The 57,671-nt window shown below is 66.2% G+C and carries 45 protein-coding genes and 1 riboswitch (2 of these 46 cut by a window edge); of the genes, 29 read left to right on the top strand and 16 right to left on the bottom strand.

The genetic code is table 11. The features are described 5' to 3' along the window. The 4 genes from ACVWZ7_RS09070 to ACVWZ7_RS09055 form a co-directional block, all read right to left on the bottom strand. Positions 1–1,740, bottom strand: partial view of a PEP/pyruvate-binding domain-containing protein gene (locus ACVWZ7_RS09070; RefSeq protein WP_456507645.1) — the 5' portion only. Its footprint begins 987 nt before the window's first position; 1,740 of the gene's 2,727 nt are visible here — the first part of the coding sequence; it begins with the start codon at positions 1,738–1,740; its stop codon lies off the left edge, out of view. Positions 1,741–1,836: 96 nt separating this feature from the next. Next, on the bottom strand, positions 1,837–2,154 hold the full coding sequence (locus ACVWZ7_RS09065) for a hypothetical protein (RefSeq protein WP_091250489.1): 318 nt from the start codon (positions 2,152–2,154) through the stop codon (positions 1,837–1,839). 132 nt (positions 2,155–2,286) lie between these two features. Next, entirely contained in the window at positions 2,287–3,342 is a 1,056-nt protein-coding gene (locus tag ACVWZ7_RS09060; protein ID WP_456507644.1) for a zinc-dependent alcohol dehydrogenase family protein, read from the bottom strand. A gap of 40 nt (positions 3,343–3,382) precedes the next feature. Then, a complete protein-coding gene (locus ACVWZ7_RS09055; RefSeq protein WP_344361107.1) occupies positions 3,383–3,961 on the bottom strand; it encodes a TetR/AcrR family transcriptional regulator in 579 nt (192 codons plus the stop codon). A gap of 95 nt (positions 3,962–4,056) precedes the next feature. Here ACVWZ7_RS09055 and ACVWZ7_RS09050 point away from each other — a divergent pair, with 95 nt between their 5' ends. The 7 genes from ACVWZ7_RS09050 (at position 4,057) to ACVWZ7_RS09020 (ending at position 14,357) form a co-directional block, all read left to right on the top strand. Beyond that, positions 4,057–5,268, top strand: coding sequence for an MFS transporter (locus ACVWZ7_RS09050; protein ID WP_161958191.1), 1,212 nt, complete (start codon positions 4,057–4,059; stop codon positions 5,266–5,268). Between the two features lie 11 nt (positions 5,269–5,279). Further along, the gene (locus tag ACVWZ7_RS09045; protein ID WP_116765601.1) at positions 5,280–6,140 is read left to right on the top strand and encodes a 3-hydroxyacyl-CoA dehydrogenase family protein; all 861 of its coding nucleotides are present in this window, start codon (positions 5,280–5,282) and stop codon (positions 6,138–6,140) included. Positions 6,141–6,447: 307 nt separating this feature from the next. Then, positions 6,448–8,376, top strand: coding sequence for a hydantoinase/oxoprolinase family protein (locus ACVWZ7_RS09040; protein WP_456507643.1), 1,929 nt, complete (start codon positions 6,448–6,450; stop codon positions 8,374–8,376). A gap of 35 nt (positions 8,377–8,411) precedes the next feature. Beyond that, positions 8,412–8,864, top strand: coding sequence for an acetone carboxylase subunit gamma (locus ACVWZ7_RS09035; protein WP_116765603.1), 453 nt, complete (start codon positions 8,412–8,414; stop codon positions 8,862–8,864). Between the two features lie 27 nt (positions 8,865–8,891). Then, positions 8,892–11,018 carry a hydantoinase/oxoprolinase family protein gene (locus ACVWZ7_RS09030; RefSeq protein ID WP_116765604.1) on the top strand — a complete coding sequence of 709 codons (2,127 nt, stop codon included), beginning with the start codon at positions 8,892–8,894 and terminating at the stop codon, positions 11,016–11,018. Positions 11,019–11,081: 63 nt separating this feature from the next. Next, a complete protein-coding gene (locus tag ACVWZ7_RS09025; RefSeq protein WP_456507642.1) occupies positions 11,082–13,412 on the top strand; it encodes a hydantoinase B/oxoprolinase family protein in 2,331 nt (776 codons plus the stop codon). 123 nt (positions 13,413–13,535) lie between these two features. Beyond that, entirely contained in the window at positions 13,536–14,357 is an 822-nt protein-coding gene (locus ACVWZ7_RS09020; protein WP_456507641.1) for a hypothetical protein, read from the top strand. A gap of 11 nt (positions 14,358–14,368) precedes the next feature. On the opposite strand, the gene ACVWZ7_RS09015 is transcribed toward ACVWZ7_RS09020, so the two are convergent. The 4 genes from ACVWZ7_RS09015 to ACVWZ7_RS09000 form a co-directional block, all read right to left on the bottom strand. Next, complete coding sequence (locus ACVWZ7_RS09015; RefSeq protein WP_456507640.1) at positions 14,369–17,179, bottom strand: LuxR C-terminal-related transcriptional regulator; 2,811 nt, start codon at positions 17,177–17,179, stop codon at positions 14,369–14,371. Positions 17,180–17,390: 211 nt separating this feature from the next. Further along, positions 17,391–18,587: an acetyl-CoA acetyltransferase gene (locus ACVWZ7_RS09010; RefSeq protein WP_456507639.1), complete on the bottom strand. Its 1,197-nt coding sequence runs from the start codon at positions 18,585–18,587 to the stop codon at positions 17,391–17,393. After that, complete coding sequence (locus ACVWZ7_RS09005) at positions 18,584–19,294, bottom strand: CoA transferase subunit B (protein ID WP_456507638.1); 711 nt, start codon at positions 19,292–19,294, stop codon at positions 18,584–18,586. The genes ACVWZ7_RS09010 and ACVWZ7_RS09005 overlap by 4 nt, the downstream gene beginning before the upstream one ends. Before the next feature lie 31 nt (positions 19,295–19,325). Further along, positions 19,326–20,066: a CoA transferase subunit A gene (locus tag ACVWZ7_RS09000; RefSeq protein WP_456507637.1), complete on the bottom strand. Its 741-nt coding sequence runs from the start codon at positions 20,064–20,066 to the stop codon at positions 19,326–19,328. 201 nt (positions 20,067–20,267) lie between these two features. Between ACVWZ7_RS09000 and ACVWZ7_RS08995 the strand changes: the two genes are divergently transcribed. Both ACVWZ7_RS08995 and ACVWZ7_RS08990 read left to right on the top strand, forming a co-directional pair. Beyond that, positions 20,268–21,044, top strand: coding sequence for an IclR family transcriptional regulator (locus tag ACVWZ7_RS08995; RefSeq protein ID WP_116765611.1), 777 nt, complete (start codon positions 20,268–20,270; stop codon positions 21,042–21,044). Between the two features lie 332 nt (positions 21,045–21,376). Further along, positions 21,377–22,342 carry a plastocyanin/azurin family copper-binding protein gene (locus ACVWZ7_RS08990; protein ID WP_456507636.1) on the top strand — a complete coding sequence of 322 codons (966 nt, stop codon included), beginning with the start codon at positions 21,377–21,379 and terminating at the stop codon, positions 22,340–22,342. A gap of 79 nt (positions 22,343–22,421) precedes the next feature. On the opposite strand, the gene nadE is transcribed toward ACVWZ7_RS08990, so the two are convergent. Both nadE and ACVWZ7_RS08980 read right to left on the bottom strand, forming a co-directional pair. After that, a complete protein-coding gene (nadE, locus tag ACVWZ7_RS08985; RefSeq protein WP_344361072.1) occupies positions 22,422–23,243 on the bottom strand; it encodes an ammonia-dependent NAD(+) synthetase in 822 nt (273 codons plus the stop codon). A 233-nt stretch (positions 23,244–23,476) separates the two neighbouring features. Next, positions 23,477–24,499 (bottom strand): LacI family DNA-binding transcriptional regulator, encoded by a 1,023-nt coding sequence (locus tag ACVWZ7_RS08980; protein WP_116765614.1) that lies wholly within the window; start codon positions 24,497–24,499, stop codon positions 23,477–23,479. Positions 24,500–24,799: 300 nt separating this feature from the next. Here ACVWZ7_RS08980 and ACVWZ7_RS08975 point away from each other — a divergent pair, with 300 nt between their 5' ends. The 15 genes from ACVWZ7_RS08975 to ACVWZ7_RS08905 all read left to right on the top strand — a co-directional run bounded on the left by ACVWZ7_RS08975 (position 24,800) and on the right by ACVWZ7_RS08905 (position 45,743). Further along, positions 24,800–25,651 carry a sugar phosphate isomerase/epimerase family protein gene (locus ACVWZ7_RS08975; protein WP_344361068.1) on the top strand — a complete coding sequence of 284 codons (852 nt, stop codon included), beginning with the start codon at positions 24,800–24,802 and terminating at the stop codon, positions 25,649–25,651. Between the two features lie 71 nt (positions 25,652–25,722). After that, the gene (locus tag ACVWZ7_RS08970) at positions 25,723–26,730 is read left to right on the top strand and encodes a Gfo/Idh/MocA family protein (protein ID WP_344361066.1); all 1,008 of its coding nucleotides are present in this window, start codon (positions 25,723–25,725) and stop codon (positions 26,728–26,730) included. Between the two features lie 288 nt (positions 26,731–27,018). After that, positions 27,019–28,548: an ABC transporter substrate-binding protein gene (locus ACVWZ7_RS08965; RefSeq protein WP_344361063.1), complete on the top strand. Its 1,530-nt coding sequence runs from the start codon at positions 27,019–27,021 to the stop codon at positions 28,546–28,548. Positions 28,549–28,554: 6 nt separating this feature from the next. Then, positions 28,555–29,496: an ABC transporter permease gene (locus ACVWZ7_RS08960; protein ID WP_344361061.1), complete on the top strand. Its 942-nt coding sequence runs from the start codon at positions 28,555–28,557 to the stop codon at positions 29,494–29,496. Next, entirely contained in the window at positions 29,493–31,379 is a 1,887-nt protein-coding gene (locus ACVWZ7_RS08955) for a dipeptide/oligopeptide/nickel ABC transporter permease/ATP-binding protein (RefSeq protein WP_456507635.1), read from the top strand. The genes ACVWZ7_RS08960 and ACVWZ7_RS08955 overlap by 4 nt, the downstream gene beginning before the upstream one ends. Then, positions 31,376–32,251, top strand: coding sequence for an ATP-binding cassette domain-containing protein (locus tag ACVWZ7_RS08950; RefSeq protein ID WP_456507634.1), 876 nt, complete (start codon positions 31,376–31,378; stop codon positions 32,249–32,251). Before ACVWZ7_RS08955 ends, ACVWZ7_RS08950 begins: the two co-directional genes overlap by 4 nt. A 101-nt stretch (positions 32,252–32,352) precedes the next feature. After that, positions 32,353–33,222: a sugar phosphate isomerase/epimerase family protein gene (locus ACVWZ7_RS08945; protein WP_456507633.1), complete on the top strand. Its 870-nt coding sequence runs from the start codon at positions 32,353–32,355 to the stop codon at positions 33,220–33,222. Positions 33,223–33,240: 18 nt separating this feature from the next. Then, positions 33,241–34,407: a Gfo/Idh/MocA family protein gene (locus ACVWZ7_RS08940; protein ID WP_344361052.1), complete on the top strand. Its 1,167-nt coding sequence runs from the start codon at positions 33,241–33,243 to the stop codon at positions 34,405–34,407. Between the two features lie 101 nt (positions 34,408–34,508). Beyond that, positions 34,509–35,573, top strand: a complete 1,065-nt coding sequence (locus ACVWZ7_RS08935; RefSeq protein WP_456507632.1) for a LacI family DNA-binding transcriptional regulator — start codon at positions 34,509–34,511, stop codon at positions 35,571–35,573. A 194-nt stretch (positions 35,574–35,767) separates the two neighbouring features. Beyond that, a complete protein-coding gene (uxaC, locus tag ACVWZ7_RS08930) occupies positions 35,768–37,195 on the top strand; it encodes a glucuronate isomerase (protein WP_456507631.1) in 1,428 nt (475 codons plus the stop codon). Between the two features lie 2 nt (positions 37,196–37,197). Next, complete coding sequence (locus ACVWZ7_RS08925; RefSeq protein ID WP_456509087.1) at positions 37,198–38,673, top strand: mannitol dehydrogenase family protein; 1,476 nt, start codon at positions 37,198–37,200, stop codon at positions 38,671–38,673. A gap of 231 nt (positions 38,674–38,904) precedes the next feature. Continuing rightward, a complete protein-coding gene (gene uidA, locus ACVWZ7_RS08920; RefSeq protein ID WP_456507630.1) occupies positions 38,905–40,716 on the top strand; it encodes a beta-glucuronidase in 1,812 nt (603 codons plus the stop codon). A gap of 71 nt (positions 40,717–40,787) precedes the next feature. Next, the gene (uidB, locus tag ACVWZ7_RS08915; protein ID WP_456507629.1) at positions 40,788–42,215 is read left to right on the top strand and encodes a glucuronide transporter; all 1,428 of its coding nucleotides are present in this window, start codon (positions 40,788–40,790) and stop codon (positions 42,213–42,215) included. 29 nt (positions 42,216–42,244) lie between these two features. Next, positions 42,245–43,474, top strand: a complete 1,230-nt coding sequence (gene manD, locus ACVWZ7_RS08910; RefSeq protein WP_344361038.1) for a D-mannonate dehydratase ManD — start codon at positions 42,245–42,247, stop codon at positions 43,472–43,474. Continuing rightward, the gene (locus ACVWZ7_RS08905; RefSeq protein WP_456507628.1) at positions 43,464–45,743 is read left to right on the top strand and encodes a gluconokinase, GntK/IdnK-type; all 2,280 of its coding nucleotides are present in this window, start codon (positions 43,464–43,466) and stop codon (positions 45,741–45,743) included. The genes manD and ACVWZ7_RS08905 overlap by 11 nt, the downstream gene beginning before the upstream one ends. Positions 45,744–45,844: 101 nt before the next feature. Here ACVWZ7_RS08905 and ACVWZ7_RS08900 read toward each other — a convergent pair whose 3' ends face one another. Continuing rightward, positions 45,845–46,015, bottom strand: coding sequence for a hypothetical protein (locus ACVWZ7_RS08900; RefSeq protein WP_456507627.1), 171 nt, complete (start codon positions 46,013–46,015; stop codon positions 45,845–45,847). A 553-nt stretch (positions 46,016–46,568) separates the two neighbouring features. Here ACVWZ7_RS08900 and ACVWZ7_RS08895 point away from each other — a divergent pair. The 5 genes from ACVWZ7_RS08895 to purU all read left to right on the top strand — a co-directional run bounded on the left by ACVWZ7_RS08895 (position 46,569) and on the right by purU (position 52,469). Further along, entirely contained in the window at positions 46,569–47,822 is a 1,254-nt protein-coding gene (locus ACVWZ7_RS08895) for an FAD-dependent oxidoreductase (RefSeq protein WP_456507626.1), read from the top strand. Between the two features lie 168 nt (positions 47,823–47,990). Then, positions 47,991–48,088: riboswitch (glycine riboswitch) on the top strand. Between the two features lie 158 nt (positions 48,089–48,246). After that, positions 48,247–49,278: a lipoyl synthase gene (gene lipA / locus ACVWZ7_RS08890; RefSeq protein ID WP_456507625.1), complete on the top strand. Its 1,032-nt coding sequence runs from the start codon at positions 48,247–48,249 to the stop codon at positions 49,276–49,278. A gap of 19 nt (positions 49,279–49,297) precedes the next feature. Then, positions 49,298–50,131 carry a methylenetetrahydrofolate reductase gene (locus tag ACVWZ7_RS08885; protein ID WP_116768780.1) on the top strand — a complete coding sequence of 278 codons (834 nt, stop codon included), beginning with the start codon at positions 49,298–49,300 and terminating at the stop codon, positions 50,129–50,131. Continuing rightward, a complete protein-coding gene (gene cycA / locus ACVWZ7_RS08880) occupies positions 50,121–51,560 on the top strand; it encodes a D-serine/D-alanine/glycine transporter (protein ID WP_116768779.1) in 1,440 nt (479 codons plus the stop codon). The genes ACVWZ7_RS08885 and cycA overlap by 11 nt, the downstream gene beginning before the upstream one ends. Before the next feature lie 3 nt (positions 51,561–51,563). Next, complete coding sequence (purU, locus tag ACVWZ7_RS08875; protein WP_116768778.1) at positions 51,564–52,469, top strand: formyltetrahydrofolate deformylase; 906 nt, start codon at positions 51,564–51,566, stop codon at positions 52,467–52,469. A gap of 95 nt (positions 52,470–52,564) precedes the next feature. Here purU and ACVWZ7_RS08870 read toward each other — a convergent pair whose 3' ends face one another. The 5 genes in view from ACVWZ7_RS08870 to acsA are tightly spaced (at most 28 nt apart) and all read right to left on the bottom strand, a layout consistent with a single transcriptional unit that may run on beyond the window. After that, the gene (locus tag ACVWZ7_RS08870; protein ID WP_116768777.1) at positions 52,565–52,807 is read right to left on the bottom strand and encodes an acyl carrier protein; all 243 of its coding nucleotides are present in this window, start codon (positions 52,805–52,807) and stop codon (positions 52,565–52,567) included. Between the two features lie 28 nt (positions 52,808–52,835). Further along, entirely contained in the window at positions 52,836–54,290 is a 1,455-nt protein-coding gene (locus tag ACVWZ7_RS08865) for a 2-oxo acid dehydrogenase subunit E2 (RefSeq protein ID WP_116768776.1), read from the bottom strand. Beyond that, positions 54,283–55,263 carry an alpha-ketoacid dehydrogenase subunit beta gene (locus tag ACVWZ7_RS08860; RefSeq protein ID WP_116768775.1) on the bottom strand — a complete coding sequence of 327 codons (981 nt, stop codon included), beginning with the start codon at positions 55,261–55,263 and terminating at the stop codon, positions 54,283–54,285. The genes ACVWZ7_RS08865 and ACVWZ7_RS08860 overlap by 8 nt, the downstream gene beginning before the upstream one ends. After that, entirely contained in the window at positions 55,260–56,318 is a 1,059-nt protein-coding gene (gene pdhA / locus ACVWZ7_RS08855; protein ID WP_116768774.1) for a pyruvate dehydrogenase (acetyl-transferring) E1 component subunit alpha, read from the bottom strand. The genes ACVWZ7_RS08860 and pdhA overlap by 4 nt, the downstream gene beginning before the upstream one ends. After that, a protein-coding gene (gene acsA / locus ACVWZ7_RS08850; protein WP_456507624.1) for an acetate--CoA ligase crosses the window boundary here: on the bottom strand, positions 56,315–57,671 show its 3' portion. 497 nt of this gene lie beyond the right edge of the window; 1,357 of the gene's 1,854 nt are visible here — the last part of the coding sequence; the start codon falls outside the window, past its right edge — the gene reads right to left on this strand; the stop codon is at positions 56,315–56,317. Before acsA ends, pdhA begins: the two co-directional genes overlap by 4 nt.

Here is a 57,671-nt window from a genome sequence, read left to right as displayed (position 1 = left end):
TCCGATGGTAACGGCGAGATGCCAAAGTTCAAGATCCATCTCGGTGGTGACGTTGTTGGGCAGCCCCCGGAGCACCGCTTCGAGTTCCCGCGGTTTCGCGATGCCGCGCAACAGTCTGCGGGCGGCCGCCAGCATGATGTAACCAACGGAGGGCCCGGGCAGCGTCGCCAGGATCAGCCCGTCCACGGTGCGGTCCAGGATGCGCTCGGCGTAATCGAGCCGGCCAAACGCAGTGGCGGGTTCCGGCAGGACGAGGTCGGCCTCGAGCTGCTTTCCGTAGTCGAAGGCGCGGCGCAGTTCCGCCGCCGGCCGCACCCCGGCCCGCAGCAGGGCCGGGATCAGCCGGCCCACCAGGGCCACGCTGCCCCTTGCTTCCGTGCTGCGGGCTGCAGCGCTGCCGGGTCCGGGCTTCCGCCGGGGCCGCCGCTGGCGCAGGCCGAACCGTGGATCCTCCAGCAGCGCCGGGAAGACCGCGCCTGTCCTCCCGTCGGCCAGCGGGAGCATCCGCAGTAGGTAGCGGCGGCCGTACTTGTTCCGGATCGCGGGCGTCACGTCCACGTACATGCGCAGCCCCGGGTTAACGTACTTCCACGGTCCCTTGCGGTTCCGCATTGAGCCGAGCACGGAGAGTCCCAGCGGGGTGAGTGGCCGGGTCAAGCCCTGGAACAGCGTGCCGCACAGGTAAACGCGTGTGTCAGCGGCGGCCCCCGATTCAGTGCCCAGTGGTTCGGCGGCGGCGGGGTCCGGCAACGGATACAGCGTGGTGATGGGCCGCGACTGGGTCAGCCAGATCTTGCCCGCGTCGATCACCCATTCCACGTCCTGCGGTGCACCGAACAGCCGTTGGACGGTGTCACCCAGCGCCGTGAGTTCGCGGACCCGGGCGTCGTCCAGGCTCGGGGCCCGGCCGGCCCCAGCCCCAGTCTCGGCCCCAGCCCCGTCCGGAGAGCGGAGCAGGACGCGTCCCGTGGCCGTCTCGACGACGAAATGGTCCGGGTTTACGCTGCCGGAGACCACCGCCTGGCCCGGTCCGGCGCTCGCGTCGATGACCGTTTCGGTCCGGGTGCCCGTGACGGGGTTGGCGGTGAACAGCACGCCGGCGGTGACCGCGGGGACGACGTCCTGGACGACGACGGCGAGCCCGACGTCGCGGTGGCTGATGCCGTTGGCGGAACGGTAGGCCACGGCGCGTTCGGTCCAGAGGGAGGCCCAGCAGCGCCGCACCGACTCGACGACGGCATCTGCCCCGGAGATGTTGAGAAAGGAATCCTGCTGTCCGGCGAAGCTGGCGAAGGGCAGGTCTTCGGCGGTGGCGGAGGACCTGACCGCGACGGCGGCCCCGCTGCCCAGCGAGGCATAGGCGGCGCGGACCGCGGCATCGACATCGGCGGGAATTGGGGCGGTCACGATCATTTCCCGGGCCTGCCTCGCCAGTTCGCCCAAATCAAGCTGGAGATGGTCCAAATCGGGGCGGTCCAAAGCCGGGTGGGCTGTTCCGCCGTCGGGGGACCATCCCGGCAGCTCGGCGTCCAGCCGGGCCGCCAGGGCCTCCAGTCCCGGCGGGGCGGCCTTCTTGTAGGCGACGGTGGTGAGGCAGAAGCCGCGCGGCACGGGGAATCCGGCCGCCGCGAGCCTGCCGAGGTTCATGGCCTTGCCGCCCACGAGCGGCAGGGGAGCGGAACCCAGTTCACTGAGATCCGCCACAAGAGTTTCCGGCGCTCTGCCCTGTGCAGACCCCATTTCCCTGTCCCACGTCCTGTCCGCGTATTCAATTCACGGCCGGCTGCCGGCTCCGTTTCCGGCGGCAGGGCCTTTCTGCAGAGTGAGGCTGCAGGCCTACTGTCCGGCGTCGGTCTCGCCGGTGTCCTCCCACATCACATCGAGATTGCGGAAGACCGGCGGGCCGTCGCACAGGGCGGCCATCTTCGCGGCGAACTCTGAGGTTTCGGGCCTGTTCGAGTTCTCCATGGCCGACTCGTAGGACTCGAATTCAACAATGGTGAGGTAAGTACCGGGGCGGTCGCGGTCGGCGGTGGCCATGATGCGTCCGAAGGTCGGGGCAGTGGACCCCTCGGTTCGTGACGGGCGGCCGAGTTGCTCGATCTCCTCGATGCGGGATGTTTGGAATTCAATGATCTGCACAAACCTGGCCATGACGGCTCCTCGACGGCGGCGGATGCTGATGCGCTTCACGCTAGACCCTCGCTCCTGCACGTGCAAGGGCAGCCGCAAGAGCAGGGGCACGCAGCCGCGCAGGGACCCGGGGCGCCGCCGTCGAGAGCCCGGCTACGGGGTCAGCAGGACCTTGATGGCGCGCCGTTCGTCCATGGCACGGTAGGCCTCGGGTGCCTCCTCGAGGGGCATGACCGAGTCGAACACCCGGCCCGGGTTGATGGTGCCGTCCAGCACGTCGGCCAGCAGTTCCGGGATGTACGTCCGTGCCGGGGCCATGCCGCCGGCGATCGAGATGTTGGTGTCGAACAGGAAGCGCAGTGGAGCCTCGGCGCCGCCGGTGGGGACGCCGACAAAGCCGAGGGCGCCGCCAGGGCGGACACTGTGCAGCGCCTGGTCCATGGATTCCTTGGTCCCCACGCACTCCAGCACGGAGTCGGCCAGTACGCCGCCGAGCAGTTCGCGGACCTTGGCGACGCCGTCGTCCCCGCGTTCGGCGACGATGTCCGTGGCGCCGAATTCGCGGGCGATCGCCTGACGGTCCGCGTGCCGTGACATCGCGATGATCCGCTCCGCGCCGAGGCGCTTGGCGGCGAGCACGCCGCAGAGTCCGACGGCGCCGTCGCCGACCACCACCACGGTCCGGTCGGGGCCTGCCTTCGCGGCGAGGGCCGCGTGGTGGCCGGTGGCCATGACGTCGGAGAGCGTGAGGAGGCTGGCACGGAGGGCATCGTCCGGATCCGTGACGCCCGGAACCTTGACCAGCGTGGATTCGGCGAGCGGCACGCGGACCGCCTGGCCCTGGGCGCCGTCGATCCTCAAGCCGGTGTCATCCTTGCCGCCCCAGCCGGCCAGGTGGTCGCAGGCCACCGTGACGCCGTTGAGGCACTGGGGGCACTGGCCGCAGCTGACTACGAACGGCGCGATCACGAAGTCGCCCACGGCGAGGTCTTTGACGTCCGCGCCGACGCTTTCGACCGTGCCGATGAACTCGTGTCCGATCGCGGAGGGCTTGTGGGTGGGCTTGACCCCGCGATAGGGCCACAGATCCGAGCCGCAGACGCAGGAGGCGGTGACCTTCACGACGACGTCGGTGGGCAGCTGGACCGTGGGGTAGTCGCGGTCTTCGACTCGGATGTCGCCGGGACCGTGGATGATGGTGGCGCGCATGGGTGCTCCTCGCATGATGGTGGGTGGGCTGGGACCGAGTTTAGTCCTCCTGGTCCGCCGAGGTCTCCTCGGGGCGCAGCAGCCGGGCGATCCTGTCCCGAACCCGCAGTTCCGGGGCGGATTCGTGGTTGAACAGGATCCGGTAGATCACCGGGGCCACCACGACGTCGATGATCTCCTGCGCCGCCGGCGCGGTTTCTCCGCGTGCCCGGGCGAGGTTCCTGATCTCCTCGACATGGCCTTGCATCAGGGCGAAGTAGTCCCGGGTCACCGCGCCGTCGGCGAGCATGTCCCGCAGCACTTGGCGGCCGAGCGACGAGGAGAACTCCTCGACGTAGGGCACGAACCAGGCCTGCATGTCCCCTTCCAGGGTCCCGGTGTCCTCCACCTGCTCGGGCAGCATCCGGTTGGACGCGACGGCGGCGAGGAGCCGCGGCAGATCTCCCCAGCGTCGGTAGATGGTCGATGAATTCACGCCGGCGCGTTCGGCCACGACGGGCACCGACAGGGCCGCACGGTCCCCACCGTGCTCCTCCAGCAGGGCGCGGACAGCTTCGTGTACTGCCTGCTGCACCCGGGCGCTGCGTCCGCCGGGCCGGGGTGTCGCTGTAGCCATCATCACACCAGCTTAATGCAGATTATTCGCTTTAGGTGGTCGTGAGGATACTAGACTCTTAATGCACAGATTGTGCTTTTAGTAGGTAGGGAAGAGCTTTGAAGAACACCCGTACCGCGTTCTGGCTGCACGCGGCCCTCCTGACGGTCTTCATCGGGGCCTCGTCTGCTCCGTCGCCGTTGTACGAGTTTTACGCCCGGGAATGGGGGCTCGGCCCGGCGGCCGTGACGGTCGTGTTTGCCGTCTACGCCGTGGCGGTGCTCCTGACGCTGCTGGTTGTCGGATCCCTCGCGGACCACGTGGGCACCCGTCCGGTCCTGCTGGGCGCGGTGGGGCTTCAGGTCGCGGCCATGATGACCTTCGCCTTTGCCTCCGGGCCGGGAGTCCTCGTCGCCGCCCGGGCCTTGCAGGGGATCGCCACGGGAGCGGCCATGGGGGCCGCCGGGGCGGCGCTGCTTGCCTTCGAAGGCGCCGGCGGGAACGGCCGCGGATCTCTAGTGAACAGCGCGGCGTCCCCGGTGGGTTTGTCCGTCGGGGCGCTCGGCTCGGCGTCGCTGGTCCGGTTCCTGCCCGAGCCCACCAAGGCCGTGTACTTCCTCGTGGCCGCGCTGCTCCTCGGCTTGGGCGCGGCCCTCGTGTGGCTGCCGAGTGCGGGCCGCAAGGCGCCGGGCGCCATCCGCTCCTTGGTTCCGGAGGCGAGGATTCCCAGATCCGCCCGCCGGACGATGGCCGCCACCATGCCTGTCGCGGCGGCCACGTGGGCGCTCGCCGGTTTCTACCTCTCGCTGGGGCCCGTCCTGGCGCACGCCATGACGAAGGATGGCTCGGTCCTCGTCGGCGGCCTGGCGCTCGTCGCGCTCTTCGTGCCCGGTGCCCTGGCCATCCTCGTGGTCCGGCGCTGGTCGGACCGGAAAACCCTGCTTACCGGCGTCATCGCATTGATTTCGGGCATTCTGCTCACCGTGCTGGCGGTCCAGCTTGGCTCCGCGCCGCTGTACTTCGGCGGCACGGCCGTCGCCGGCGTTGGGTTCGGCAGCGGCTACTTCGGTGCGATGCGCATGACGCTGCCCTTGTGCGGCCCGCACGAGCGCATTGGCATGCTCTCCAGCATCTACGTCATCTGCTATCTCGGCTTCAGCGTCCCGGCCGTGGCGGCGGGCCTGCTGGTCCCGGTCGCCGGCATGAAAAACACCACGCTGATCTACGGTTTGGCCCTTGTGCTTGCCGCTGTCCCTGCCCTTGTATTGATCGCCAAGGGCACCCGTACGAATCGCATCAACTTGGCCGCTGCGCCGTCAGCAGCCTCCTGAAAGGAATCGACATGACCTACACGCTCCCCGCCAACATCGCGGACCGGCCCATCACGATCATCGGCGGCGGAACCCTGGGCCGGCGCATCGCCTTGATGCTGTCGCTCCAGGGTGCCGAGGTGCGTGTCTTCGACACGGACCTCGCCGTGGCCAAGGCCGCCATCGAGTACATCGCCACGCAGCGCCACCGCGCCGTGGAGGAGCTCGGGGGCAACCCGGCGGTCCGGCTCGCCGCGAAGGACAACCTGGTGGATGCCCTCCGCGATGCGTGGCTCGTGGTCGAGGCGGTTCCGGAGAAGCTCGGCCTCAAACAGGCCCTCTTCGCCGACCTTGACCAGTTGGCGGCCCCCGACGCCGTGCTGGCCAGCAACTCGTCCTCGTTTGCTTCCTCCGAATTCATCGGCGGCGTGGGCAGCCCGGAGCGGGTCCTGAACATGCACTTCTACATGCCGCCGGCGGTGCGTTCGGTGGAGCTGATGTCCAGCGGCCACACCGATCCGCGGATCATCGAGCTGCTCATGGCCGAGCTGCCCAAGTACGCGCTGATGCCGCACCGGGTGCGCAGGCAAAGCACCGGCTTCATCTTCAACCGGATCTGGGCAGCGATCAAGCGCGAATCCCTCCTGGTGGTGGCCGAGGGCGTCGCGGACCCCCAGGACGTGGACGCACTGTTCGCCGACGTCTTCAAATCCGAGACCACGCCGTTCCGTTTCATGGACGAGGTGGGCCTGGACGTCGTCCTGGACATCGAGAACCACTACTGCGAGCTCGCCGGCATGGAGAACAAGTCGGCCCCGATGCTGGAGGAGTACATCGCCAACGGCTGGCTCGGGATCAAGAGCGGCCGCGGCTTCTACAACGACTACGCCTGACCCCGACACCCGACCCGCACCACCAGCAACGCGGGGTCAGAACCGGCCCATTAAGCCGCCCGGCATCGGCCGTATCCCCGCGTTGCTTTTTGGCGGGCTTCAAGCCCGCTGACGTAATTCGTGATGCCCACGCCCGCCCACCCGGGTAGTCGCTCCGGCCCCGCATAGTCCACCCGGTCAGGTGGTTGCGGGCCACTCCGGCTGCTGAGCCACACTGAGACCAGTCCTCGGTGTGGCTTGGATCACAGTCACAAGTTGAGGAATACGCCGCTGGTGTCACCGCGCCTCAACATACAAAGGAGTATCAATGGAACGGCTCATTAACATCGACAACGGTGGGACGCTGACCGATATTTGTGTCTGGGACGGTGAGAATTTTTCGTTCACGAAGACCCTCACGACGCCCTTTGACCTCTCCCAGTGTCTCTTCGACGGCATGGCCAAAGCTTCGAAGGAGATCTTCGGCGAAGAGGATCTCCCCGGGCTTCTGCACTCAACCCGTCACATCCGGTACTCCACCACCCAGGGAACCAATGCCCTCGTGGAGCGCAAGGGTCCCCGGATTGGCATCCTCACAGACAGCCCCACGCTGGCCGGCGAGCTCCGCAATAGCGGGGCGGCAGCTGAGCTGTTCGAAGACCTCGTTGGCACGCGGGTGGCAGTCATCAACGCTGAACAGGACGTGGAGGAGCTCGCCCAGGAAATTGTGAAGCATGTCAACCGGCTGACGACCGACGGCGCCGCACGGCTTGTCATCGCCATGGCGGACCGCAACAAGGAGAAGGCCGTCAAAGGCGTTCTGCTCCGGAAGTTCCCCCGCCACCTGCTGGGCTCGGTACCCATGTTGTTCTCCTGGGAATTCACGCCCGACACCGTCCAGGCCCGCCGGGTGTGGTCCGGAATCATCAACTCCTTCCTGCATCCCACCATGGAGCGGTTCCTCTACAGCACCGAGCACCGGCTGCGGGACCACAAAGTTAAAAACCCGCTCCTCATCTACCGCAATGACGGAGCTTCGTCACGGGTGGCCAAGTCCGTCGCGTTGAAGACTTACTCCTCCGGCCCCCGCGGCGGGCTGGAAGGAACCAAGGCCCTCTCGGAGGCCTATGGCCTCGCGCACGTTCTCATGATCGACGTCGGCGGCACCACCACGGACGTCGGCTCGGTCAAGAACTCGACCATCTCGACGGACCGCAGGGGCTCCATCCAGGGTGTCCCGGTGTCTTTCGAGATGAGCAACGTCCACTCCAGCGGCGTCGGCGGCAGTTCCGTCATCGCCGTCCGCGACGGCGTCATCACAGTCGGCCCGGAGAGCGTCGGAGCCGCCCCTGGCCCTGCTTGTTTTGGTTTTGGGGGCAAGCAGGCCACCATCACGGACGTAAATCTCCTGCTCGGGGTGCTCGATCCGGACACGTACCTCGATGGAGGCTTCAGTCTGGACGCGGAACGCTCCCGCGCCGTCATCACCGAAGTCATCGCAGAACCTTTGGGGATCACCCTGAATGACGCCCTGATCCGGATGGAAGCAGCCTACTTCGAACGCATGGCGCAGTCCTTTGCCGCCGACGTCGAGGATGCGGATGCCACAACGGTGGCCGCATTCGGTGGTGCCGGACCCATGAGCGCCTGCGGTGCCGCGCGGATCGCCGGCGTTCGCCGTGTCCTGGTGCCCAAGATGGCGGCAGTCTTCTCAGCCTTCGGAATCGGCTTTTCCGACGTTGCGCAGACCTATGAGGCGAATGTCGCGGGAATGGGCGCGCAGGACTTCGGTGCAACCAAGGCGATGCTGCTGGCCCGGGCTGCGCGGGACATGTTCCAGGAGGGCCACGAAATTGACGACTGCCGGCTCGAATGGAACGTGGTGCTGGAAGATGCCGAGGGGCAGTTGGTTTCTGAGTTGCCGTACCTGGCTTCCGATCCGCAGCCCGGCACCAGCGAACACAACACCATGCTGACCCTGACCGCCCGGTACGAACTGCCGCACGCATCAATCAGGCGGGCCGAATCAGTGGCGACGACGGCCGCCGTCGCCGCCTCCACCCGAAAGGTTCGCTCCGCCGTGGACAAAGTGGACGAGGTTCAGGTCTTCGACCTGGACAGCCAAACGGCCGGAGCATCGGCGTCGGGCCCGGCAATCGTCGAAGGCCCCTACTTCACGGCCCGCGTGCCCCATGGCTGGGTCTTCGACGTGACGGTCTCCGGCGACCTCATGCTCACAGACTCCCTCCAGAAGTGACCCCACACAACCAGCAAGAACAGGTGAGACACGCTATGCGAATTCCAATGACGGAATATCTGATCATCGATCTCGAGACCGAGCGGTGGAACTGCAGGGTATGCAACCAGGACCTCGGCGAGGCCAGAGGCAACTACAAGGAGGGGACACTGGTCTACGACCGGGACCCCACGGAAATCCACCAGTCGATCCTGGACCCGGAGAAGTACGAATTCACGTTCGCTCCGGACCCCACCTTCTGCCGGATTCTCGAGTTCTACTGCCCGGGTTGCGGGACGCAACTGGAAACGGAGTACGTACCGCCGGGACACCCGCCCACGGTGGACATGCTGTGGGACATCGACTCGCTCCGCGAAACATGGATCAAGCGGGGCACCAAGCCTGAGGTCGTCATCAATTACGGACCCGGGGAAGAGGCTGTTGCTGATTTCACCCCGGCCCTCGGCTCGTACAACACCCACAACCATTCCCCCCATTCGTTCAGCTAGTACTTGGAATAAAGGAGACCACTGGTCATGAAACGAATCTCCGTCGACATCGGCGGCACATTTACCGACTGCTTTTTTGCCTGGGAAGACCAGTACGTTGAAGCAAAGGCGCTCACAACGCACCACAACCTGGCCCAAGGCTTCAACGAAGCACTCGACCTCGCCTGCTCACGCGCCGGGCTGGACCGGGACCTCGTCCTGAAGGAAGTCGATTCCGTCCGGTATGCCACGACGCTCGGCACCAACGCCCTGATCGAAGGCAAAGGCCCGCGGGTGGGGGCACTGGTCACCCACGGCTTCGAGGACACCATCCCGTTGTCCCGCGGCCGTGGCTACGGTGAAGGACTGGACCCTTCCAAGCAGCAGAACATGCCTGATGCCACCCGCCCTGATCCGCTCGTTCCCCGCGCCCTGATCCGCTCGGTGAAGGAGCGAATCAACTCCGCCGGCAAGGTGGTCGTTTCGCTGATGGAGGACGATGTCCGCACCCAGGTGCGCGAACTCGTGGACGCCGGTGCGGAAGCGATCGTGGTCTCCCTGGTCAACTCGACCGAGAACCCGGTCCATGAGCAGCAGATCCTGGAGATCATCCTGGACGAGTACCCGGCCCACGAGCTCGGAGCCATCCCCGTCCTGCTGGGAAGCCAGGTGTCGGGCCGAAAGGGCGAGTACGTCCGTGCGACGTCGACGATCGTGGACGCATTCCTGCACGAGATCATGTTCCACGCGCTGGGGCAGCTGTCCAACAACCTGCGTTCGTCCGGTTACGACAAGCCCATGCTTGTCATCCACAACTCAGGCGGCATGGCGCAGTCCAACTCGACTGATGCCCTGCAGACCATCCATTCCGGCCCCATCGCCGGCGTCGGCGCCGCCCAGCACCTGGCCGACAGCACCGGCCTGGGAAACGTGATTTCGACCGATATGGGCGGCACGTCCTTCGACATCGGCCTGGTCCCGGAAGGCGGAGTCAAGCACTACGACTTCCAGCCGACCATCGGCCGCTGGCTGGTATCGGTTCCCATGATCCACTTGCTGACGCTGGGCGCGGGAGGCGGCTCGATTGCCAGCTATGACCGCATCCACCACGCGGTACAGATTGGGCCGGAATCAGCCGGCTCGGATCCAGGCCCCGCGTGCTACGACCGCGGCGGCCTCCGACCGACAGTCACGGACGCTGACCTGGTCCTGGGGTACCTGGATCCGGACAACTACGCCAACGGCTACATCAAGCTGAACAAAAAGCGCTCCGCCTACGCAATCGACGAGGTCCTCGCTGATGACCTGAACATGGATACCATCCAGGTCGCCAAGATCATCAAGAATGCGGTCGACGAGCAGATGGCGATCGGAATGGCCAAAGAGCTGCGGGTCCGGGGATACCTTCCGGAAGACTTCACCATGCTGGCCTATGGCGGCAACGGACCCCTGCACGCCTGCGGCATCGCCGATCACGCCGGCATCCGCAGGATCCTCGCGCCGCCCTTTTCCTCGGTGTTCTCGGCCTGCGGCGCCGGCAACATGAAACCCCTCCACATCCATGAGCGCGGCTCCCATGTGGTGCTTTACAACCCCACGGACCGCAGCCTCTACCAGAGCTACGACGAGCTGAACAACGTCATCCAGGAGCTGGAAGCCAAGGGCAAGGAAGACCTGATCCGCCAGGGGTACGACGCCGCCGACATCCGCTACAGCCTCGAAATGGACATGCGCTACGGCAATCAGCTGGTGACCACGGCCGTCGTTTTCGACATCAACCGTGTGAACGGCGTCGCCGACGTGCTTCACCTGATCCGGACGTTCTCGGACATCTATGGCAAGCGCTACGGTGCCGGCAGCCAGGCTCCCGAGGCCGGCATCCGTGCCCAGACCGTGCGGGTGTCGTCCTACGTGGACGGGGACGTGGTTAAGTTCGATTCGATCGACTCCGGACACGACAGGACCATGCCCAGCCCGGTCGGCACCCGGCAGGTCCACTTCGTGAAGATCGACGGGGCCGTCGACACCCCGGTGTACGACGCCGAGGCCCTCCACCACCAACACGTCATCCACGGCCCGGCCATCGTCACCACGGAAAACACCACGTATCTGGTGGAACCGGGATGGCGCCTGGAACCGACATCCCAGGGAGCCGTGTGGTTCCTCAAAGACTGATCCCGTGCCTCACGGATCCCATCCAGGCCTTCCAGCTAATCCCATTGAAGGAGCTCGACAGCAATGACGCTTACAGCAAATGAACCCAGCACGTCCGGCGAAGCCGACGACGCTTCCCAGCCGCTGACTGCCCAGGAGCAGCAGTGGGTGGACCAATTCATGGACGAAACAACCCTCTTTCTCGGCCCGGACCCGGCCATCATGCGAAGCCACCAGATCACGTCCCGCTCCGCCTACGAGGAAGAGTGCATCTCCAAGGGCGTGGACCCCATCAAGGTAGACCGCATCCGCAAGCGTCTGGCCGGCGCCCTGGATGAGGGCTACGAAATGTGCGAGGCCATGGGTGCCGCTCCCGGCGCCAAATGGGGGGACCTGACGACGGCGATCTACACCGCCGAAGGGGATGTCACCTACCTGTCCTGCCACGGCGTGATCGCGTTCTCGGCGATCCTGCATCACCCGATCCGCTACATCATGAAGTATTGGAAGGACGAGCCGACGGTGGGGATCAACCCCGGCGATGGGTTCATCCACAATGATGCCCGGTACGGAAACGTCCACAACACGGACCAGTCCATGATCATGCCGATCTTCCGCGAGGGAAAGATCATTGCCTGGGTCGCCGCGACCATCCACGAAGGCGAGAACGGGGCCTGCGAGCCCGGCGGAATGCCGTCAGGTTCCGAGACCCCGTTCGACGACGGACTCCGGATGTCCCCGTTCAAGATCGTCGAGAAGGGAGATCTGCGCCGGGACCTGCTGACATTCCTGCAGCACTCGGTTCGCGACCCCAAGCTGCAACTGGCTGACCTCAAGGTCAAGATCGGCGCCGTCCAGCGCATCCAGGAACGCGTCGACAGCATCATCGACGAAGTGGGAGTGGAGACCTTCGTCGCTGCCCTGCGGGTCACCGTTGAAGACGTGGAGCAGGAAGTCAAGCGCCGCATCAGTGAACTGCCGGACGGGACCGTGTCCTTTAACCAGTTCATGGACTCCACGCTCAAGGAGAACATCCTGATCAAGTTCGCCTGCAAGGTGACGGTCAAGGGTGACAAAATGACGGTGGACCTGAGGGGCACGGGTCCCGAAATCCTCAACCGGGCCATTAACTCCCCGCTGTGCTCGGTCAAATCGATGATGATGCAGGCAATCCTGGCGTTCTGGTGGCCTGACCTGCCCCGCTGCACCTCGGCGATGTCTCCTATCGACATCATCTCGGATGAACACACGTGGGCAGACGCTGGTTACGATGCTCCGATGGGGCAATCGCTGCAGGCGTCGTTCCGAGGATTCTCGGCCCTGCAAACAGCTTTCGCCAAGATGCAGTTCTCCAACCCGGAGAAGTTCTCCAATGTCCTGGCTCCGTGGTTCAACCAGATCAACACCTTCCTGTGGGGAGGCCTGACCCAGCACGGCGACCAGGTAGGAAACCTGTGTGCCGACCTCAACGGCATGGGTGGGGGTGCCAAGGCATTCCGTGACGGTGAAGACGCTGTCTCACCGCTGTTCTGTGCCATGGCTGACACTGCCGAACAGGAAGTCATGGAAGAGGAAGTTCCTTTCATGCAGTTGGTCAGCAAGCGGATCGTCCGCGACAACCAGGGCTTCGGCAAGAACAGCGGCGGCATGGGCTATGAGATGATCGTCGCCGCCGAGGGAACGCCGATGTGGGGCTTCATGACCGTTACCTCGGGATCCAAGTTCTCGTCCGTCACGGGAATGTTCGGCGGCTACGGCTGCAGCACGACACCGCTGGCCATGGTGAAGGGCATCAACATCTACGACGTCATCCGCAAGGACTCCAGCAAATTCGATTTGTCCATGGAGCGCATCATGAACGAGCAGCCCTACGAGGGCGGTAAATACACCACTTCCCATATGGGGTTGCAGTTCGACGTCGCCAAGGACGGCGAGATGTACATGATCGCCCAAGGCTCCGGCGGCGGGTACGGCGACGTTCTGGAACGTGATCCGGAAGCAGTGGCCAAGGATCTGGAACTCGGCCGCATTTCACCGAAGGTCGCCACCAGCATCTACGGCGTCGTCTGGGATCCTGAAACGTTTGTGGTGGACCAGGAGGCAACCACCCGGCAGCGCCACGACTCACGGCAGGCCCGGATCGCCCGCGGCAAGCCGTACAAGGAGTTCCTTGAGGGCTACGTGAAAACCGAGCCCCCGAAGGACCTGCTCTACTACGGGTCCTGGGGCGACGACACGGAGGAGCTCACCGCCACGCACTTCACGAATAACGGACCGGAACGGGTCAAGGCGACCATCGACAAGCTGCCGCTGATCATGCTTCCGGATCGCAGGGAAGTGAAGATCAGCGCCCTGGAGGACCGAATCCGCGAGCTCGAGCAGAAGCACGGGGAAGTTGTCCACCGTAAGTCCTAGCCCGTTACGGCACGTCCCGGGCTGCGACACAGCAACCCCAGAAGCCTTCAGCGCCGCATCCTCCCCAGCCAGGACGGTGCGGCGCTTAAGGCCTATATCAGCCAAAGTATGGAGAAAGACGTCATGACCACTTCCACCGCCACCACCCTCGCCAACGTTGTTGCCTCCCCTCCGTCGGGGCGGCCGAAAGCCATGGTGTTCGACCACCACGAGTACGCAGCTTCCGTGATTCTTCGTGGCCGTCCCGTCCCGTGGGACAACGCCACGGCGTATGCCGCTTTCTTCGCCCAGGCACAGGGGCTGCTCCGGCCGGACGTGGCGCTCCTGGACCTGGACCGGCTGTACGGTCATTTGACCGCCGGCAACACCAGGCTTGAGACCGGCATGGCGGCCAGATCCCGGACAGGGTTCGCGCTGAGGACTTTGCTGGGCGACGAGGACCTCAACCGGGCGGTGCTGGACTTCGTTACCTTGTTCGCCAAGACAGCCCGCCAGCCTGTGGTGCTTCGCATCCCGTCGCCGATGATGTGGCTCACGGACACGCACCACTTTTCGGGCGCGGACGATACCAGCGCCCTCGACGCCGACAACGCCGAGAATGCCTCCATGTATGTCAGCGACTGGCTGCGGGCGTTCGCGGGGCTGCCCGTCGCGGGACTCTTGCTGGACAACCGAACCTCTGCCGGTGCCTCCCGCGGCGTGCACGTTCCGCTGGAGACCTACACTCCGATTGCCAATCTGGCCGGCAACTACCGTTGGACGCTGGGGCAGCTCGACGACGATCAGGCGCGTCTGCACGGGGACGCCGCGGTTGGCGCCTATATTCCTGCAGGGTTCTGGCTGGGGTCGGATGCGGAACTCCCGGCCGGGGACTTCTACCTGGGCGAGATCCCCAGCGCCGCATCGCCGGAGGGCGTGCTGGCCAGACTGGAAACCCTGGGGTAACTGACGTCGGGTTACTTCGGCGGGAGCAGATGCCGCCGTCGGGCCTCTATGACGCAGGCCCTTCGGTCACTGACGCCGAGAGTGTTGAACAGGCTCTTGAGATACCACTTGACGGTGTTGATGCCCAGATGCAGCTCCTGGGCGATTTCGCGGTTGGACCTTTCCTTCTCGACAAGACGCAGGATCATCTGTTCGCGCTGCGACAAGCCCGGTTCCGGAACGGTGGTGCCCGCGCCCGTGGGGGGAGAGACGGCCTCTGCAGACCACCGGGCATCACGGTTCGTCTTGGCCTGGGAATCCAGCCGGATGAGGATACTGAGGAAACGCGGTAACTCGTGGCTCCTCACCTCCGGGCCGGGCTCCCGCCGCAGCCTGGCCGAGGTGGCGCGCACCAGATCCAGGCAGCCTGAGCCGCCATCGAGGACGGGCCGGACCAGGCCCAGCCGGCAACACGTCTCGAGTGCAGGCCAGAGCGTCGTTTCGGCTTCCTCACGGTTCCCCGCCTGTTCCAGAGCGGCCGCCAGCAGGATACGGGCATTTAGCTCCGCCCTCGGCCCCAAATAGGCTGCGGCCCGTGAAAGCAGGCGGCGGGCGCCTTCCACCGTGGCCAGTGGCCTGGGGGAGGCCGGTCCCTCGTGCTCGGCGTCAGCCATGGCGGACCGCAGCTGCGTGGCCAGCTGGATCTGGTGCCTGGCCTCGGCCAGCCCTTCCAGCCGTGGCCCGGTAGTGTCCGCCGCTTCTTGGGCAACTGCCGCGCCCAGCACGGCATTGTGGGGTTCGGCGTCGATGGTCCGGGGGCTGATGCCCAACTGCACGCGTTCCAGATTCATGACCAATTTGAGCCGGTCCAGGCCGAGGCTGTCGGCCACCAGATCGCCTTCATCGAGTATTTCCCGGGCCCGCGGAGTGTCCCCCCGAAGTGCTTTTATTCTTGCCAGCGTCCCGTATGTGGACAACATGAAGTCAACCACCCCGCCTTCGGAGCCCAGCTCGCGGGTTTCCTCCAGTAACTTCTCGGCCTTGTCGAGTTCGCCGCGTTCATAGAGGAGCTGGCCCATCATTGCTCCCGCCAGCCGCGCCGCGTGCGAGTATCGCCCGGCCTTGCGCCGGCCGAGTTCCACAGCCGCGGTGAAGTGCTGGTCCACGCTGTCCAGATCGAGCAGGGCGTAGGCGGCAAGCCCCGCGAAACACTGTCCGTACACGCCACTGAAGGGCCCCGAGGTGAGACCGTGGAACTTCGCGGCCCAGCGCTGTTGTTCCAAAGCGAGAGGGTAATCGCCGTCGTGGATCTTCTTGAACGTGGAGACGTTCGCTGCCACCGACACGATCCAGGGCCGGAGCAGATCCGCCTGGGCGAAGCACTTCTCGTCCAGTTCATCCACGTGGTTTACTCTGTCGCCATACATGTCGATGCAACTCTGCACAACGAGCCCTTCGACGCCCAGTTCAAAGCGGTCGTGTTCGGTCAGGGTCGCATCGGCGGGCATCACTGCTTCAGCCCGGTCCAAGGCACTCTGCGCCGCTGCGGATTGGTGAAGCAGGGTATGGGCCCAGGCTATCGCCGTCTGGAGCCGGGCTTGCCCGGCCACATGGTCAGCCGGGATCTTGCCGACGAGAGCCAACAGGGTCGACATGCTGGAGTGTTCCACTAGCCACATGGCGCGGAATTCGACGATCTCCACCGCGAGCTCAACGTCCCCGGCGGCGAGGGCATGGTCCACCGCGTCGCTGGGGAATCCGTTTTCCGAATACCAGCGGGCAGCGATCAGGTTCAGTTCCTTGGTCCGGCCCGGGTAATCCCGCTCCAGACGTCGGCGCAGGTAGTCCTCAAACAGGTGGTGATAGCGGTACCACGTTCCGTCCTCGTCGAGGGGCTGCAGGAAAAGATCCTGCGCCTGGATCTTCTCCAGCATCGCCTGGCCCAGTTCGACTCCCGAGAGGGCGGACGCAAGCCCCGCACACAGCCGTTCCGGAACCGACGTCGTCAGCAGGAAATCCAGCGTTTCGGGGTCGAGGGTGTCGAGGACGTTTTCGGCCAGATATTCACCGATCGAGGCGTGCCTGCCGGAGAGCCGTTCGATCAGTTCTGAGGCCTCGCGGTGGTCCCTGAGTGACAGGGAGACCAGTTGCAGCGCGGCGATCCAGCCCTCAGTCGTCCGGTGGAGGCTGGCCACGTCTCCCGCATCCAGATCGAGCCGGTTGATGCCGACCAGGAAGTCCTGGGATTCGTTTTCATCGAACCTCAGTGCGACCGCGTCCACTTCGAGCAGCTGGTCCCGCACCATAAGCCGGCCCAGTGGCAGGCCTGAGCGGGTGCGGCTGGTGATGATGAAGGACAGACGTGAGCCGCCGGCATCGAGCAGCCGTTCCACTACCGCCCTGGTTCTGGGCTCCGTGACCAGATGCCAGTCATCCAGCGTGATGACGATGTCCTCGCCGCCCTCATCGATGGCGTTGATGAGGGCGGGAACCACGTATTGCTCAGCGTCGTCGGGGCGCTCCTCCAGCAATTGCTGCAGCTCCTCCTCGAGTCCGGGCCGGGCTTTGCGGATTGCCTGGAGCAGATGGGAAAGGAACCAGATGGTGTTGTTGTCGTCCCGGTCCAAGGACAACCAGACGGTGACGAGCCCCTGGGACGCGAGGCTTTCCATCCATTGGGCGGCAAGGGTCGACTTGCCAAAACCGGCCGGGGCGTGGATCAACGCGAGCCGCCGTTTCCGGTCCGAGTGGAGCATCTCGGTCAGCCGCGCACGGTGAACCCACTGGCCAACAGGCTCGGGCGCGCGGAACTTGCTTGACGCACTGGGTGGTCCTGTCGGCATCCGCCACCTCCTTGTGGTCCGGCGGTCGCCGGGAATGCATTTAGCCCTCTGAAATCCTATGGGAACCGCGGCATCAAAGACAGCGGTGACCAGCGGCCGCCCCTTCCCGCGGATTCCTGCCCCCGGCGCCCCCACCACAAGCAACGCGGGGTCAGATGTGGTCCATCCAGACATGAGGAATGGGCTGCATCTGACCCCGCGTTGGTTCTTCTTAGACGGCTTCGAGGACGCTGACGTAGTTGGCGATGCCGACCCCGCCCATGTTCTGCACCGCGGCGCGACGCGGGCTGGCCAACTGCATGGCGCCGGCGGTGCCGGTGAGCTGCATGGCGGCGATGACGTGCTGCGAGACGCCGGTGGCGCCGACCGGGTGGCCCTTGGCCTTGAGGCCGCCCGAGACGTTGACGGGAAGCTTGCCGTCCTTGAAGACCCAGCCTTCCTCGAGGGCCCGGGCGCCCTGGCCGCGTTCGGTCAGTCCCATGGCCTCGTACATCAACAGCTCGGCGATGGTGAAGCAGTCGTGGACTTCCGCGAAGTCGAGGTCCTCCAGGCCGACGCCGGCCATCCCCAGGGCGCGCTGCCAGGAGACCCGGGTGGCGGCGAATTCGGTGGGATCCCGGCGCTCGGCCGGGAAGAAGTCGTTGGCCTGGCCGAACCCGGCGAGCCGCACCGGCGCGGTGGCGCCCCCGGTCGGGGCGACGCTGAGGACGACGGCGGCGGCGCCGTCGGACACGGGGGAGCAGTCGGTGCGCCGCAACGGATCGGCCACCATCGGGTTCTTGTCCGAGACGGTGCGGCAGAACTCCTCGCCGAGGTCCTTGCGGAGCTGGGCGTAGGGGTTGTCCACGCCGTTGCGGTGGTTCTTGGCTGCGATGGTGCCAAGGGCGTCGCCGAGCTTTCCGTTGCCGTCCCCGTAGCGCTTCTCGTAGTGCTTGGCGACCTCGGCGAAGAGTCCGGTGAACCCGGTGGTGGAGGTCTTGCCGGCCATGTCGTAGTCGGCGCCGAGCAGGGCCGCGCCCACGACGTCGGCCCCGGCCTGGGTCATCTTTTCGGCGCCGATCACCAGGACGGTCTTGGCGGTGCCGGCCAGGAGGGACTTGGTGCCTTGCTGGAACGCGGCCGAGCCGGAGGCACAGGCGTTCTCAACCCTGGTGGAGGGGACGTTGGCGAGCTGGTCCGAGACCTGGAGTGCCAGCGAGGACGGGAAGGCCAGCGGCATCATGCCGGAGTTGAACTGGCCCAGGTAGATCTCGTCGATCTGGCCGGGCTCGATCCCGGCGTTGCCGATCGCCTCGGTGGCGACCTGGACGATGAGGGACTCGAGGGTCTCGTCGGTGAGTTTGCCGAAGCGGCTGTGGCCCCAGCCGGTGAGCAGGACGTCCTTGCCGAACTGGTCTTTGAGGCTCATGCCGTGGCTCCTTCGAATGCTGTTGTCTCTTCGGTTACTTCAAGTGCTTCGGGCGCGACGTCGAAGTCGGCTTCGGTCTTCGAGCGAATTTCTTCCACCGTGACGCCGGGGGCGAGGCGGGTGAGCGTGAGCCGCCGCCCGCCGCCTGTTTCTTGTTCATTCTTCACAAGGTCAAACACCGCGAGGTCGCTGATGATGCGGTCCACGCAACTGAGCCCGGTGAGCGGCAGGGTGCATTCCTTGACGATCTTCGCGGTGCCGTCCTTGGTGTTGTGCTCCGTGAGGACCACGACGCGCGGGGTGCCGGCGACGAGGTCCATGGCGCCGCCCATGCCCTTGACCATCTTGCCGGGGATGGTCCAGTTGGCGAGGTCGCCGTTCCCGGAGACCTGCATGGCGCCCAGGATCGCGACCTTGACGTGGCCGCCGCGGATCATGCCAAAGGATGTGGCGGAGTCGAAGATGCTGCCGCCGGGCAGGACGGTGACGGTCTGCTTGCCGGCGTTGATGAGGTCCGCGTCTTCGTCGCCCTCATAGGGGAACGGGCCCATGCCGAGCAGCCCGTTCTCGCTCTGCAGGACAACGCGGACGCCCTCGGGCAGGTTGTTGGCCACCAGCGTGGGGATGCCGATGCCAAGGTTGACGTAGTCGCCGTCGTTCAATTCTTCGGCCGCGATGGCAGCCATTTCATTCCGGGTCCAAGCCATGATGGTTCTCCTGAAGAAAGTAGGGCGGCGCTCAGGCCGGCACGGATGTGGCTTCGGCGGTTTCGGCAGCTACAGTGCGGGGACGGACGGTCCGCTGTTCGATGTCCTTGACGCGGGCGCTGGCCTGGACGAGGCGCTGGACGAACACGCCTGGGGTGACGATGTGGTTCGGGTCCAGCTGGCCGGGCTCCACGATCACCTCGGCTTCGGCGACAGTCACGGCGCCGGCCGTGGCCACCACCGGGTTGAAGTTCTGCGCGGTGTAGCGGTAGATCAGGTTGCCGTCGGTGTCAGCGGTGTGCGCGTGCACCAGGGCGACATCGGCCTTGATGGCGCGTTCCTGAACATATGTTTCGCCGTCGAACTCGGCGAGCGGCTTGCCCTCGGCGACGAGGGTGCCCACGCCGGTCTTCGTGTAGAAGGCCGGGATGCCGGCGCCGCCGGCACGGAGGCGCTCCGCAAGTGTGCCCTGCGGGGTGAACTCCACCTCCAGTTTGCCGGCCAGGTACTGCTCGGCGAACAGTTTGTTTTCCCCGACGTAGGAGGCGATCACCTTGCGGACCTGTCCGGCTTCGATCAGGATGCCGAGGCCCTTGCCGTCCACGCCCATGTTGTTGGACACCACGGTGAGGTTTTTGACGCCCGAATCGCGCACCGCCTCGATCAGGTCAGCCGGGATGCCGCTGAGGCCAAAGCCTCCGACGGCGAGCGTCATGCCGTCCCGCAGTACGTCCTGCAGCGCCGCGGCCGCTCCGGATTTCACCTTTGACATCGCATCTCCTCATTGAGCTCTTGACGCAATCCACTTTGTGGACCGTTACCCTGCTGTTGGAGCCTACGGTGCCGAAATGACGGCTGTCAATGGATGATTTTGGCCTCATCCATGCCGTTTTTACAGTGTGGACGGTACACTGGTGAGCGTCCACAATATGGATAGTTTGAGTGGGTCTAACGCAAAATCCGAGGAAAGAACATGTCTTCATTACCTGTCCAGGGCGCACAAGTCGTCAGCCGCGTCGCGTCGCTGCTGCGCATAGTCGGAAGAAAACCGGAAGGCTCCCCGCTCGTGGAACTCGTCAGGGAATCCGGGCTCACCCGGCCCACCGTGCACCGGCTGCTTTCGTCTCTGGCGTCCGAGGGCCTGCTGGACCAGGACCCGCAGGGCGGCAACTGGGTGCTGGGTCCGGAGATCTTGCTGCTGGGGTCCGTGGCCTCGGCCCGTTTCCCGCTTGAGGACATCGCCCGGCCCAGCCTCCGCCGCCTCGCCGAGGAGACTGGCGAGAGCGCCTTCTTTTCCATCCGCCGCGGCAACGAAACGGTCTGCCTGCTCCGGGAGGAAGGAAGTTTCCCGGTCCGGTCCTTCGTGCTGCACGAGGGCGTGCGGTTTCCGCTCGGCGTCGCCTCCGCGGGCACCGCCATCATGGCGTTCCTGCCGGCGGAAGAGCAGGAGGAACTGCTCTCGGATTGGCCAGCCCACGCGGGCAGTTTCGCGGCCGGGCACACGGAAGCGCTTGTCCGTGAGAACCTCGAAGCCACGCGGCAGGCCGGCTATGCGGTCAACCCGGGGCTGATCCTGGAAGGAAGCTGGGGGATGGGTGCGGCGGTCTTCGACCAGCGGGGCCGCCCCGCATGGGCCCTTTCCCTGACGGGCATCGAGCCGCGCTTCCGGGAAGACCGTCGCCCGCAGCTGGGACGGCTGCTCATGGACGAGGCCCACCGCATCTCGACGCAGCTGCAAGGCACCCGCTAGGACCCATCGGAGTGTCGCTGTGCTTTATGGGCCGGCCCGGACGCCTCGACAAAACAAGGGCCGCGGAGCACGATGATAACTGCATCCGGAGACTTCAGCTGCCGCTCTGTGAGCTGAGGTTACCCGCACCGATATGATCGCCAGTGCCCGGCCAGCGGGCACGGTCCGGCGGCCGTACTCCCCGACCCCGCCACGGGGTCCCGGGGAGGAACGGTCCGGCGGACGCGCCCTCCGCCGGCGCCGGCCGGCGCCGTGGTCGACGTCGGCCGTGAAACGAACACCAGGCCGGTCCCCGGCCGTACATTTGGAATCCCCCCAAAGGAGTGAGTCGTATGGCTCCTCACCCCGCAATACATGCAATGCCGCGCCTTGTGCGCCTCCTGATAGCTGCCGGGATGGCACTGGTGCTGCCTCTGGCACTCAGCGGCGCCGCCCAGGCGACCGGCAGCAAGCCGTCAAGAACGTGGACCGTGCAGGTCGGGTCCGAATCCGAAGACCAGGCGATTCAAGGCATGGCATTCCTGCCCGAGCATATTTACATCAACGCCGGCGACAAGGTGACGTGGAAGGCCAACTCCGCCGAGATCCACACCGTCACGTTCCTGGCCGCCGGCCAATCACTGGAATCCACACAGCCGTTCAACCCCACGGATCCGCAAGAGATCTCTAAACAGGGCAGCAACGTCTACGACGGGCACTCATATTTCAGCTCCGGAGTCATGTCCAACGTGTCCAATAGCGGTTTTAAGGAAGCCGCGAAGTACACACTGAAATTCCCGCACACCGGTGAATTCACGTACTACTGTTTGGTGCACGGGATGGCCATGAAAGGCATGGTCCATGTCCGGGACGCAGGAACTGACTACCCGTACACGCAGTCGCAGTACGACCGCCACGCCAAGAAACAGGAACAGCGCATCCTGCGCGACGGACACAAGTCCTGGGACGCGGCCCGCGACCAAGCCACCAACCACACGGTCATCGCCGGCACGGACAACGGGACCTCCATGGTGATGCGGTTTGTGCACCAGGAAATCAGCATCAAGGTCGGTGAAAGCGTGACATTCGTGAACAACGGCATGGGAGCCCCGCACACCGTCACGTTCGGCAAGGAACCGGCCAACATCTTCGCGCCGCTCGGCGACCCCGCTCACTTCACCGGCGGGGACCTGAGCTCCGGGCTGATGCCGCCAGGCAGCCACTTCACCGTGACCTTCCATTCGGCCGGCGAGTTCAAGTACATCTGCGCCCTGCATGACTTCATGGGCATGGTGGGCACCGTCGAAGTCCGGGAGTAGGGGGCCGGAATAGGGCAGACTGGATTCTGCGGCGCCGGCAGGTGACTGCCGGCGCCGCATCAGCCCTTGGGGGTGCCGGCTACTTCCACCAAGTATCGAAAATCGTGACCGGAACCGTGCGCTTGTGGCGGGTCCGCAGGTACATTCCCTCGATCCGCTCGGCAACGGCGTCCGGCACTTCGCGGCCCTCGAGGTAGTCATCGATCAGGTCGTAGCTCAGGCCGAGTTCATCCTCATCCGTGCGGCCGGGCGTCCCGTCCAGAAGGTCCGCCGTCGGGATTTTTTCCCAGATCCGGGCCGGCGCGCCGAGTTCGGCCAGCAGCGCGCGGTTCTGGCGCTTGTTGAGCCCGAACAGCGGCAGGATGTCGGCCCCGCCGTCGCCGTACTTGGTGAAGAATCCGGTGACGGATTCGGCACCGTGGTCTGTGCCGATCACAAGGTAATTGTGCTCGCCGGCCAGGGCGTACTGGGCGATCATCCGGGTCCTGGCCTTGGTGTTGCCCTTGTGGAAGTCGGAAATCCCGGTGCCGACCGTCTTCTCGAACTCGTCCTCGAAGCCGTCCACCGCGGCCGAAATGTTGAACGTCCACTCGGTCTTGGCGCGCACGAAGTCCAGGGCCGCCTGGGCATCGTCCTCGTCGTGCTGGACGCCGTAGGGGAGCCGGACGGCTACGAAATTCGCCTCGACGCCCTCGGACTCAAGCTCCTCGACCGCCAGCTGGGCCAGCCGCCCGGCCAGGGAGGAGTCCAGGCCGCCCGAGATGCCCAGGACAAACCCCTTGGTGTGGGTGGCCGTCAGGTATTCCTTCAGGAACGTCACGCGTTTGCGCACCTCCCCGGCCGGGTCGATCCGGGGCTGCACGCCCATTTCTTCGATGATCTTCGCCTGGAGTTCACGCATGCCTCACAGCCTAGTCAGCGGTGTCAACCACGCTCAACTGTTGCAGCCGGGACGGCGGGTCAGGCGCCGCACCGGGGTCGGAATTGCGCGGCTTTGCCGGACCGCCGCTGCGCTTTCGGACAACCGCCACGCGGATCCCCGGTGCGCACTGCCGGAATCGGTGCACGCGTCCGGAAGCGGCGCGAAAACCACGAATGCCGTGCGGCTCCGGCGCCGTCGATCGCCGGCCTTGCTTATCGATCCTGCGGAGCCGGGCCGGTGGAACCGCGCACCGTCAAGTGGGTGGGCATGACCGAGCGGCTGCGTCGTGCTCCGCCGGCCAGGGGATTCAACCGGGCCAGCAGCATGGACACGGCCACCCGGCCGGCCTGCTCGATGGGGGAGGCCATGGTGGTCAGCGGCGGATTGCAGAAGTCCGCGCCGAAGATGTCGTCGCAGCCCACAATGCTCATGTCCTCCGGGACGCGGATCCCGCGCTCGCGCAGCCGCTGGAGCATCCCGATGGCAATGAGGTCGTTGAAAGCGATGCAGGCGCTGACCCGGCTGTGCACGGCGGCATCCGCGGCGGCGGCGCCGGACTGTGTTGTCGGGGCGAAGGGCCCGAGCCGATGGGCCTCCACGCCGCGCGCCTCGGCCGCCTCGGACAAGGCCGTCCACCGCCGTTCGCTGGACTGCGACGACACGGGACCTGCCACATAGGCCACCCGGGTGTGCCCCAGCGAGATCAGGTGGTCCAGTGCCTGGCTGGTCGCGGAGGGGGTGTCGATGATGACTGCGGGCACTCCGGGAACGTCGCGGTTGACCGCAACCACCGGGATCTTCGCCGCCGCCGCCAGGAGGACCTCGTCGCTGAGCCGGGAGGCGGCCACGATGATGCCGTCGGCCCCCTTGCGGAGCTGCTCCATGGCGCTGGCTTCCACCTCATCGGATTCCTCCGTGTCCACCAGCAGCTGGGTGTACCCGGCGGCCTTGAGCTGGAGCTGCGTGCCGCGGATGAGATCGAAGTAGAAGGGGTTGGTGATGTCGGGTACCAGGACCCCTACGGCGCCGGTGCGGCCGGAACTGAGTGCCTTGGCCTGGCTGTTGGGTGTGTAGTTGAGCATGGCGGCCGCTTCCTCGATCCGCGCGCGGGTCCGGACGTTGACCCGCTCCGGCGTCGAGAGCGCCCGGGAAACGGTGGAGGCCGCCACGCCGCAGAGCGCTGCAATGTCATGGATGGTTGCGGGCCGCTCGGCCTGGTCCGGATGCGTCGACACGGGGCTCCTCTCTGAGCAAGTGTCTCTGGGCAGTGATGTTCGGGTTTCCGCGCATTAGGTTTTTGAGCACACAAGGAAATCTGCCGGAAACCACCAGGCGCGGATCACGGCGCGCGTTGCTGGGTAACCGTGCCGAGTGAGCCGTGCTATGGGGGCGTCGTGAACAAAGAATGGCACAGTTGCAAACGTTTGGCAATCGGTTGTCAAGAATTGGCAGTCCGGTTAGACTCGCATCGAGACCATCACTGTGAACTGACTCACCCTGCCCCGGTGGCGGGGCACTTGAATCGGGAGCCCAAATTGACAACAGCGTCAGCATCAACCAGCTTCACCCTCTCCGGCTTTGGCGACGAGGTTGACCCCAATCCCGAGGTCCAGGCGGCAGTGCTGTTGGCGATCGGCGCCAAGCACATTGAGGTGCGCAGCGCCTGGGGAACCAACGTTTCCGAGCTTTCGGCGGAGCAGCTCGTCGAACTCAAAGCGGTTCTGGACGCCAAGGGCCTGAAGGTCTCCGCCGTCGCCAGCCCCATCGGCAAGGTGGAGGTGTCCCTTCCGGTTGAGCATGAAGTGCAGCGGCTGCGCCGGATTATTGAGGCCGCCAAGACGCTGGACACCAAGTACATCCGTATCTTCTCCTTCTACCGGGCCGAGGGACAGAGCCAGGAAGAGATCCGCGAGGACGTGATGACCCGCATGGCGGCGCTGGCGGCGCTCGCCGCGGAGGCCGGCGTCGTGCTTCTGCATGAGAACGAAAAGGGCATTTACGGCGATACGCCCGAGCGGGTGCTGGACATCATGAAGTCCGTCGATTCGCCGTCCCTGCGCCTCGCCTGGGACAATGCGAACTTCGTCCAGGTCGGCGTCAAGCCGTTCACCGACGGCTACGCCATGCTGCGCCCCTACCTGGAATACTTCCAAGTCAAGGATGCGCTGGCGGGAACCGGCGAAGTGGTCCCGGCCGGGGAGGGCGACGGCGAATTGAAGGAAACCGTCGCGGCCCTGAAAGCCGACGGCTACCGCGGTTTCGCCTCCTTGGAGCCGCACCTGGCCAGCGCCCATGAACTGGGCGGATTCTCCGGCCCGGTTGCCTTCGGTTCCGCGGCGCGCGCCTTCGCCGGGCTGGCCGCGACAAACCACATCGACCTCATCTAGCAGGAGCGCAGCAGCACCCAACGAATGAATCAGCCAATGGATGAAGCACTAGATGAATGAGGGAGCTACGGATGCCAAAGGCGGCAATCATCGGCTGCGGCGACGTGTCGATCGTTCACTTTGACGCGCTTGCCGGGATGGACGACGCCGAACTGGTGGCCGTCTGCGACACGGATCCGGAGCGCCGCGCCACGGCGCAGGCGGCTCACGGGGTCCCGGCGTTCGAGGACTACCGCGACATGCTGGAGGCGGCCGCCCCGGACGTCGTGCACATCACCACCCCGCATCACGAGCATGCTGCGATCGCCATCGACTGCCTGCGCCGCGGCATCCACGTGGTGCTCGAAAAACCCCTGGCGCACACCCTGGCCGAGGGCGAGCGGCTACTGGCCGCTGCCGCGGAAAGCACGGCCCGCATTGGCCTGTGCTTCCAAAACCGCTACAACGCCCCGGTGCAGGAAATGCGGCGGCTGCTGGACTCCGGTGGGCTGGGCAACGTGCTGGGGGCCTCGGCCACCGTCATGTGGCACCGTGACGCCGACTACTACCTCAGCCGGCCCTGGCGCGGAAGCTGGGGCGGTGGCGGCGGAGGCCTCATGATGAACCAGGCCATCCACACCGTTGACCTGCTGCAATGGCTGGTGGGGGACATCGTGTCGCTCTCCGGCAGCGCCTCGACCCGCGCCCTCGCAGAAGCCATCGAGGTGGAGGACACGGCGGAGTTCGCCGCCCTCCACAGCAACGGCGCGCGTAGCGTCTTCTATGCCACCCTCGCCAACGCGGTCAACGCACCCGTCACCCTGGATATCAGCACCGAAACGGCAGCACTGAGCCTGCGCGGTGACCTGACGGTGACGTACGCCGACGGGCGCAGCGAGGTGGTGCGCGAACGCGCCATCGGCTCGGGCGGGCGCTCCTACTGGGGCGTCTCGCATGCCTTGCTGATCGCGGACTTCTATGCCGGGCTGGCGCAACCGGGCCCGTTCTGGATTGACGCCGCCGAAGGGGCGAAGTCGCTGCGGATCGTGAAGGAACTGTACCGGCAGTCCTACCCCGGCTCCGAGGCCAAGGTCTCCTAAGCAGAGGGCGCCCGGAGCGCCCCGGCGCGGGCCGCGGGCTCCTACCCGGAACCGCCGGTCCCCAAGAGCTCCGGAGCGCCCCCGCATGCCCGCTAAGTGGCGCCATTCCGCCGTCGTGCTGCGCCTTCAAACGCGTTGTAAAGCAACAAAGCCGAAAGTTAATGACAACCGGTTGCCAGATATGGCAACCCAACGTACGCTGAACCCACAAGCGGCACTGTGGTCCAGGCCACAGTGCCGCAGCAAGCGTCCGGTGACACGGACCTCGTCAAGCGATAGGAGCCAACAATGAAGTTCGGTCCCAAGGCAGCAGCAGCTGCCCTCATCCTCAGCGCGTCCCTCGCGCTCACAGCCTGTGGCGGCGGCGCTGCGGCCGGCGGCGCGGCCGCCGGCACCCCCGCCACGTCCCTGACGCTGGGCACCATCCAGGACGTCCGGTCCTGGGATCCCGCCCAGGCGCACGTGGGCCACCTTCTCCAGCCGTACCAGGCGGTCTATGACACGCTGATCCTGCGGGAACCGGACGGAAAGCTCAGCCCCATGCTGGCGACGGACTGGAAATACAACGCGACCAACACCAAACTGACGGTGGACCTGCGCACGGACGTCACCTTCAGCGACGGCGCCAGGTTCGACGCCGAGGCCGCCAAGGCCAACATCGACCACTTCAAGACGGCCAACGGCCCGCAGATGGCGCAGCTGTCCTCCGTTCAGGATGTGACGGTTGTGGACGCCGACACCATTGACATCAACCTCACTACCCCGGACCCGGCCCTGGAATACTTCCTCAGCCAGGCCGCCGGCCTGATGGGCAGCCCCAAGGCGCTCGGCACCGAGGGCATCAAGACCGAACCGGTCGGCTCCGGACCTTACGTGATGGACAAGGCCGCGTCCGTCAAGGATTCCCAGACGGTCTTCACGGCACGCAAGGATTACTGGAACAAGGATCTGCAGAAGTACTCCAAGCTGACCTTCAAGATCCTGACCGATCTCACCGCCCGCACCAACGCCCTGGTGTCCGGCCAGGTGGACGCCACCCTACTGGACCCCAAGACCGGCAAGCAGGCCGAGGGCGCCAAGATGCAGCTGGCCGCCAACGAGGTTGACTGGCAGGGGCTGCTCCTGATGGACCGTGACGGTGCCAAGAACCCGGCGCTGAAGGACGTCAGGGTCCGCCAGGCCATCAACTACGCCTTCGACCGCAAGACCATCTTGGACCAGGTCATGCTGGGACAGGGCACGCCGACCTCGCAGCCGTTTGGCAAGGCCAGCGGGGCCTGGACCCCGGCGCTGGAGAACTACTACACCTACGATCCCGCCAAGGCCAAGCAGCTCCTGAAGGACGCCGGCTACGAAAACGGCGTCACCCTGGAAGTCCCGAGCGTCCCCGGGTTCGAAACCCAGATTTCCGTCGTCCAGCAGCAGCTGGCAGACGTGGGCATCACCCTCAAGGTGGGCGCCGCGCTGACCAACACCTTCACGTCCGATGTGGCTTCCCAGAAGTTCACCACCATGTACTTCTCGCTCTTCCAGGGTGAGCCGACGGTTGCCATCAACCAGATCGTCTCCACCAAGGGGCTCTACAACCCGTTCAAGAACGCGACGCCGGAGCTCGACGCCAAGATTGACGCCGTGCGCAACGGCGGCGCCGATGTCGGGAAGCTGGCCCAGGACGTCAACAAGTATGTGGTGGAGCAGGCGTGGTTCGCGCCGCTGTTCCGGGTCAACCAGATGTACTACCACAACGCCAAGGTGAACGTGACCCCGCAGATCCAGCAGGCCGTTCCGTCCATCTACAACTACTCACCCGCCAAGTAGGACGCCATGATCAGGTTCATTGCGAAAAGGCTGGGCAGCGGGCTGGTGGTGCTGGGTGTTGTCTCGGCGCTCACCTTCTTCCTGCTGTACATCTCCAGCGGGAGCATCGCCAGGAACATCCTGGGTGACCAGGCCACCGCTGAGCAGGTGGCGATGAAAGAACACGAGCTCGGACTGGACCAGCCCCTGGTGGCCCGCTACCTCGCCTGGGTGACCGATGCCTTGAGCGGAAACCTCGGAGCCTCCTGGTTCAGCTCGGAACCGGTGGCCAACTCCCTGGCCAGCCGGATCCCGGTGACCATGACCATGGTCTTCGCCGCAATGATCCTGATCGCAATCTGCGCCGCCCTCATTGGCGTCCTTGCTGCCGTCAAGCGCGGCTGGGTGGACCGGGTGGTCCAGGTTGGCGCCATCATCGGCGACTCCGTTCCGGGGTTCGTGATCGGCGTCATCCTGGTCACCCTCCTGGCCATCCAGCTGGGCCTCTTCCCGGCCACCAGCACCATCTCGCCTGACTCCGGACCCGACGCGTGGGTCTATTCCATGGCACTTCCCGTGATCGCCTTGCTGATCAACGGCGTCACCGGAGGCGCGCAGCAGATCCGTAGCGCCGTCATCAAACAACTCGAGCGGGACTACGTCCGCACCCTGCGCAGCCGGGGCATCAGCGAACGCGAGATTCTCTTCAAGCACGTCCTGCGCAGTGCCGCCCCCGCCGGACTCACCGTGCTGAGCCTCCAGCTGATCGGCATGCTGGGCGGCGTCGTGATCATTGAGCAGATCTTCGCCCTGCCCGGCATGGGCCCGCTGGCAGTCGCCGCCACCGGCCAGTCGGATCTTCCGGTGGTGATGGGCGTCGTGATGTACACGGTGGTCGTCGTCATCGTGGTGAACCTGCTGGTGGACATTCTTAATGGCTGGCTCAACCCGAAGGTGCGTGTGTCATGAGCGATTCTTTAGAAACTGCGGCTGCCGCCGCCCCGGCCCCGGCCGCCCCGCCGGTTCAGGCCGGCGCAGGGCAGGCCGGCGCAGGTCAGAGCGGCACCGTCGTCCGCTCCGCCGTCATTCGCCGCCTGTTCAGGAACCCGCTGGGGATCGCTGCCATCGCGATCCTGACGGTGATCGCGGTCCTGGCCATCCTGGCGCCGGTCCTGGCGCCCTTTGACCAGAACTACGCCAATATTGCCAAGACCCTCGCCGCTCCGGACTCCGTGAACATACTCGGAACGGACAGCGCCGGGCGCGATGTCTGGAGCCGGCTTCTGTTTGGGGCGCAGCTGACGCTGCTTTCCGCCCTGCTCTGCGCGGGCGTGGCCATTGCCATCGGCCTGCCGGCCGGTCTGATCGCCGGCTACTACGCCGGGAAGTTCGAGGCAGCCTCCAACTGGGTGGTCGGCATCCTCATGAGCCTTCCCGGCCTCATCGTCCTACTGACCATCCGTGCTGCCTTCGGCCCCTCGGTGTGGATGTCCATGATCGCCTTCGGCGTCCTGATCAGCCCGTCCTATTTCCGGCTGACCCGCACGGCCGTGCAGTCGGTGCGCAACGAGCTCTATGTTGACGCCGCACGGGTCTCCGGGCTGTCGGACCTCAGCATCATCGCCCGCCACATCTTCTCCGTGGTCCGGGCCCCCATCATCATCCAGACCGCGGCGATTGCCGGCGTGGCCATCGCCATCCAGTCCGGCCTGGAGTTCTTGGGCCTTGGCGACCCCACCAAGGCGACCTGGGGCGTCATGCTCTCCGAGGGCTTCAAGAACGTCTACCTGAACCCGACCCTGCTCTTCTGGCCGGCACTGGCCATGGCGCTGACCATCGGCGGCCTGGTTCTGCTCGGCAACGCCCTCCGCGACGCCCTGGAAGACGGCGAGAAGATCAACCACCGCAAGAAGAAGGCCGCGCCGGAAGGCACGACGGCGGCACCCGCCGCCGTGCGGACGTCCCGGAAGCCGGTGGCCACCGTCGTCGCCGGAACCGAGCACCACCTGGTCAAGGTGACCAATCTCGGCGTCGGGTACCCCCAGGCAGACGGTTCCATCAAGAAAGTCGTTGACGACGTCTCCTTCCACGTGGACCGCGGGGAGATCCTGGGGATTGTGGGCGAATCGGGCTCGGGCAAGTCCCAGACCGCCTTCTCCATCCTGGGGCTGCTGCCGGACAACGCGCGCATTGTGGGCGGCTCCATCCAGTTCGACGGCGACTACACCGTTGCCCCGGGCGATGAACGGGTCAGCCAGGAGCGGCTGTCCAAGCTGCGCGGTAAACGGATTTCCTATATTCCACAGGAGCCCATGAGCAACCTGGACCCTGCCTTCACCATCGGCTACCAGCTGGTGACGCCCATGGTGCGCGTCCTCGGGATCTCCAAGGCCGAGGCCAGGAAACGGGCCCTGAAACTGCTCACGGACGTCGGCATCGCCAACCCGGACCGGACCTTCAACGCCTACCCGCACGAAGTTTCGGGGGGCATGGCCCAGCGCGTGCTGATCGCCGGAGCCATCAGCTGCGAACCGGACCTCGTGATCGCCGATGAGCCCACCACGGCCCTGGATGTCACGGTGCAGGCGGACGTCCTGGACCTGCTGCGCGAACTCCAGCAGCGCCTGAACATCGGCGTCATCCTGGTGACCCACAACTTCGGTGTGGTGGCGGACCTCTGCGACCGCGTGGCCGTCATGCAGAACGGCCGGCTCGTGGAGGAAGGATCCGTCCGCGACATCCTCCGCAATCCGCAGGAACCCTATACACAAACGCTTTTGGCGTCGATGCTCGAAGGCAAGGAACCCATGTCCACGCTCGTTTCCACCCTGCAGAAGGAGCCCGTCGCATGAGCACCGTGGAGAACACGCCGCTGCTCACCGTAGAGCAGCTCGTGGTGGAGTACCCCAACAAGAAGTTCCGGGCCAAGCCCTTCCGCGCCCTGACGGACATCAACATCTCCATCGGCCGGGGCGAAACCCTGGGACTGGTGGGAGAGTCCGGGTCCGGCAAGACCACCCTGGGCCGCGCCATCCTGGGGCTGGCCCCGGTGACCGCCGGGAAGATCAGCTTCGAAGGCAAGGACATCAGCCACGCCACCCGCAAGGACCGGCGGGTCCTGAGCCGGGAGCTACAGGTGGTCTTCCAGGATCCGTACACCTCGCTGAACCCCGCACTGGAAATCGGCGACATCCTCGCCGAACCACTGGGCGTGCAGGGCATGGAAGCCGCGCAGGCCAAGAAGCGCGTGAAGGAACTCCTGGACCAGGTGGGCCTGCCCTCCGATGCCATCAACCGGCTGCCGCGCGAATTCAGCGGCGGGCAGCGCCAGCGCGTGGCGATCGCACGGGCCCTGGCACTCTCGCCGAAGCTGATTGTCTGCGATGAGCCCGTCAGCGCGCTGGACCTCTCCACCCAGGCCCGGGTGCTGGACCTGTTCCTGCAGATCCAGAAGGACACCGGCGTGTCCTACCTCTTCGTCTCGCACGACCTCGACGTCGTCCGGCACATCAGCCACCGCGTCGCCGTGATGTACCACGGCGAGATCGTCGAACAAGGCCCGGCCGGCGTCGTCACCACCGACCCCGACCACCCCTACACCCAGCGGCTGCTGCTCGCGTCCCCGGTCCCGGACCCGGACCGCCAGGAACAGCGCCGCGCGGACCGGCACCGCCTGCTCGAAGCGCAGCGGATGCAGCACGAACAAGCGGGCGTCCCCGCCTGAGGGGCCGCTTCAGGCAAAGACCACAACAAACGAACACAACGGCAAACGAACACAACGGCCGGATTCTCTTCGAGGATCCGGCAGGCAATGGAGGAACAGGCGTGACAACAACAGCCAGAATTGGCGTGCAGGCGATGATGCTGAAGGACAGCTTTGCCGAACTCGGGGCGTTCGAGACGCTCCGGAAGGTCAACGCAATCGGCTACAACGCCGTCGAGGTCTCCCAGATCCCCATGACGCCGGAGAACGTGGTGGAACTGGACCGCGCGCAGACCGAGCTCGGCATGGACGTGGCCGCCCTCTCGGTGGCCATGGAAACCCCCAAGGGCATGGCCGCCGATTCCCTGAAGGACCACTTCGACAAGATTGTCGAGGACGCACAGCGTCTTGACGCCAAGCTCCTGCGGATCGGCATGCTGCCGTTCCCGGCCATGAAGTCGATCGGCGCCGTGGTGGACTTCGCCAAGCAGGCCAACGAATACGCCGAGCGACTGGCCGGGCACGGGATCGGCCTGTATTACCACAACCACCACATCGAGTTCGCGAAGTTTGACGGCACCTCCATGTTGGACATCATCGCCGCCAACTCACCGGCCATGGGCCTGGAAATCGATGTCCACTGGGTCCAGCGCGGCGGCCTGGACCCGGTCCGCACCTTGGAAAAGTATGCCGGGCGCACGGCCATGGTGCACCTGAAGGATTACCGGATCGGCCAGCTGCCCGAGCGCGCCTTTGGTTTCCTGGAAACCGGGGACTTCAAGGGCTTCATGGCCGATTTCAAGGATGTGGTCCAGTTCGCCGAAGTGGGCGAGGGCAACCTGGATTTCCTCGCCATCATCCCGGCCGCGCAGGCCGCCGGCGCCCGTTACCTGCTCGTGGAGCAGGACGAACTCTATGGGCGCACGGTGTGGGACGCGCTGCAGACCTCCTACGACAACCTCGTGGCCATGGGCCACTCGAACCTTTTCTAGATTAGGGAGAACCCCCACATGGGTAAGAAAGTACGCCTCGGCATCATCGGCCTGGGCCAGCAGGGCGGCATGTACGCGAAGTTCATCGCGGACGGACTGGTCCCGAATATGGTGATCGGCGCCATCTGCGACATTGATCCGGCGAAGAAGGAACGTGCTTCGGCAACATACCCGGACGTTCCGTTCTACGAGGACTACATCGCCATGCTGGACAGCGGCGACGTCGACGCCGTCGTCACCTGCGTGCCGCACTTCCTGCACCCGGAGATGGGCATCGAGACGCTCAAGCGCGGCATCCATGCCCTCGTGGAGAAGCCCGCCGGCGTCTACACCAAGCAGGTCAAGGAGCTCAACGAGTTTGCCGCCGGCAAGCCGGAACTGTCCTTCGCGATCATGTTCAACCAGCGCAATAACCCGCTGTACCAGAAGCTCAAGGAAATCGTCGACAACGGCGAAATCGGCGCGATCCGCCGAACCAACTGGATCATCACCAACTGGTGGCGGCCGCAGGGCTACTACAACTCAAGCGAATGGCGGGCAACCTGGGGCGGCGAAGGCGGCGGCGTGCTGGTCAACCAGGCGCCGCACCAGTTGGATCTGTGGCAGTGGATCTGTGGCGTGCCGAAGTCTGTCTACTCCAAGGTTGCCTACGGCTTCCGCCGTGACATCGCCGTCGAGGACGAGGTGACCGCAGTGGTGGACTACGGCAACGGCGCCACCGGCGTCTTCGTCACGGCGACACACGACCTCGTGGGCACCGACCGCTTCGAAATCCTGGGCGACCAGGGCAAGATCGTGGTCGAAAACTCCAAAACGGCCACCGTGACCCGCCTGCACAAGCCGGAGCGGGAACTCAGTGACGGCATGGACATGGATGACGTCCGGAAGCTCTTCATGGGCGAGCTGAACCCTGAGGCGTACTACAGCACCGAGGTCATCGAGTTCGAGTCCGTCTGGGGCGCCCAGCACGCGGGTGTCCTGGAAAACTTCGCCGCCAACATCCTGGACGGCACCCCGTTGCTGGCGCCGGGCTCGGACGGCATCAAGGGTGTCCGGCTGGCCAACGCCATCCACCTCTCCAGCTGGACGGGCCGCGAAGTGGGCCTGGACTTCGACGAGGACGAGTTCCTCACCGAGCTCAACAAGCGGATCGCCGGGGAAGGGAAGTTCCCCGAGCGCGCCTAGTGCACCCAGCCCAACTGACTCGCAGCAGGGGCCGTTATGCGGGCTCAAAACGGCCCCTGCTGCGAGCTACTTGGGCCCGGTTTCATCGGTAGGATGGGGCGGTGACTGAACCCGCGAAGCCCGACGTTGCCGCAACACCAGCACCGGTCAAGAAGCACGCCCGGGACGGGAAATCCAGCGCCACCATCTACGACATCGCCAGGGTCGCCGGAGTCAACCCGTCCACGGTGTCACGGGCCCTCAGCAAGCCGGGGCGGGTCAGCGCCAAGACGCAGAAACTCATCGAGGACGCCGCGGCCGAGCTCAACTACCACGTGAACCCGTTCGCGCGTGCCTTGCCCACGGGACGGACCAGCACCTTCGGCCTGATCGTCGCCGACATCACGAACCCCACGTTCTTCGACATCATCCGCGGCGCCGGCGCCACTGCCACCGCCCGCGACTACACCCTGGTCCTCGCGGATTCGGCCGAGTCCGCCGTCACCGAGCTGACAACGGCCCGGCGGATGATGGCCACCGTGGACGGGCTCATCCTCGCCAGCCCGCGCATGGACGACGACGACATCCGCGCCCTCGCCCGCGACAAGCCCGTGGTGGTCATCAATCGCGAGGTCGACGGTGTGCCGTGCGTCGTCCCGGACGTCAACAAGGGGATCAGCGAGGCCGTCCGCAGCCTGGCCGCGAACGGGCACAAAAAGGTCGCCTACGTGGCCGGGCCGTCCCAGTCCTGGATGTCCACGCAGCGCTGGGACGGAGTCCGCTCCGCCTGTGAATGGTCCAGATTGGAAGCCGTGCGGCTCGAATCCAGCAAGCCAACGGTCGACGGCGGCCGGCAGTCCGCGCGCGAGGTCCTGGCCAGCGGCGCGACGGCCGTGCTGACGTACAACGACCTCCTGGCCATCGGCCTGATGCGGGAACTCCAGGCCGCCGGACTCATGGTCCCGGACCAGATCAGCATCGTGGGCTTTGACGATATCTTCGGGGCGGATTTCACCACCCCGCCCCTGACCACCGTGCGCTCCCCGCTGGGCGAATGCGGGTCCGGCGCGGCAACGATCCTCCTGGACCACCTCGCCGGCACCGGCGCGGAAACCCCGGAGACGCTGCGGGTGGAAACCGAGCTCGTGCTGCGCGGTTCCAGCGGCAGGCTGATCGCGGCCAAGTAGGCGCCGACGCCTCGCAATCCGCTGCCCTTTCTGCATGCCGCGCCACTTTTGGAAATCCGCGGCCGGGATCCTGGCAGCGGACGTCCGTTTCCGCCGCGGGGATCCGTACTAGGCGCGGAAAACGCCCCGTGGAATCCTTTGGCAATTTTTGGCAACCGGTTGACAAGCGGCAGGGGCGGGACGACCATTGAGCTATGTCACAGTCGATTTCTGCCCACCCAGACCGGCTCCTGCCCGCGGATCCCGGAACGCGAAGCATCGCCCGCGATCTCCTGGGCCGGGTCCAGGACCTTCCGATCATCTCCCCGCACGGACACGTCGATGCCGCCGTGCTCGAGCAGAACACGCCCTTCCCCGATCCGGCGGCGTTGCTGGTCAGCCCGGACCACTACGTCACCCGCCTGATCCACGCCAGCGGTGTGCCGCTCGAACAGCTGCGCGCGCAGGCCGGCGCCCAGACGGACCCGTCCGCCGCGGCACCGGAATCGCGCAGCGTGTGGCGTGCGTTCTGCGAGGCATGGCCGCTCTTCGAGGGCACCGCCTCGGGTTACTGGCTGCGCGACCAGTTCCACAGCGTCTTTGGCCTGGACCAGGAGATCAGCGCCGCCACCGCAGATGCCTCCTACGACGCCATCTCCGCCCGGCTCCAGGAGGCGGATTTCCGCCCCCGCCAGCTTTTCAAGGACTTTAACATCGAGGTCCTGGCCACCACGGACGATCCCCTGGATGACCTGGCGGCCCACAAGGCCCTGGCAGGGGATGCCACCTTCCATGGCCGCGTGCTCCCGACTTTCCGGCCCGACGCCTACCTGAACCCGGCCAACCCCGCCTGGGGCGGCAACGTTGAACGCCTCATCGCGGCAGCGGGCGACGGCGGCAGCGGCTTTGCCGGCTACCTCACCGCCCTCGAGAACCGGCGTCGTTACTTTGTGGAGCATGGCGCTGTGTCGGCCGACCACGGCGTGCGCACCCCGCGCACCCTCAAGCTGGACGCCGCAGAAGCGGAACGGCTCTTCGAGCGGGCCCGTTCCGGCGAAGCCAGTGCCGCCGAGCGCGAAGACTTCGAGGCCCACATGATGTACCAGATGGCCCGGATGTCGGTGGAGGACGGCCTGGTCATGACCATCCACCCGGGGTCCTTCCGCAACCATCACACGGAGACCTTCAGCAAGTTCGGTGCGGACACGGGGCATGACATCCCCTTTGCAATCGACTACACCGAGTCCATCCGGCCCGTGCTGCAGGACTTCGGCAACAGCAAGGACTTCCACCTGGTGCTCTTCACCATGGACGAGACGGTCTACTCGCGCGAACTCGCACCCCTGGCAGGCTTCTACCCCTCGGTGTACCTCGGCGCCCCGTGGTGGTTCCTGGACGCACCGGATGCGATGCTGCGGTTCCGGTCCGCCGTGACCGAAACCGCAGGGTTCTCCCGGTCCTCGGGGTTCATCGACGACACCCGCGCCTTCTGCTCCATCCCCGCCCGGCACAATGCTTCCCGCCGGATCGAGGCCTCCTTCCTGGCCCGCCTCGTGGCGGAACACCGGATCAGCGAGGACCGCGCCCACGACATCATCGTCGACCTCGTCGACGGCTCCCCGCGAAGGGTTTTCAAGCTATGACCATGACAGAAAATGCCGGAGCCGCTGGCCCCGCAGGATTGGCAGATCCGGCGGCCGCGGCGGTTACCGGGGACCCGGCGGCAGACCTGCCGCGGCTGAACCGCAGCCTTCGTCCCGCGGCCAAGGCCCCGGTGCGGATCGTCCACCTGGGCCTCGGCGCCTTCCACCGCTCACACCAGGCGTGGTACACCCACCGGGCCGGCGACGCCGCGGAATGGGGGATCGCCTCCTTCACCGGCCGGCGCCCGGACGCGGCCCTGGCGCTGGCGGAGCAGGACGGCCTGTTCACGCTCGTGGAGCGCGGCGACGCGGGGGATTCCTTCGAGGTGATCGGCAGCATTGTTGCTGCCGTGGACGGGGCCGACGTCGGCCGGCTCGCCGAACTCGTGGCCGCACCCGCCACCGCCATCATCACCCTGACCATCACCGAGGCCGCCTATCGGCTTGGCACCGACGGCCGGCTGGACCTCCGGGCCCCCAACGTCGAGACGGACCTCGCCGTGCTCGCGCGGGGGACCGGCAGCCCCGCGACGCCGCTGGGCCGGCTGGTCTTCGCCCTCGCCGGCCGCCGCGCCGCCGGGGCCGGACCCCTGGCCGTGGTCTGCTGCGACAACCTCGCCAGCAACGGCACCGTCGCGCGCCGGGCCGTCACCGGCCTGGCTGCCGCCTGGGACGCCGGGCTCGCCGCCTGGATCGAGGCCAACATCAGCTTTGTCAGCACCTCGGTGGACCGGATCACGCCGCGGACCACGGAGTCTGACATCGCCGCCGTCGAGACCGCCTGCGGCTACCGGGACACCTCGCCCGTGGTGGCCGAGCCGTTCCGCAACTGGGTCCTCAGCGGCGACTTCCCCGCCGGGCGCCCGCGCTGGCAGGACGCCGGGGCCGTGTTCGTGGACGACATTGAGCCGTATGAAAACCGCAAGCTCTGGCTCCTCAACGGCGCGCACTCGCTGCTGGCCTACGCCGGGCAGTTGCGCGGCCACGCCACCGTGGCCGAGGCCCTGCAGGACGAGCTCTGCCGGCACGCCGTGGAACGGTTCTGGGACGAGGCCGAAGCCAACCTGCACGGCCCCGACCTGCAGATTCCCGCGTACCGCGCCGCGTTGCTGGAGCGCTTCGGCAACGGCCGGATCGCGCACCACCTGGCCCAGATCGCGAGGGACGGAAGCACCAAGCTGCGCATGCGCGCGGTTCCCGTGCTGCTGGCCGAGCGTGCCCGGGGCCATTCCGGCGCAGCGGCTGCCCGCATGATCGCCGCCTGGATGGATTTCAGCGCCTCGGCGGCCCAGTTCCAGGACCCGCTCGCTGCGGAGGTAGCCGCGGCCAACGCGCTTGGCGGCGCGGAGAGCACCCGCGCCCTGCTCGCCCTGCTGTCCCCGGGCCTCGTGGACACTGCGGCACCCGCCGGCGGTCCCGTCGCCGAGCTCGTCGAGAACCTCCGGGGAACCTTCTCCGGGCCGGCTGTCCCGGAGTAAGGGGACCTTCTGCAGGCACTGCTGCCCGGGCGCCGGCCCTTGCCGGTTCCCGGGCAATGCTGTGCCGGACGCGGGGCAGACCGGGTCTACTAGAAATTTATGGCAACCGCTTGCCAAAAGATTGCCAAGTGACTAGGATTACATCCAGACGAAGAAGCCACCGGGTGGCAACCGGCACCGCCAGCCGCACCGGAAGGCCCGCCCCGCAACGACGCGTAAGGATTCCCCACGATGCTCAAGCCCCAGGCCAGTGAAACCCGCGAGATCGTCAATCTCGACGGCCTGTACCGCTTCAAGGTGGACTTTGACCGCTCCAGCCACCGGGACGAATGGTTCCGGGCGCCGCTGGACTCGGACCTGGAAATGGGTGTCCCGGCCAGCTACAACGACGTCTTCCCGGACAAAGCCATCAGGGACCACGTCGGCTACGTCTGGTACCAGCGGGACGTGCGCGTACCGCGCGGCTGGGCCGGGGAGCGCATCCACGTCCGCCTCGACTCCGCAACGCACGAGGGCATGGTGTGGGTTGATGAGACCCTGGTGGCCCAGCACACCGGCGGCTACATGCCGTTCAGCGCGGACATCACCGAGCACGTGACGCCCGGGCAGGTCTTCCGCCTCACCATCTCCGTCAACAACGAGCTCACCCAGGCCACGATTCCGCCGGGAACCATCACCGTCACGGAGGACGGCCGCCGCCAGCAGAGCTACCTCCACGACTTCTACAACTACGCCGGACTGCACCGCAGCGTCTGGCTGTTCAGCACCCCCGCGGTGACCGTCGATGACATCACCGTGGTCACCGGCTTCGAGGCATCGGCCGGCAGCGTCGAGTACTCCATCGCCACCGCCGGCGGAACCGGCAGTGAAACGGTCACCGTTTCCCTCCGGGACGCCGACGGCGCAGAGGTTGCCCGCGCCGACGGCGCCCGCGGCACCCTGACGATCGCCGACGTCGTGCTCTGGAAGCCCGGTGCCGCCTACCTCTACAGCCTCACCGCCGAGATCCGCGACGGCGGCCGGCTGCTGGACAGCTACACCCTGCCCGTCGGGGTCCGCACCGTGGAAGTCCACGGCAAGGAATTCCTCATCAACGGCGAGCCCTTCTATTTCACCGGCTTCGGCATGCACGAGGACCACGTGGCCATCGGCAAGGGCCACAGCAACGCCCAGATGGTCAACGACTTCCAGCTCCTGGACTGGGTGGGTGCCAACTCCTTCCGGACCTCGCACTACCCCTACGCCGAGGAAGTCATGGAGTTCGCGGACCGGCACGGGATCGTGGTGATCGACGAAACCGCCGCCGTCGGGCTGCACCTGGGCTTCGGCGCCGTCTTCGGCGGCATTGCCAAGAAGACCTACGTCGAGGGCGGTGTGGACGCCAACACCGCCGCCAGCCACCGGCAGGCGATTTCCGAGCTCGTCGCCCGCGACAAGAACCACCCGTCCGTGGTCATCTGGTCGATCGCCAACGAACCCAACGGCTCGGAAGAGGGCGCCCGCGAATACTTCGCGCCCCTCGCGGAACTGACCCGCCGGCTGGACCCCACCCGGCCGGTCGGCTACGTCAACGTCATGTTCGACACCCCGGACAAGGAACTGCTCGGGGACCTGTTCGACGTCGTCCTGCTCAACCGCTACTACGGCTGGTACCTCAACAACGGCGACCTCGAAACAGCCGAGCAGTCCCTCGAGAAGGAACTGCGCGAGTGGGACGCCAAGTACGGCAAGCCCATGATCATGACCGAGTACGGACCGGACACCATGCCCGGTTTCCACTCGATCTATGAACAGCCCTGGAGCGAGGAATACCAGGCCGCGTTCTTGGCCATGTACCACCGGGTCTTCGACCGCGTGGACGCCATGGTGGGCGAGCAGGTCTGGAACTTCGCGGACTTCCAGACCTCCAACGGCATCATGCGCGTGGACGGCAACAAGAAGGGCGTCTTCACCCGGGACAGGCGGCCCAAGCCCGCCGCCTATGCCCTGCGCAAACGGTGGACGGCGCTGGCCGGAACCCCGAACAACACTTCCGAGGCGTAGGCCTTACCGCACATTTTTTCGCCGGGCCCGGACCAGGGTCTGAGTCCGGCAACGGGTAAAGGAGCCCAATTATGAAAAAGCTTTCCAAGCTCAGCATCATCGGCTATGGCGCCGGCGATGCTGCCAACAACCTCGCATTCACCACCGCCACCATGTTCCTGCTGGTGTACTACACCGACGTGGCCGGGATTTCGGCCGCGGCCGCCGGCACCCTGCTGCTGGTGGTGCGGATCTTCGACGCTTTCGCCGACGTCTTCGCCGGCCGCGTGGTGGACCGGACCTACAGCAAGCGGTTCGGCAAGTTCCGCCCGTTCATCATGTTCGGCTCCATCCCGCTGCTGCTGCTGAGCGTGGCGACCTTCTCCATCCCGGCGCTCGGCGAATCCGGCACCCTGCTCTACGCCTACGTCACGTACGCCGCCCTGGGCCTGGCCTACAGCCTGGTCAACATCCCCTACGGCTCGCTGGCCGGCGCCATGACCCAGGACCCGGCCGAGCGCGCCAAGCTGGGCTCGGCCCGGATGATCGGCGGGATGCTGGTCGGCTCCGCCCTGGGCATCTTCGTGGCCCCTTTGATCAAGCCGGGCGCCAACCTGCAGGCCACGTTCACCACCATCACCCTGATCTTCGTCGTCATCGGTGCAGCCCTGTACTTGTTCACCGTCCTGACCACCAAGGAGCGGGTCCACCGCGCCGTCCCCAACGTCACGTTCAAGCAGAGCATGGACACGCTCAGGGGCAACCGGCCGCTGCTGATGCTGTGCCTGAGCTCCTTCTTCTTCCTGACCGGCTACCTGGCCCTGACTTCGGTCCAGCTCTACTACCTCCGTGATGTCCTGGGGCGGCTGGACCTGTACCCCGCGCTCTCCATCATCCAACTCGTCCTCACCTTCGTGCTGGCCGGCTTCATGCCGAAGCTGGTGCGGAACATCGGCAAGAAGCGCGTCTACATCTTCTCGTCGCTGGTCACGGTCATTGGGGGCGCCATCGTCTTCTTCACCCCGGCAAGCCAGGTCTGGATCGGTTTCAGCGGCCTGGTCATCAGCCTCGTGGGCGTCCTCGCGGTCAACATCGTGGTGTGGGCCCTCGAAGCCGACACCGTCGAATACGGCGAATGGAAGACCGGCGTCCGGACCGAGGGCATCACCTACGCCTTGTTCTCCTTCACCCGCAAGACCGGCCAGGCCGTCGGGGGAGCGCTCGCGGCCTATGCCCTGGCCCTGGGCGGCTACAAATCCGGCGCCGTCCAGACCCCCGACGCCGTCTTCGGCATCCAGCTGGCCGCCGGCGCACTGCCTGCCATCATGACCATCCTGGCCGTGCTCGTGATGGCCAAGTACACGCTCACCGACACCATGCACGCCCGGATCCTCACCGAAATCCAGGCCCGCCGCACCGCCGGTGCCGGCAGCGCCGTCGGAATCGCCGTCGGAACCTCCCGGAACGACGCCGACGGCACCGTTCCCGCCGATGCCGCACCGCTGGCCCCCAGCAACTAAGCCACCCACCACCCAGACAAGGACCTGTTGTGAAAATCATTGCCGCTGAAGTCTTCGTGACCAGCCCCTCCCGGAACTTCGTGACCCTGCGGATCACCACAGAAGACGGCGTCACCGGCATCGGCGACGCCACCCTCAACGGCCGCGAGCTCGCCGTGGCCGCCTACCTGAAGGAGCACGTCGCGCAGCTGCTGATCGGCAAGGACCCGCACCGGATCGAGGACACCTGGCAGTTCCTGTACCGGAGCTCCTACTGGCGCCGCGGCCCGGTCACGATGGCCGCGATCGCCGCCGTCGACATGGCCCTGTGGGACATCAAGGGCAAGCTGGCCGGGATGCCGGTCTACCAGCTCCTCGGCGGCGCGTCCCGGAACGGGCTGCGCGCCTACGGCCACGCCTCCGGCGCGGACATTCCCTCCCTGTTCGATTCCGTCCGCGAGCACCTGGAGCTCGGGTACAAGTCCATCCGGATCCAGACCGCCATCCCCGGCATCAAGGCCGTTTACGGGGTCGCCGCGCAGGCACAGGCCTCGGGGGAGCGGTACGACTACGAGCCCGCCGGCCGTGGGGCGTTCCCGCAGGAAGAGGACTGGGACACCCGCGCCTACCTGCGCCACCTGCCCACCGTGTTCGAGGCCGTGCGCAACGAGTTCGGCCCGGAAATCCCGCTGCTGCACGACGGGCACCACCGGATGACCCCGATCCAGGCCGCCAAGCTCGGCAAGGCGCTGGAACCCTACGACCTCTTCTGGCTCGAGGACTGCACCCCGGCCGAAAACCAGGAGGCCCTGCGCCTGGTCCGCCAGCACACCACCACCCCGCTGGCCATCGGTGAAATCTTCAACACCGTGTATGACTACCAGACGATCATCAAGGAACAGCTGATCGACTACGTCCGGGCCGCGTCCACGCACTTCGGCGGGATTTCGCCGCTGAAGAAGGTCATGGACTTCGCCGCGCAGTACCAGATCAAGTCCGGCTTCCACGGCCCCACTGACATCTCCCCGGTCGGGTTCGCCGCGCAGCTGCACGTCGGGCTGGCCATCCACAATTACGGCATCCAAGAATACATGCAGCACTCGGACAAGACCAACGAGGTCTTCGAGCAGTCCATGACGTTCGTGGACGGCTACCTGCACCCGGGCGACAAGCCCGGCATCGGCGTCGAATTCAACGAGGAAGCCGCGGCGGCCTTCCCGTACCAGCAGGCCTACCTGCCCTACAACCGCCTCGTCGACGGCACCGTTCATGACTGGTGAGCTGAACCCCGCCGGCTCCGCCCCCCGCCACATTGTGGTGATGGGTGTGACGAGTTGCGGCAAGAGCACCGTGGGCGCGGCCATCGCCGAGCGCCTCGGCGCGGAATTCCTCGACGGCGACTCACTGCACCCGCAGTCGAACATCGACAAGATGGCTTCGGGCACTCCGTTGAACGACGACGACCGGGCACCGTGGCTGGCCGAAATCGGCAGGCGCTTCGCGGCGTCGGACGCTGGCCTGATCATCGCGTGCAGCGCGCTCAAGCGCGCCTACCGGGACATCATCCGCAGCGGCGATCCCTCCGTGGTGTTCGTGCACCTGCACGGGAGCCGGGAACTGCTCAGCAGCCGCATGGCCGCGCGTCCGGGGCACTTCATGCCGCTCTCACTGCTGGAATCGCAGTTGGAAACCCTCGAAGAACTCCAGGCCGACGAAAAGAGTGTTGTAGTGGACATCGCCACGCCAGTGAAGCAGATCGTTGACGAAGCTGTAGCGGCCCTCGGCGGCCGGCAGGTCGATGCCACCCGGTTCCTTGTGGACCTGAAGGCCGCTCCGTTCAACCTCGACGACGCCGCCGTTGCATGGGTGGACTCGACCATCGACTCGATGTCGCTCGAGGAAAAGATCGGGCAGCTGTTCATCAACCACAACAACGACTACTCCCAGGAATACCTCGACGGTGTCCTGGAGCAGTATCACGTGGGCGGCATGCGCTACCGGCCCGGCCCCGCCGCCGCCGTGCAGGAACACATCCGCTACGCGCAATCCAAGACCCGCATCCCGCTGCTGGTGGCCTCCAACCCGGAAATGGGGGGAGCCGGAAGCTGCGACGACGGGACGTTCGTCTCGACGCACCTGCAGGCGGGCTCGCACCCGGACAAGGACATCGCCCGCCAGATGGGGCGCGTGGCCGGTGTGGAGACCGCGGCGCTGGGCTGCAACTGGGCCTTCGCGCCGATCGTGGACATCCACTACAACTGGCGGAACACCGTCATCTCCACCCGTGCCTTCGGCAACACCCCGGAGATCGTGGTGGAACGGGCCAAGGAATACTTCGACGGCATCAGCGAATCGCCCACCGTGTGCGCCATGAAGCACTTCCCGGGTGATGGTCTGGACGAACGCGATCAGCACGTGGTCACCTCCTACAACACCTTCGGCTACGAGGAGTGGAACCGGACCTACGGGCACGTGTACCGGGAGATGATCGGGCACGGGGTGCAGTCGATCATGGTCGGCCACATCGGTGCGCCGGACTTGTCACGGCATTTCCGCCCCGGGCTGGCGGCGGAGGACATCCTGCCCGCGACCCTGGCGCCCGAGCTACTGCAGGACCTGCTCCGCGGCGAGCTCGGCTTCAACGGGCTCGTCCTGACCGACGCGTCCCAGATGATCGGCCTCACCCAGGCCATGAAGCGCAGCGAGCTCGTCCCTGCCACCATTGCCGCCGGGTGCGACATGTTCCTGTTCTTCCGGAACCCGGCCGAGGACTTCGGGTACATGCTCGAGGGGTACAAGTCCGGGGTCATCACGGAAGCACGGCTGCAGGACGCCCTGCGCCGGATTCTGGGACTGAAGGCCTCACTCGGCCTGCACAAGGCCGCGCGGGAATCCCTCGTCCCGCCGGTCGAAGCGCTGCAGCTGATCGGGAGCGAGGCCCACCGGGCGATTGCCGCGGAGATCGCCGACAAGACCGTCACCCTGGTAAAGGACACTGCCAGCAACCTGCCCATCACGCCCCGGACGCACAAACGCATCCGCCTCTACGGCATCTCGGGCGGCGCGGACTTCACCCGTGCCGACCCGCTGGCCTATCTGGACGTGGTCCGCGACGAGCTCGAAAAAGCCGGCTTTGAAGTCCATGTCTTCAAGACAGCCGAGCAGCGCCAGATTGCCGGCGAGACCGGGGTGAACTTCATGTCCGTCATCTCCGAGGAAGCCACGGGGGATTACGCGCAGAAGTACGACGCCGCGTTCGTCTTCGCCAACGTGAAAGGCTTCGCCCAGGAGGCGGCCATCCGGATCAAGTGGTCAACGCCCATGGCGGCCGAGATCCCCTGGTACGCCACCGAGGTGCCCACGGTGTTCGTCTCGCTCAATCAGCCCAACCACCTCATTGACGTGCCGATGGTGAAGACGGCCATCCACGCCCACGCGGGCACGCCGGAGGCCATCCGGGCTGCCATCGAGAAGATCCAGGGCAAATCGGAGTTCCAGGGCACGTTCAACGAGAACGTCTTCTGCGACTCCTTCGACACCCGGCTCTGAGCCCTTTTACCTGGGATTCTAGAGGTTTTAGAGCAGGCTCTCTGCCGACTGAATGGCACCAGTCCGCAGGGAGTCGGCAATATCCCGTTCGCCTACGTGTCCTAGGCGTCGTAGCTGGCCGAGTGCTCCTGCGCATCGTTGCGGGCTGCCGTAAGTTCTCTGCGGTAGTCCGCAACGGTCAGGACGCCGTTGACATCCAACACATTCTGGATCCGCTCGATAAGCGCCGGCATTTCGTAGTGCTCAACGACCCGATCGTGTCGGTCATCCAAATGTGTGAGTTTCTCAGCCACGTTCCCCCCAAAGAATGCTGCTCCGCACCCCATGTGCGGTGCCGTGAGTCTACACGCAATGTTTCCGCAGTTTTCCCGCACCCGTAACACACCCACGCCGCCGAGGAGGCGCGCTTGGGCACCACACCGGCGGCGCCATGAGCCATGCCGTCATCATCACCCTGATCAGAACCCCAGGCGCTGTGCCCACTGCTGTTCTCCCCCGAGCAATTCCTGGAGCCGGAATGGGCCCCGACCGCCCTCGCGGGTAAAGAAAAGCCCCGGGCCCATGACAGATGCCGGGGCAGTTCCTACGCGCGGAGGCTGGCTATCGGCCGGCTAGTCGTCGCAGTTCTGCAAGACCCAGTGCTGAGCCCGCCAGATGACGTTGTAGTTGTTGACCCGGCTCTGAGCCCTCCAGCCGGGCCGCCGCTGCGGTTTCGGACCGGCGCTACGCGGATCCCCGTAGCGCCAGTCTGAAGCCGTAGCGCACACGAAAAACCGACGCGAAAACCACTCCCGCGGCGCCCGTCGCAGGCGTAGCGTGGGGGCCATGGAGAAGACCGGATGCGCGGTGGTGGGCGGCGGGCCTGCGGGGATGATGCTGGGCCTGCTCCTGGCCCGGGCCGGGGTGCGGGTCACGGTGTTGGAGAAGCATGCGGACTTCCTGCGGGATTTCCGCGGCGACACGGTGCACCCCTCCACCATCCGGCTGATTGACGAACTCGGCCTCGGCCAGGAATTCCGCCGGCTGCCGCAGAGTCGCCTGAAGAATGTTGCTTTTCCGGTTCCCGGCGGGCCGCCCGTGACCATGGGTGATTTTGATGCGCTGCCGCCGCCGTACAACTACATCGCCATGATGCCGCAGTGGGATTTCCTGAATTTCCTCGGCGCCGCCGCGGCCGAGGAACCGGGGTTCACCCTGCTGATGAGCCACACCGCCACCGGGCTGGTCCGCAACGGGGGCCGTGTCCGCGGAATCCGCTTCCGGACCCCGGACGGCACTCACGGCGAACTCTTGGCGGACCTGGTCGTCGCGACGGACGGACGCCATTCCGTGCTCCGCACCGAGGCCGGCCTCGCGCCGAAGGAGTTTCCGGTGCCTTTCGACACCTGGTGGTTCCGGCTGCCCCGGAACCCTTCCGAAGCAGGCGAGGTGGCCGGGCTCGTGCCGGCATTCGGACCCGGCGAGGCGCTGTTGGCCTTGTTCCGCAATGACTACTACCAAATGGGCTACCTCGCCGCGAAAGGCACCGACGCCCGGATCCGCGCGGAAGGCGTCGAGGGATTCCGACGCCGGGTCGCGGCGCTGCGCCCGGACCTCGCCGACCGCGTTGACGCCATCCGTTCCCTCGATGACCTCCACTGGCTGGACGTGCGCCTGAACCGGCTGCACCGGTGGTACATCAACGGCATGCTGTGCATCGGCGACGCCGCGCATGCCATGTCCCCGGCCGGCGGCGTCGGAATCAACCTCGCGATCCAGGACGCCGCGGCCGCCGCCGAGTCCCTTGCCCCCGCACTGCTCCGGGGCCATGTGACCACGGCAGACCTCAAGAAAGTCGAACGACGGCGGCGGTTGCCCACCGTCATTGTGCAGACTGCCCAGAGGGTGATGCAGCGGGCAATCTTCGGCCCGATCATGTCCGGGAAGCGGACAAAAGTTCCAGCCGCGGCGCTGTTCGTGGCCCGGCGCGTTCCAGCGGTCCGCACCATCATTCCCCGGTTTATTGCCTTTGGTCCGCGGCCCGAGCATGCCCCGGCATTCGCCCGGCGCGCCGAACCCCGACCGCAGCCGCAGCCCTAGCCGCGCTGGGCGGTCATACTGCCCCATTGGGCGCTTCACCGCCATCCCACAATGGCAGAGGGACGCTGGCCGGGCGAGGAAATATGTGACTCGCGTGACGTAATTTTTGCGTGCGGTCCAGTCAAGGGCTACCGTGTGATCAGTATCACGACAAGTCATACATGCTTTTGATCTGCGGCGGGAGAGTCCTGCCGGTACGTTCAGCAGGCGCCGTAGGAGCAAATCCTCCCCAGGAATCTCTCAGGCCCACGTACCGCCGCGGCGAGGCAACTCTGGAAAGCAGTCCGGTCACCGGACTCACCGACGGTGCAAGCGGCACCCTGTAACAGCAGGGTCTGCGGAAACTCTCAGGTCCAATACAGAGCGGGGAGGAACCCGAATCATCGTGGCACCCAAAATGCCACCTGAATTATGGAGTTCCTTCATGGCCATTCAGTCGTCCCCTCCCACCTTTCCAGATGGCCGGAAATTGCTGCGCATTGAGCAGCGCAATGCGGCCACACCGGTGGAGCGTAAGCCGGAATGGATCAAGGCCAAGGTCCAGATGGGCCCCGAGTTCGTCCAGCTCAAGAACCTCGTCAAGAAGGAAGGCCTCCACACGGTGTGTGAAGAGGCCGGCTGCCCCAACATCTTCGAATGCTGGGAAGACAAGGAAGCCACCTTCCTGATCGGCGGCTCCGAATGCACGCGCCGCTGCGACTTCTGCCAGATCGACACCGGCAAGCCCTCCCCGGTGGACGTCTTCGAGCCCACCAAGGTGGCCCGCTCGGTGCAGTCCATGGCCCTGCGCTATGCCACCGTGACCGGGGTGGCCCGCGATGACCTCGCCGACGAGGGCGTCTGGCTCTACGCCGAGACGGTCCGCAAGATCCACGAGCTGAACCCGGGCACCGGCGTCGAACTGCTGATCCCGGACTTCTCCGGCAAGCCCGAGCACATCGAGGCGATCTGCGACTCCAAGCCCGAGGTCTTCGCCCACAACGTCGAAACCGTGCCGCGGATCTTCAAGCGGATCCGTCCCGCGTTCCGCTACGAGCGGTCCCTGGACGTCATCACCCAGGGCCGGAAGCACGGCATGGTGACCAAGTCCAACCTGATCCTGGGCATGGGCGAGACCCGCGACGAGATTTCCGAGGCCCTGCGGGACCTGCACGAGGCCGGCTGCGACCTCATCACGATCACCCAGTATCTGCGCCCGTCCGAACGGCACCTGCCGGTGGACCGCTGGGTCAAGCCGCAGGAATTCGTGGACCTGCAGCAGGAAGCGGACGAGATCGGCTTCCTGGGCGTCATGTCCGGACCCCTGGTGCGCTCCTCCTACCGCGCCGGCCGGCTCTGGGCCACCGCGATGCGCAAGAAGGGCTGGGAAATCCCGGCCCAACTCGCCCACATCGAAAGCTCCGGCAGCACCCGCCAGGAAGCCAGCTCCATCCTCGCCGCGCACGCCGGCGTCTGACACCTGCAGAGGACTAACGATGATCCCCACCAGAATCGAAATCATCCCTTCAGAGGGAATCGTGGAGCAGGTCACGGCCCTGGTGCCCTTGAGCACCACGCTTACCGTCACGTGCCTGCCCCACCACGGCATCGAGCGGACCATGCGTGCCGCGGTGCAGCTTAGCCTGCACGGCTACTCCGTCATTCCGCACCTCGCGGCGCGGAGCCTGCCTGGTCGTGTCGAGCTGACCGAAATCCTCCGCGACTGCAATGTTGCCGGCATCGGTGAGGTGTTCGTGATCGGCGGAGACCGGAAGCAGCAGGCGGGTCCGTACGGGTCCGCCCTCCCGGTGCTGGAAGACATCGCGCAGTACACCGGCGGAGTGATGCGGGCAGGCGTTGCGGGCTACCCGGAGGGACACCCCGCTGTGGGTGCCCTGGACCTCGTGGACGCCCTGCTGGCCAAGCAGCACCTGGCCACGCATGTCGTCACGCAGATGTGCTTCTCCGCGCCGAAAATCCTTGACTACGCGGCGCTCCTCCGCCGGGAAGGCGTGCAACTGCCCGTCTGGGCCGGGGTGGCCGGGGCCGTCCCGCGGACCAAGCTGGTTTCCCTCGCCGCGCAGATCGGCGTCGGAAGTTCCCTGAAGTTCCTCAGCCGCAAGGGGCCGTTGGCGCGCAAGCTCCTGAGCGGGGACAGGTACTCGCCCCAGAGTCTGGTGACGGGTCTGCAAAGCCAGCCCGGCAGCATCGCGGGCATCCATCTCTACAGCTTCAACAACCTTGACGCGGTCCCTGACGGGCCTGATCAAGCGTTAACCCCAGCAGCACTTCAGCCGGCATTGATTCGAAGGGCAACACGTGACAACTAGAGTCGTAACTTCCCACCAGGAACCGCACCTTGAGCGGCAGCTCAGCAACAGGCACATCCAGCTAATTGCGATCGGCGGCGCCATCGGCACCGGCCTGTTCATGGGCTCGGGCAAGACGATTTCGGCGGCCGGACCCTCCGTCATCTTCGTGTACATGATCATCGGCTTCATGCTGTTCTTTGTCATGCGGGCGATGGGCGAACTGCTGCTGAGCAACCTGAACTACAAGTCCTTCAGCGACTTTGCCGCGGACCTACTGGGCCCCTGGGCAGGTTTCTTCACCGGCTGGACCTACTGGTTCTGCTGGGTGATCACCGGGATTGCGGATGTCATCGCCATTGCGGGCTACTCGCAGGAACTCTGGCCGGCGCTACCTTTGTGGATCCCCGGCCTGGTTACCATCGCCATCCTGCTGCTGCTGAATCTGGCCACGGTGAAGGCGTTCGGCGAGACGGAGTTCTGGTTCGCGCTGATCAAGATTATCGCCATCGCGGCACTGATCGTGGTGGGTCTGTTCATGATTTTCAGCGGGTTCAGCTCCGACGCCGGACCGGCCAGTTTCAGCAACTTGTGGAGTCACGGCGGCTTCTTCCCGAATGAATTCATGGGCTTCGTGGCCGGTTTCCAGATTGCCGTGTTCGCTTTTGTGGGCATTGAGCTGGTGGGCACCACGGCTGCCGAGGCCAAGGACCCGGAGAAGAATCTGCCCAAGGCGATCAACTCCATTCCCATCCGTGTGCTGCTCTTCTATGTGGGCGCCCTGATCATCCTGATGTCCGTCATTCCGTGGACCCAGTTCCAGGCCGGCCACAGCCCCTTCATCGCCATGTTCTCACTGGCCGGCCTGGGTGCCGCCGCCACCGTGGTGAACCTGGTGGTCCTGACCTCGGCGATGTCCTCGGCCAACTCCGGCATCTACTCCACTTCACGCATGGTGTACGGACTGGCCCAGGAAGGTGACGCTCCCGGCGTGTTCGGCGGGCTCTCCCGGCGGAAGGTCCCGCAGAACGCCCTGTTCCTCTCCTGCGTACTGCTGCTCTCCGGCGTGGTGCTGATGTACGCGGGACAGGACATCGGCAAGGCCTTCGACATGGTGACCACCGTGTCCGCTGTCTGCTTTGTCTTCGTGTGGTCCATCATCCTGGCCAGCTACATCGCCTTCCGCCGGCGCCGCCCGCAGCTGCACGACGCCTCCAAGTTCAAGATGCCCGGCGGCATTGCCATGGTCTGGGTTGTCTTCGCTTTCTTCGGTTTCGTGCTCTGGACGCTGACCACCCAGCCTGACACGCTCACGGCCCTGCTATTCACCCCGGTCTGGTTCATTTTGCTCGGCATCGCATGGTACATCCTGCGCCGCCGCCCCACGCACCTAGCCCGCTACGCGACGTTCCAGGCCGAACTCGCCCGGGACATGGAACAGGAAGCCTGAGCAATGAACACCACACCGACGACGGGTTCGCCCCAGGAACCCATGGAACATACAGCCACGTCTGAACACGTGCTCACTCTCGACTGCCGGGAGTCTCCCGGTATCGTCCACGCGATCTCGGGGTTCCTGCTGGACCACGGCTGCGACATCATCGACAACAAACAGTACGGAGACCGCGGGGAAGGGCACTTCTTCATGCGCGTCCACTTCTCCTCTGCCCCGGAGTCCTTCAGCACCGAGCAGCTGCGCCGCGACTTTACGGTCCTGGCGGAGAAATGGCAGATGAACTGGCAATTGGAGCCGCACGGCCGCAAACGCCGTGTCCTGGTCATGGTGTCCAGGATGGGCCACTGTCTCAATGACCTTCTGTTCAGGGCGCGGACCGGCGACATCCCCGTGGAAATCGTCGCCGTGGTCTCCAATCATCGCGATCAGGAGGGGTTGGTGCAGTGGCACGACATCCCGTTCTTCCACCTGCCGGTGACCAAGGACTCCAAGCCGGAGGCCGAAGCCAGGCTTCTGGAAATCGTTGACGAATTCGACGTGGAACTCGTGGTCCTGGCCCGCTACATGCAGGTCCTCAGTGACGGACTATCAGCCAAACTCGCGGGACGGACCATAAACATCCACCACTCCTTCCTGCCGAGCTTCAAGGGGGCCAAGCCCTACCACCAGGCCTACGACCGTGGGGTGAAGACCGTGGGCGCCACCGCCCACTACGTCAATGCCGAGCTGGATGAGGGCCCGATCATCTCGCAGCAGGTCATCGACGTGGACCATACCTACACCGCCGACGACCTCGTGGCGGTGGGCAGGGATGCCGAGTGCGCCGCCCTGCGCAATGCCGTGCGTTGGCACTGCGAGGGCAGGGTCCTGCTCCTCGGCAACCGGACCGTCGTCTTGCGGTAGGACAGGTCCTATGGGTCGACCCTCGCCGCCGTCGATTGCTCCGTAACCGCCCTTTAGAGCCTCCAAAAGGGCGGTTACGGAGCAGTCGCTGGGGGTTAGCCGCGTGCCGCGAGGTAGCCGATCAGGCCCTTGACGGTGGCAACGGCCGGGTAGTCGCGCTCCGGAATGTCCACGCCGGTGGCCTTGTCGATGGTTTCCACGAGCCGCAGGAAGTCCAGCGAATCGAGTTCCAGGTCCTGGCGCAGCCGGGCGTCCTCGTCGACGTCGTCGAAGTCGACGTCGGGGGCCACTTCGCCGATCGCGGCGTGCACGGCCGCCCGGGCGTCCTGTTCGTTCATGGTTCCTCCGCTTTCCTGGCGTTGGGTGTCACAGATGCTCGGGCTCTTGCAACAGCTCGTTGATCAGGGCCAGGTAGCGGCCGCCGCGCAACCCGTCGCTGACCCGGTGGTCCGCCGAGAGCGTCGCAATGACAGCGTGCCGGACCCCGAGGAGCCCGTTTTGGGCCCAAGGCTGTTCCGTCACGCGGCCGAAACCCACCATCGCGACCTGGGGCGGGTAGATCACGCCGTAGACACTGTCCACGCCGAGGTCTCCGAGGTTGGTCACCGTCAGGGTTGGATCGGCCATCTCGGCGCGCAACAGACGCCCCGCCCGGGCCCGGCTGACAAGATCCCGCAACTGCTCCATCAGCACGTCCAGGGGCAGGGTGTCGGCGTCGTGGATGGCGGGGGCCACCAGGCCGCCCTGTCGCAGGGCCACCGCAACGCCCAGGTGCACCGCCGCACTGGGCCGGAACCCCCCGCCGTCGTAGAAGCCATTCACTTCGGGGACTTCCTTGGCCGCGAGCGCCGCGGCCTTGAGCAGGAGCGCGGAGGGGACCAGCCGGGCGGCGACGGGCCGGTGCGCGTTGACGGACTGCATCCACTCGACGCCGGCCCGGAGGTCCAGCGTGGTGCTGAGGTAGTAGTGCGGGATGGTCTGCTTCGAACGCGTCATCAGGGCGCCGATGGCGCGGCGCAGGCTTGCCACGCGCTCGCGGGCCTCCGACGACGGCTTCCCTTTAGCCGGCGCTTCCGGTTCCGGAGCAGCGGGTGCGGCTTCCGGTACAGCGGGTGCGGCTTCAGGCCCGGAAACCGCGACGGCGGCCTCCGGGAGGACGGCCCCCGGGGGACCGGCTTCGGGACGCGCCTCCGCGGGGCCTGCCGGCGGAACGGCTGCTGCGGCGTCCTGCACGTCGGTCACTGTCACGGCGCCGTCCGGGCCGGTGCCGGTCACGGCGGAAAGCTCGATCCCGAGTTCCGCCGCGAGCCGCCGGGCCCGCGGCGTGGAGCGCACCCTGGCCGCGCTGGCGGGCCGGGCCGCCCTGGCATGTTCCACATCCGCCCGCGTGATGGCGCCGGCTTTGCCGGTGCCATGGATCCTGCCGGTGTCCACGCCCAGCCGGTGCGCCAGATGCCGCACCGGCGGCGCGATCGGGGGACCGGCCGTGGCCGCCGGTGCTTCCGGAGCGTGAGGCTTGACAGCGGGGGTTTTGGACGGCGCCCGCGCCGGGGGCGCCTCATGCCCCGGTGCCCCCACCTCGGCGGGGGTCTGGGTGATCCGGGCCAGCGGGGTTCCCACCGGAACGGTTTCGCCGATGCCCACCAGGAGGTCTGCCACGACGCCTTCCTGGAAGGACTCCACATCCATGACGGTCTTGTCCGTGTCCACGACTGCCACGAGGTCGCCGCGGCGCACGTAGTCACCGGGCTTGACGAGCCATTCGACCAGCTTGCCGTGCTCCATGTCAGCCCCGAGCGAGGGCATGAGGAAGTCACCCACCGGCGTCCACCGTCTCCTTGGCGGCGGCGACGACCCGTGCCGCGGAAGGCAGGGCGGCCAGCTCGAGGTGCTTGGCGTAGGGGATCGGCACCTCGGCGCTGCAGACCCGGCCCACCGGCGCATCGAGGTCGAAGAACACCTGCTCGGTGATCCGGGCACTCACCTCGGCCGACAGGCTGCCGCTGCGCCAACCTTCATCGACCACCACAGCCCGGTGGGTCCGGGTCACGGATGCCATGATGGCGGCGTCGTCGAGCGGGCGGAGCGTGCGCAGGTCCAGGACCTCGGCATCGATCCCGTCGGCCGCGAGCTGTTCCGCGGCGTCGAGCACGGCGGGGAGGGTCCCGCCGTAGGTGATCAGCGAGATGTCGTTGCCGGGGCGCCGGATGGCGGCCGTGTCGATGTCTACCGGTCCGGCGTCGTCGGCCAGTTCCCCGGGGACGTTATACAGCGAGCCGTGCTCGAAGATCAGCACGGGATCCGGGTCCTGAAGCGCAGTCCACAGCATGCCGCGGGCGTCTTCGAGGGTAGCCGGGGCGAGGATCCGCAGGCCCGGGATATGCGCATACCAGCCCTCGAGGCTGTGCGAGTGCTGGGCGCCGAGCTGGCGGCCGGCACCCGTGGTCATCCGGATCACGAGCGGCACGTGGAACTGCCCGCCGGACATGTGCAGCAAGGTGGCGGCGTTGTTCACGATCTGGTCGAGGGCCAGAAGGCTGAAGTTAACCGTCATGATTTCCACGATCGGGCGCATGCCGCCAAGCGCGGCCCCGATGCCGGCGCCGACGAACCCGGACTCGGACAGCGGGGTGTCGCGGATCCGGTCCGGGCCGAACTCCTCCAGCAGGCCCAGGCTGACCGCGAACGAGCCGCCGTAGGCGCCCACGTCCTCACCCATCAGGAACACGCGTTCGTCGCGGATCATGGCGTCGCGGATGCCCGCGCGGAGCGCTTCGCGGTAGCTGGACTTCATGGCGCGCCGGTTTCCTTCCCTGCAGGCTGCGTGCCGGTGCCGGGGCCGGCACCGTCTCCGGTGTCGCGCTCGCTGTACACAAAGCGGGTCAGTTCCTCCACCGGCTCCGGTGTTCCGGCCTCGGCGAAGTCGACGGCGGCCGCGATTTCCGCTTGCGCGTCCGCCTGCAGCTGCTCCCACTCGGCGGCCGAGAGCTGGCCCGCGGACTCCAGCGCGGTCCGCAGCAGCGTGATCGGGTCCCGCTCCATCCACCGCGCAACCTCGTCCTTGGCCCGGTAGCGTTCGGGATCGAACATCGAGTGGGCCCGGAAGCGGTAGGTCCGCAGCTCCAGGAAATGCGGGCCACCGCCGGAGCGGACGGCGTCCACCGCGCGCCGTGCGCCCTCCTGGACGGCCAGGACATCCATGCCGTCCACGGCCCACGCCGGGATCTCATATGCGGCGGCCTTGAGGGCGATGTCCGTCTGAGATTCGGACCGGGCCAGGGCGGTTCCCATGGCATAGAGATTGTTCTCGCAGCAGAACAGCACAGGCAGCTGCCACAAGGCCGCCAGGTTCAGGCTCTCGTGGAATTCGCCTTCGGCCACCGCACCTTCGCCGAAGAAGCACGCCGTGACATTGGAGCGTCCCGCCATCTTGTCGGCGAGCGCCAGGCCGACGGCGAGCGGCAGGCCCCCGGCGACGATCGCGTTCCCCCCGAAGAACCGGGTGGCGGCGTCGAAGAGGTGCATTGAGCCGCCGCGCCCGCGGCAGCACCCTTCAACGTAGCCGTACATTTCGGCGAGGATCGCCCCGGCCGAGACGCCCCGCAACAGCGCGTGGCCGTGCTCCCGGTACGTCGCGACCACGGCGTCCTCCGGTCCCAGGGACGCCAGGACACCGGCGGCAACGGCCTCCTCGCCAATGTAGACGTGCAGGAAGCCGCGGATCTTGGCGGCGCTGTAGAGCTCGACGCATTTCTCTTCGAGCTGGCGGACGCGCAGCATCTGCAGCAGCAGGTGCCGGCCTTGGGCCGCGTCCACGGCGCCCCCGCCCGGGCCTGGGGTGCCGGTCATTTCGGTTCCAGCCCTGTGCCAGCCGCGTCAGGCGGGGTAGCGTTCGGCGGGGGAGTCTCGATGGTGGAGGTGTCACCCTCGGGCAGCCCGAGCTCGCGGGCCTTGAGCAGGCGCCGGAGTATCTTTCCGCTGCGGGTCTTGGGCAGCGCGGTGGTGAAGTCGAGCAGCCGCGGCGCGACGGCCGGACCCAGCCGCTTGCGGGCGAAGCCGATGATGTCCAGCGCCAGCTCCCCGGACGGCTCCCAGCCGCTCCGGAGCTCAACGAAGGCCTTGACCACTTCGCCCGCCACCGGGTCCGGGACACCGATCACGCCGGCCTCGGCCACGGCGGGGTGCTCCATGAGGGAACTCTCCACCTCGAACGGGCCGATCAGGTGCCCCGAGGATTTGATGACGTCGTCGCCCCGGCCCACAAACCAGTAGTAGCCGTCGGCGTCGCGTTTGGCGAGATCCCCGGTCAGGTACCAGCCGCCCGCGAAGCAGCGGCGGTAGCGTTCCTCCTCATGCAAGTAGCCGCGGAACATGGAGGGCCAGCCGGGCCGCAGGGCCAGTTCACCCATGGTGTCCGGGGCCGTGACCAGCACGGCTTCGCCGTCGCGGATGACGGCCTTGCCGTCCGCGTCCCGGACCACGAGGGCCGCTTCTACGCCCGGGAGCGGCCGGCCCATGGAGCCGGGCCGGATCTCGGTGGCGGCGTAGTTGGAAATCATGATGCCGCCTGTTTCGGTCTGCCACCAGTTGTCATGCACCGGCTGGCCGAAGGCCTCTTGCCCCCACACCACCACCTCCGGGTTGAGCGGCTCGCCGACGCTGGCGACGAAGCGCAGGGCGGAGAGGTCGTGTCCCGCGGCGTGGTCGGCCCCGGCCTTCATGAGCATGCGCAGGGCCGTCGGGGCCGTGTACCAGACCGTGACCCCCTGTTCGGCGAGGATCCGGTACCACCGGTCCGCGTCCATTTCCTCCTCGTCCACGATGGCCGTCACCCCGTGGCTCAAGGGCGCGATCACGCCGTACGAGGTTCCCGTGACCCAGCCGGGGTCGGCCGTGCACCAGTAGACGTCATCGGGGTGCAGGTCCAGGGCGAAGGTGCCGGTCGCGTGGTGGGCGGTCACGGCGTCGTGCACGTGGATGGCGCCCTTCGGGGTGCCGGTGGTGCCGGACGTGAAGTGCAGCAGGGCCATGTCCTCCGGCTGGGTGGCGGCGATGTCCCCGTCCGGCGGGGCTTCGCGCATGAGGGCTGCGAGGTCCAGGGTCCCGGGCTCGGGATCGCCGTCGGCGTCGATGAGCAGGACGTGGCGCAGGTCGGGGAGCTGCCCGCGCAGCTGCGCGATTTTCTTGCGGTACAGCGCCCGC

Source organism: Arthrobacter sp. TE12232 (assembly GCF_054062615.1).
Note: the sequence above shows the minus strand (reverse complement) of the source record. Positions and strands in the feature narration are given on the sequence as shown.

What these genes read in the sequence shown, in the direction of transcription:
- ACVWZ7_RS09065 (WP_091250489.1), bottom strand. Translation starts at nt 2,154, where the DNA reads ATGGCCAGGTTTGTGCAGATCATTGAATTCCAAACATCCCGCATCGAG.
- ACVWZ7_RS09060 (WP_456507644.1), bottom strand. Translation starts at nt 3,342, where the DNA reads ATGCGCGCCACCATCATCCACGGTCCCGGCGACATCCGAGTCGAAGAC.
- ACVWZ7_RS09055 (WP_344361107.1), bottom strand. Translation starts at nt 3,961, where the DNA reads ATGATGGCTACAGCGACACCCCGGCCCGGCGGACGCAGCGCCCGGGTG.
- ACVWZ7_RS09045 (WP_116765601.1), top strand. Translation starts at nt 5,280, where the DNA reads ATGACCTACACGCTCCCCGCCAACATCGCGGACCGGCCCATCACGATC.
- ACVWZ7_RS09040 (WP_456507643.1), top strand. Translation starts at nt 6,448, where the DNA reads ATGGAACGGCTCATTAACATCGACAACGGTGGGACGCTGACCGATATT.
- ACVWZ7_RS09035 (WP_116765603.1), top strand. Translation starts at nt 8,412, where the DNA reads ATGCGAATTCCAATGACGGAATATCTGATCATCGATCTCGAGACCGAG.
- ACVWZ7_RS09030 (WP_116765604.1), top strand. Translation starts at nt 8,892, where the DNA reads ATGAAACGAATCTCCGTCGACATCGGCGGCACATTTACCGACTGCTTT.
- ACVWZ7_RS09025 (WP_456507642.1), top strand. Translation starts at nt 11,082, where the DNA reads ATGACGCTTACAGCAAATGAACCCAGCACGTCCGGCGAAGCCGACGAC.
- ACVWZ7_RS09020 (WP_456507641.1), top strand. Translation starts at nt 13,536, where the DNA reads ATGACCACTTCCACCGCCACCACCCTCGCCAACGTTGTTGCCTCCCCT.
- ACVWZ7_RS09015 (WP_456507640.1), bottom strand. Translation starts at nt 17,179, where the DNA reads ATGCCGACAGGACCACCCAGTGCGTCAAGCAAGTTCCGCGCGCCCGAG.
- ACVWZ7_RS09010 (WP_456507639.1), bottom strand. Translation starts at nt 18,587, where the DNA reads ATGAGCCTCAAAGACCAGTTCGGCAAGGACGTCCTGCTCACCGGCTGG.
- ACVWZ7_RS09005 (WP_456507638.1), bottom strand. Translation starts at nt 19,294, where the DNA reads ATGGCTTGGACCCGGAATGAAATGGCTGCCATCGCGGCCGAAGAATTG.
- ACVWZ7_RS09000 (WP_456507637.1), bottom strand. Translation starts at nt 20,066, where the DNA reads ATGTCAAAGGTGAAATCCGGAGCGGCCGCGGCGCTGCAGGACGTACTG.
- ACVWZ7_RS08995 (WP_116765611.1), top strand. Translation starts at nt 20,268, where the DNA reads ATGTCTTCATTACCTGTCCAGGGCGCACAAGTCGTCAGCCGCGTCGCG.
- ACVWZ7_RS08990 (WP_456507636.1), top strand. Translation starts at nt 21,377, where the DNA reads ATGGCTCCTCACCCCGCAATACATGCAATGCCGCGCCTTGTGCGCCTC.
- nadE (WP_344361072.1), bottom strand. Translation starts at nt 23,243, where the DNA reads ATGCGTGAACTCCAGGCGAAGATCATCGAAGAAATGGGCGTGCAGCCC.
- ACVWZ7_RS08970 (WP_344361066.1), top strand. Translation starts at nt 25,723, where the DNA reads ATGCCAAAGGCGGCAATCATCGGCTGCGGCGACGTGTCGATCGTTCAC.
- ACVWZ7_RS08965 (WP_344361063.1), top strand. Translation starts at nt 27,019, where the DNA reads ATGAAGTTCGGTCCCAAGGCAGCAGCAGCTGCCCTCATCCTCAGCGCG.
- ACVWZ7_RS08960 (WP_344361061.1), top strand. Translation starts at nt 28,555, where the DNA reads ATGATCAGGTTCATTGCGAAAAGGCTGGGCAGCGGGCTGGTGGTGCTG.
- ACVWZ7_RS08955 (WP_456507635.1), top strand. Translation starts at nt 29,493, where the DNA reads ATGAGCGATTCTTTAGAAACTGCGGCTGCCGCCGCCCCGGCCCCGGCC.
- ACVWZ7_RS08950 (WP_456507634.1), top strand. Translation starts at nt 31,376, where the DNA reads ATGAGCACCGTGGAGAACACGCCGCTGCTCACCGTAGAGCAGCTCGTG.
- ACVWZ7_RS08940 (WP_344361052.1), top strand. Translation starts at nt 33,241, where the DNA reads ATGGGTAAGAAAGTACGCCTCGGCATCATCGGCCTGGGCCAGCAGGGC.
- uxaC (WP_456507631.1), top strand. Translation starts at nt 35,768, where the DNA reads ATGTCACAGTCGATTTCTGCCCACCCAGACCGGCTCCTGCCCGCGGAT.
- ACVWZ7_RS08925 (WP_456509087.1), top strand. Translation starts at nt 37,198, where the DNA reads ATGACAGAAAATGCCGGAGCCGCTGGCCCCGCAGGATTGGCAGATCCG.
- uidA (WP_456507630.1), top strand. Translation starts at nt 38,905, where the DNA reads ATGCTCAAGCCCCAGGCCAGTGAAACCCGCGAGATCGTCAATCTCGAC.
- uidB (WP_456507629.1), top strand. Translation starts at nt 40,788, where the DNA reads ATGAAAAAGCTTTCCAAGCTCAGCATCATCGGCTATGGCGCCGGCGAT.
- ACVWZ7_RS08905 (WP_456507628.1), top strand. Translation starts at nt 43,464, where the DNA reads ATGACTGGTGAGCTGAACCCCGCCGGCTCCGCCCCCCGCCACATTGTG.
- ACVWZ7_RS08895 (WP_456507626.1), top strand. Translation starts at nt 46,569, where the DNA reads ATGGAGAAGACCGGATGCGCGGTGGTGGGCGGCGGGCCTGCGGGGATG.
- lipA (WP_456507625.1), top strand. Translation starts at nt 48,247, where the DNA reads ATGGCCATTCAGTCGTCCCCTCCCACCTTTCCAGATGGCCGGAAATTG.
- ACVWZ7_RS08885 (WP_116768780.1), top strand. Translation starts at nt 49,298, where the DNA reads ATGATCCCCACCAGAATCGAAATCATCCCTTCAGAGGGAATCGTGGAG.
- purU (WP_116768778.1), top strand. Translation starts at nt 51,564, where the DNA reads ATGAACACCACACCGACGACGGGTTCGCCCCAGGAACCCATGGAACAT.
- ACVWZ7_RS08870 (WP_116768777.1), bottom strand. Translation starts at nt 52,807, where the DNA reads ATGAACGAACAGGACGCCCGGGCGGCCGTGCACGCCGCGATCGGCGAA.
- ACVWZ7_RS08860 (WP_116768775.1), bottom strand. Translation starts at nt 55,263, where the DNA reads ATGAAGTCCAGCTACCGCGAAGCGCTCCGCGCGGGCATCCGCGACGCC.
- pdhA (WP_116768774.1), bottom strand. Translation starts at nt 56,318, where the DNA reads ATGACCGGCACCCCAGGCCCGGGCGGGGGCGCCGTGGACGCGGCCCAA.